Annotated in this window: 56 protein-coding genes and 1 pseudogene (1 of these 57 only partly in view); 25 read left to right on the plus strand and 32 right to left on the minus strand. The window is 68.2% G+C overall.

Annotated elements, in window-relative coordinates; genetic code table 11:
• The 5 genes from OXS27_RS01685 to OXS27_RS01705 all read left to right on the plus strand — a co-directional run.
• On the plus strand, positions 1 to 198 hold the 3' portion of the coding sequence (locus tag OXS27_RS01685; RefSeq protein WP_346733022.1) for a hypothetical protein. 102 nt of this gene lie to the left of the window's left edge; 198 of the gene's 300 nt are visible here — the last part of the coding sequence; its start codon lies beyond the left edge, outside the window; its stop codon occupies positions 196 to 198.
• 34 nt (positions 199 to 232) lie between these two features.
• Entirely contained in the window at positions 233 to 418 is a 186-nt protein-coding gene (locus tag OXS27_RS01690; protein ID WP_243927608.1) for a hypothetical protein, read from the plus strand.
• Positions 419 to 464: 46 nt separating this feature from the next.
• Positions 465 to 719, plus strand: a complete 255-nt coding sequence (locus OXS27_RS01695) for a hypothetical protein (protein WP_267353828.1) — start codon at positions 465 to 467, stop codon at positions 717 to 719.
• Positions 720 to 837: 118 nt separating this feature from the next.
• A complete protein-coding gene (locus OXS27_RS01700; RefSeq protein ID WP_267353830.1) occupies positions 838 to 1,071 on the plus strand; it encodes a hypothetical protein in 234 nt (77 codons plus the stop codon).
• An 81-nt stretch (positions 1,072 to 1,152) separates the two neighbouring features.
• Entirely contained in the window at positions 1,153 to 1,581 is a 429-nt protein-coding gene (locus OXS27_RS01705; protein ID WP_243927614.1) for a hypothetical protein, read from the plus strand.
• Between the two features lie 4 nt (positions 1,582 to 1,585).
• Here OXS27_RS01705 and OXS27_RS01710 read toward each other — a convergent pair whose 3' ends face one another.
• From OXS27_RS01710 to OXS27_RS01720, 3 genes are all read right to left on the minus strand, one after another.
• On the minus strand, positions 1,586 to 1,879 hold the full coding sequence (locus OXS27_RS01710; RefSeq protein ID WP_267353832.1) for a hypothetical protein: 294 nt from the start codon (positions 1,877 to 1,879) through the stop codon (positions 1,586 to 1,588).
• A gap of 213 nt (positions 1,880 to 2,092) precedes the next feature.
• Positions 2,093 to 4,120: a threonine--tRNA ligase gene (gene thrS, locus OXS27_RS01715; protein ID WP_267353834.1), complete on the minus strand. Its 2,028-nt coding sequence runs from the start codon at positions 4,118 to 4,120 to the stop codon at positions 2,093 to 2,095.
• A gap of 586 nt (positions 4,121 to 4,706) precedes the next feature.
• Positions 4,707 to 6,071, minus strand: coding sequence for an RsmB/NOP family class I SAM-dependent RNA methyltransferase (locus OXS27_RS01720; RefSeq protein ID WP_267354273.1), 1,365 nt, complete (start codon positions 6,069 to 6,071; stop codon positions 4,707 to 4,709).
• Positions 6,072 to 6,141: 70 nt separating this feature from the next.
• Between OXS27_RS01720 and OXS27_RS01725 the strand changes: the two genes are divergently transcribed.
• Both OXS27_RS01725 and OXS27_RS01730 read left to right on the plus strand, forming a co-directional pair.
• A complete protein-coding gene (locus OXS27_RS01725; protein ID WP_243927619.1) occupies positions 6,142 to 6,378 on the plus strand; it encodes a DUF1674 domain-containing protein in 237 nt (78 codons plus the stop codon).
• A 60-nt stretch (positions 6,379 to 6,438) separates the two neighbouring features.
• Positions 6,439 to 6,747 carry a cupin domain-containing protein gene (locus tag OXS27_RS01730; protein WP_243927621.1) on the plus strand — a complete coding sequence of 103 codons (309 nt, stop codon included), beginning with the start codon at positions 6,439 to 6,441 and terminating at the stop codon, positions 6,745 to 6,747.
• Positions 6,748 to 6,882: 135 nt separating this feature from the next.
• Here OXS27_RS01730 and OXS27_RS01735 read toward each other — a convergent pair whose 3' ends face one another.
• Positions 6,883 to 7,392, minus strand: a complete 510-nt coding sequence (locus tag OXS27_RS01735) for a L,D-transpeptidase (protein ID WP_243927623.1) — start codon at positions 7,390 to 7,392, stop codon at positions 6,883 to 6,885.
• Positions 7,393 to 7,574: 182 nt separating this feature from the next.
• Positions 7,575 to 8,213, minus strand: coding sequence for a 5,6-dimethylbenzimidazole synthase (gene bluB / locus OXS27_RS01740; RefSeq protein WP_267354274.1), 639 nt, complete (start codon positions 8,211 to 8,213; stop codon positions 7,575 to 7,577).
• A 348-nt stretch (positions 8,214 to 8,561) separates the two neighbouring features.
• On the opposite strand from bluB, the gene OXS27_RS01745 reads away from it, so the two are divergent.
• The gene (locus OXS27_RS01745; protein WP_243927625.1) at positions 8,562 to 8,936 is read left to right on the plus strand and encodes a DUF2794 domain-containing protein; all 375 of its coding nucleotides are present in this window, start codon (positions 8,562 to 8,564) and stop codon (positions 8,934 to 8,936) included.
• Positions 8,937 to 9,055: 119 nt separating this feature from the next.
• On the opposite strand, the gene OXS27_RS01750 is transcribed toward OXS27_RS01745, so the two are convergent.
• From OXS27_RS01750 to OXS27_RS01770, 5 genes are all read right to left on the minus strand, one after another.
• Positions 9,056 to 9,763, minus strand: coding sequence for a dihydrodipicolinate synthase family protein (locus tag OXS27_RS01750; protein WP_346733081.1), 708 nt, complete (start codon positions 9,761 to 9,763; stop codon positions 9,056 to 9,058).
• Between the two features lie 143 nt (positions 9,764 to 9,906).
• Positions 9,907 to 10,677: a Bax inhibitor-1/YccA family protein gene (locus tag OXS27_RS01755; protein ID WP_267353838.1), complete on the minus strand. Its 771-nt coding sequence runs from the start codon at positions 10,675 to 10,677 to the stop codon at positions 9,907 to 9,909.
• 341 nt (positions 10,678 to 11,018) lie between these two features.
• The gene (locus OXS27_RS01760; protein ID WP_267353840.1) at positions 11,019 to 11,759 is read right to left on the minus strand and encodes a carbonic anhydrase; all 741 of its coding nucleotides are present in this window, start codon (positions 11,757 to 11,759) and stop codon (positions 11,019 to 11,021) included.
• Between the two features lie 164 nt (positions 11,760 to 11,923).
• The gene (locus OXS27_RS01765) at positions 11,924 to 14,500 is read right to left on the minus strand and encodes an FtsX-like permease family protein (RefSeq protein ID WP_267353842.1); all 2,577 of its coding nucleotides are present in this window, start codon (positions 14,498 to 14,500) and stop codon (positions 11,924 to 11,926) included.
• Complete coding sequence (locus OXS27_RS01770; protein ID WP_243927632.1) at positions 14,500 to 15,201, minus strand: ABC transporter ATP-binding protein; 702 nt, start codon at positions 15,199 to 15,201, stop codon at positions 14,500 to 14,502. The genes OXS27_RS01765 and OXS27_RS01770 overlap by 1 nt, the downstream gene beginning before the upstream one ends.
• Before the next feature lie 189 nt (positions 15,202 to 15,390).
• On the opposite strand from OXS27_RS01770, the gene OXS27_RS01775 reads away from it, so the two are divergent.
• Positions 15,391 to 15,990: an arylesterase gene (locus OXS27_RS01775; RefSeq protein ID WP_346733035.1), complete on the plus strand. Its 600-nt coding sequence runs from the start codon at positions 15,391 to 15,393 to the stop codon at positions 15,988 to 15,990.
• A complete protein-coding gene (gene thpR, locus OXS27_RS01780; protein WP_267353844.1) occupies positions 15,990 to 16,529 on the plus strand; it encodes an RNA 2',3'-cyclic phosphodiesterase in 540 nt (179 codons plus the stop codon). Before OXS27_RS01775 ends, thpR begins: the two co-directional genes overlap by 1 nt.
• A 319-nt stretch (positions 16,530 to 16,848) precedes the next feature.
• On the opposite strand, the gene coaA is transcribed toward thpR, so the two are convergent.
• The 3 genes from coaA to OXS27_RS01795 form a co-directional block, all read right to left on the minus strand.
• Positions 16,849 to 17,838 carry a type I pantothenate kinase gene (gene coaA / locus OXS27_RS01785; protein WP_243927636.1) on the minus strand — a complete coding sequence of 330 codons (990 nt, stop codon included), beginning with the start codon at positions 17,836 to 17,838 and terminating at the stop codon, positions 16,849 to 16,851.
• Complete coding sequence (locus OXS27_RS01790) at positions 17,835 to 18,158, minus strand: phosphoribosyl-ATP diphosphatase (protein WP_243927638.1); 324 nt, start codon at positions 18,156 to 18,158, stop codon at positions 17,835 to 17,837. The genes coaA and OXS27_RS01790 overlap by 4 nt, the downstream gene beginning before the upstream one ends.
• A gap of 316 nt (positions 18,159 to 18,474) precedes the next feature.
• Positions 18,475 to 19,422, minus strand: coding sequence for an aspartate carbamoyltransferase catalytic subunit (locus tag OXS27_RS01795; RefSeq protein ID WP_243927640.1), 948 nt, complete (start codon positions 19,420 to 19,422; stop codon positions 18,475 to 18,477).
• A 415-nt stretch (positions 19,423 to 19,837) separates the two neighbouring features.
• Between OXS27_RS01795 and OXS27_RS01800 the strand changes: the two genes are divergently transcribed.
• Positions 19,838 to 20,698 carry a cytochrome b/b6 domain-containing protein gene (locus OXS27_RS01800; RefSeq protein WP_267353847.1) on the plus strand — a complete coding sequence of 287 codons (861 nt, stop codon included), beginning with the start codon at positions 19,838 to 19,840 and terminating at the stop codon, positions 20,696 to 20,698.
• Positions 20,695 to 21,654 carry a molybdopterin-dependent oxidoreductase gene (locus OXS27_RS01805; RefSeq protein WP_267353849.1) on the plus strand — a complete coding sequence of 320 codons (960 nt, stop codon included), beginning with the start codon at positions 20,695 to 20,697 and terminating at the stop codon, positions 21,652 to 21,654. The genes OXS27_RS01800 and OXS27_RS01805 overlap by 4 nt, the downstream gene beginning before the upstream one ends.
• A gap of 4 nt (positions 21,655 to 21,658) precedes the next feature.
• Here the strand turns inward: OXS27_RS01805 and OXS27_RS01810 are convergent, their stop codons facing one another.
• Together OXS27_RS01810 and OXS27_RS01815 are read right to left on the minus strand one after the other, a co-directional pair.
• Positions 21,659 to 21,988: a BrnA antitoxin family protein gene (locus tag OXS27_RS01810; protein ID WP_267353851.1), complete on the minus strand. Its 330-nt coding sequence runs from the start codon at positions 21,986 to 21,988 to the stop codon at positions 21,659 to 21,661.
• Positions 21,948 to 22,220 carry a BrnT family toxin gene (locus OXS27_RS01815; RefSeq protein WP_267353853.1) on the minus strand — a complete coding sequence of 91 codons (273 nt, stop codon included), beginning with the start codon at positions 22,218 to 22,220 and terminating at the stop codon, positions 21,948 to 21,950. The genes OXS27_RS01810 and OXS27_RS01815 overlap by 41 nt, the downstream gene beginning before the upstream one ends.
• 207 nt (positions 22,221 to 22,427) lie before the next feature.
• Here OXS27_RS01815 and topA point away from each other — a divergent pair, with 207 nt between their 5' ends.
• Positions 22,428 to 25,136: a type I DNA topoisomerase gene (topA, locus tag OXS27_RS01820; protein ID WP_243927649.1), complete on the plus strand. Its 2,709-nt coding sequence runs from the start codon at positions 22,428 to 22,430 to the stop codon at positions 25,134 to 25,136.
• Positions 25,137 to 25,348: 212 nt separating this feature from the next.
• On the opposite strand, the gene OXS27_RS01825 is transcribed toward topA, so the two are convergent.
• Positions 25,349 to 25,537 carry a hypothetical protein gene (locus tag OXS27_RS01825; protein WP_243927651.1) on the minus strand — a complete coding sequence of 63 codons (189 nt, stop codon included), beginning with the start codon at positions 25,535 to 25,537 and terminating at the stop codon, positions 25,349 to 25,351.
• Positions 25,538 to 25,923: 386 nt separating this feature from the next.
• Between OXS27_RS01825 and parE the strand changes: the two genes are divergently transcribed.
• Positions 25,924 to 27,984 carry a DNA topoisomerase IV subunit B gene (gene parE, locus OXS27_RS01830; protein ID WP_267353856.1) on the plus strand — a complete coding sequence of 687 codons (2,061 nt, stop codon included), beginning with the start codon at positions 25,924 to 25,926 and terminating at the stop codon, positions 27,982 to 27,984.
• 370 nt (positions 27,985 to 28,354) lie between these two features.
• Here the strand turns inward: parE and OXS27_RS01835 are convergent, their stop codons facing one another.
• Both OXS27_RS01835 and OXS27_RS01840 read right to left on the minus strand, forming a co-directional pair.
• Positions 28,355 to 28,846, minus strand: a complete 492-nt coding sequence (locus OXS27_RS01835) for a PRC-barrel domain-containing protein (RefSeq protein WP_267353858.1) — start codon at positions 28,844 to 28,846, stop codon at positions 28,355 to 28,357.
• A gap of 188 nt (positions 28,847 to 29,034) precedes the next feature.
• Positions 29,035 to 29,901, minus strand: a complete 867-nt coding sequence (locus tag OXS27_RS01840; RefSeq protein ID WP_267353860.1) for a porin family protein — start codon at positions 29,899 to 29,901, stop codon at positions 29,035 to 29,037.
• A 533-nt stretch (positions 29,902 to 30,434) separates the two neighbouring features.
• On the opposite strand from OXS27_RS01840, the gene OXS27_RS01845 reads away from it, so the two are divergent.
• The 3 genes from OXS27_RS01845 to OXS27_RS01855 all read left to right on the plus strand — a co-directional run bounded on the left by OXS27_RS01845 (position 30,435) and on the right by OXS27_RS01855 (position 33,546).
• Positions 30,435 to 30,647, plus strand: coding sequence for a hypothetical protein (locus OXS27_RS01845; RefSeq protein WP_267353862.1), 213 nt, complete (start codon positions 30,435 to 30,437; stop codon positions 30,645 to 30,647).
• Positions 30,648 to 30,834: 187 nt separating this feature from the next.
• Entirely contained in the window at positions 30,835 to 32,385 is a 1,551-nt protein-coding gene (locus OXS27_RS01850) for a DEAD/DEAH box helicase (RefSeq protein ID WP_267353864.1), read from the plus strand.
• 102 nt (positions 32,386 to 32,487) lie between these two features.
• Entirely contained in the window at positions 32,488 to 33,546 is a 1,059-nt protein-coding gene (locus OXS27_RS01855) for a GGDEF domain-containing protein (protein ID WP_267353866.1), read from the plus strand.
• 150 nt (positions 33,547 to 33,696) lie between these two features.
• Here the strand turns inward: OXS27_RS01855 and OXS27_RS01860 are convergent, their stop codons facing one another.
• Both OXS27_RS01860 and OXS27_RS01865 read right to left on the minus strand, forming a co-directional pair.
• On the minus strand, positions 33,697 to 34,074 hold the full coding sequence (locus OXS27_RS01860; protein WP_243927664.1) for an iron-sulfur cluster assembly accessory protein: 378 nt from the start codon (positions 34,072 to 34,074) through the stop codon (positions 33,697 to 33,699).
• Between the two features lie 122 nt (positions 34,075 to 34,196).
• Positions 34,197 to 35,180: a threo-3-hydroxy-L-aspartate ammonia-lyase gene (locus OXS27_RS01865; RefSeq protein ID WP_267353869.1), complete on the minus strand. Its 984-nt coding sequence runs from the start codon at positions 35,178 to 35,180 to the stop codon at positions 34,197 to 34,199.
• Positions 35,181 to 35,848: 668 nt separating this feature from the next.
• On the opposite strand from OXS27_RS01865, the gene OXS27_RS01875 reads away from it, so the two are divergent.
• From OXS27_RS01875 to OXS27_RS01885, 3 genes are read left to right on the plus strand one after another with little or no spacing between them, the layout of a single operon-like run.
• Complete coding sequence (locus OXS27_RS01875) at positions 35,849 to 36,355, plus strand: DUF4365 domain-containing protein (protein WP_267353871.1); 507 nt, start codon at positions 35,849 to 35,851, stop codon at positions 36,353 to 36,355.
• Complete coding sequence (locus tag OXS27_RS01880) at positions 36,355 to 36,642, plus strand: hypothetical protein (protein WP_267353873.1); 288 nt, start codon at positions 36,355 to 36,357, stop codon at positions 36,640 to 36,642. The genes OXS27_RS01875 and OXS27_RS01880 overlap by 1 nt, the downstream gene beginning before the upstream one ends.
• A gap of 27 nt (positions 36,643 to 36,669) precedes the next feature.
• On the plus strand, positions 36,670 to 37,488 hold the full coding sequence (locus OXS27_RS01885; protein ID WP_267353875.1) for a hypothetical protein: 819 nt from the start codon (positions 36,670 to 36,672) through the stop codon (positions 37,486 to 37,488).
• A 257-nt stretch (positions 37,489 to 37,745) separates the two neighbouring features.
• Here OXS27_RS01885 and lpdA read toward each other — a convergent pair whose 3' ends face one another.
• The 7 genes from lpdA to OXS27_RS01920 all read right to left on the minus strand — a co-directional run bounded on the left by lpdA (position 37,746) and on the right by OXS27_RS01920 (position 44,620).
• Positions 37,746 to 39,185, minus strand: coding sequence for a dihydrolipoyl dehydrogenase (gene lpdA / locus OXS27_RS01890; RefSeq protein WP_267353877.1), 1,440 nt, complete (start codon positions 39,183 to 39,185; stop codon positions 37,746 to 37,748).
• 13 nt (positions 39,186 to 39,198) lie between these two features.
• Positions 39,199 to 40,626, minus strand: a complete 1,428-nt coding sequence (locus OXS27_RS01895; protein WP_267353879.1) for a pyruvate dehydrogenase complex dihydrolipoamide acetyltransferase — start codon at positions 40,624 to 40,626, stop codon at positions 39,199 to 39,201.
• A gap of 4 nt (positions 40,627 to 40,630) precedes the next feature.
• Positions 40,631 to 41,224 (minus strand): Uma2 family endonuclease, encoded by a 594-nt coding sequence (locus OXS27_RS01900; protein WP_267353881.1) that lies wholly within the window; start codon positions 41,222 to 41,224, stop codon positions 40,631 to 40,633.
• Positions 41,225 to 41,239: 15 nt separating this feature from the next.
• Positions 41,240 to 41,527, minus strand: a complete 288-nt coding sequence (locus OXS27_RS01905) for a DUF5076 domain-containing protein (RefSeq protein ID WP_243927675.1) — start codon at positions 41,525 to 41,527, stop codon at positions 41,240 to 41,242.
• 65 nt (positions 41,528 to 41,592) lie between these two features.
• Positions 41,593 to 43,035, minus strand: a complete 1,443-nt coding sequence (locus OXS27_RS01910; RefSeq protein WP_267353885.1) for a pyruvate dehydrogenase complex E1 component subunit beta — start codon at positions 43,033 to 43,035, stop codon at positions 41,593 to 41,595.
• A gap of 58 nt (positions 43,036 to 43,093) precedes the next feature.
• Positions 43,094 to 44,170: a pyruvate dehydrogenase (acetyl-transferring) E1 component subunit alpha gene (gene pdhA / locus OXS27_RS01915; RefSeq protein WP_267353887.1), complete on the minus strand. Its 1,077-nt coding sequence runs from the start codon at positions 44,168 to 44,170 to the stop codon at positions 43,094 to 43,096.
• A gap of 138 nt (positions 44,171 to 44,308) precedes the next feature.
• Positions 44,309 to 44,620, minus strand: a complete 312-nt coding sequence (locus OXS27_RS01920) for a septum formation initiator family protein (protein ID WP_243927681.1) — start codon at positions 44,618 to 44,620, stop codon at positions 44,309 to 44,311.
• Positions 44,621 to 44,711: 91 nt separating this feature from the next.
• Here OXS27_RS01920 and OXS27_RS01925 point away from each other — a divergent pair, with 91 nt between their 5' ends.
• Positions 44,712 to 45,884, plus strand: coding sequence for an adenylate/guanylate cyclase domain-containing protein (locus tag OXS27_RS01925; protein WP_267353890.1), 1,173 nt, complete (start codon positions 44,712 to 44,714; stop codon positions 45,882 to 45,884).
• Between the two features lie 265 nt (positions 45,885 to 46,149).
• Here OXS27_RS01925 and eno read toward each other — a convergent pair whose 3' ends face one another.
• Complete coding sequence (gene eno, locus OXS27_RS01930) at positions 46,150 to 47,439, minus strand: phosphopyruvate hydratase (protein ID WP_243927685.1); 1,290 nt, start codon at positions 47,437 to 47,439, stop codon at positions 46,150 to 46,152.
• A gap of 271 nt (positions 47,440 to 47,710) precedes the next feature.
• Between eno and queF the strand changes: the two genes are divergently transcribed.
• Complete coding sequence (gene queF, locus OXS27_RS01935; protein WP_243927687.1) at positions 47,711 to 48,163, plus strand: preQ(1) synthase; 453 nt, start codon at positions 47,711 to 47,713, stop codon at positions 48,161 to 48,163.
• Between the two features lie 75 nt (positions 48,164 to 48,238).
• Here queF and OXS27_RS01940 read toward each other — a convergent pair whose 3' ends face one another.
• Positions 48,239 to 48,580, minus strand: a complete 342-nt coding sequence (locus OXS27_RS01940; protein ID WP_243927689.1) for a hypothetical protein — start codon at positions 48,578 to 48,580, stop codon at positions 48,239 to 48,241.
• A gap of 326 nt (positions 48,581 to 48,906) precedes the next feature.
• Between OXS27_RS01940 and OXS27_RS01945 the strand changes: the two are divergent.
• A pseudogene (locus tag OXS27_RS01945) lies at positions 48,907 to 49,578 on the plus strand (class I SAM-dependent methyltransferase); the annotation flags it as partial.
• 111 nt (positions 49,579 to 49,689) lie between these two features.
• Here the strand turns inward: OXS27_RS01945 and kdsA are convergent.
• Entirely contained in the window at positions 49,690 to 50,544 is an 855-nt protein-coding gene (kdsA, locus tag OXS27_RS01950; protein WP_243927693.1) for a 3-deoxy-8-phosphooctulonate synthase, read from the minus strand.
• A gap of 9 nt (positions 50,545 to 50,553) precedes the next feature.
• Positions 50,554 to 51,045 carry a hypothetical protein gene (locus OXS27_RS01955; protein WP_267353895.1) on the minus strand — a complete coding sequence of 164 codons (492 nt, stop codon included), beginning with the start codon at positions 51,043 to 51,045 and terminating at the stop codon, positions 50,554 to 50,556.
• A gap of 332 nt (positions 51,046 to 51,377) precedes the next feature.
• Between OXS27_RS01955 and OXS27_RS01960 the strand changes: the two genes are divergently transcribed.
• Both OXS27_RS01960 and OXS27_RS01965 read left to right on the plus strand, forming a co-directional pair.
• A complete protein-coding gene (locus tag OXS27_RS01960) occupies positions 51,378 to 52,163 on the plus strand; it encodes an FkbM family methyltransferase (RefSeq protein WP_267353897.1) in 786 nt (261 codons plus the stop codon).
• A gap of 132 nt (positions 52,164 to 52,295) precedes the next feature.
• A complete protein-coding gene (locus tag OXS27_RS01965) occupies positions 52,296 to 53,306 on the plus strand; it encodes an alpha/beta hydrolase (protein WP_267353899.1) in 1,011 nt (336 codons plus the stop codon).
• Positions 53,307 to 53,530: 224 nt separating this feature from the next.
• Here OXS27_RS01965 and OXS27_RS01970 read toward each other — a convergent pair whose 3' ends face one another.
• Complete coding sequence (locus OXS27_RS01970) at positions 53,531 to 54,706, minus strand: amidinotransferase (protein ID WP_243927700.1); 1,176 nt, start codon at positions 54,704 to 54,706, stop codon at positions 53,531 to 53,533.
• Positions 54,707 to 54,713 lie beyond the last annotated feature (7 nt).

Genomic DNA, 54,713 nt, shown 5'->3' on the forward strand with positions numbered 1-54,713 from the left:
CTGGCCCTCATCCTCGCCCTCCTCGTCGTCTTGGTGATGATGATCGTCCTGCGGCGCTGGACCGGCCGGCTGGCCTCGCTGGCGACGCTGCTCGCTGCGGCGATCATGGCCCTCTGGCTGGCCGAGGTCGGGTTGCTCCCGGGGTCCAAGGGGCCGCTGACCGCCGACCGACCCCTCGTGCCCGGACTCGACCGGTAACGGTCCGATAAGCCTGTCGCGGCCAGCATGGACAATGCCCACGCTCTCCGCACCGCGCCTCCTGACCTTTCTCGTGTCGGCCGTTCTGATCGGTCTCGCCGTCGCCAGCCTGTACACACGGATCCCGATGGTCGGACGGACCGTGGTGGCGCACCGGCAATGGTTCTTCATCGGCGCCTACGTCCTTCTGGCGCTCGGTGTGACGACACGCAGCCTGTGAGCGGCGGGCCTCGGTCACGGAGGCCGCCTGCACCGAGGAGACCGCCATGGCCCTGAAAACCACCTTCGTGGTTCAGCCCTTCGAACTGCATCGCAAGCGTCTGCGCCCGGCACGCCAGGAGCCCGCGCAGAGCGAATTCGGCGCCCTCAAGAAGGCAGAGGCGCTGGCCGGACGCATGCCCGGCGCCGTCGCCCTGAAGGTCGTCGCCGACGACGAGACCGGCGAACTCGAGAGTGTGGCGATCCTCGGCCAGTTCGGCGACGTGCCGGACGACTTCGCCGAGAGCCTGGTCGGCGGCTGACAGGCACCTGCTTCCGTCCATGCGACACAGGCAGCGCAGGTTTATAGGTGGACCGAAACTACGTAGAAACAACGGATAGTGATTCTTGCGAGCAGTTGTGCTCGCTGAGCCAGAACCTGTGACACGCTATTTCATCGACATCCATGATGGCACCAACCTTGTCCGCGACCAGGAGGGTTTTGATGTTCCTGATCTGACCGCAGCGCGGGCGCAGGCGGTGCGGATGATGACCCGCATCGCCCAGGGCCTGTCGGATCCGCGGGAGCGGCAGGATTACGTGATCGCGGTGCGCGACGCGCAGGGCGAGGTCCGTCTGCGCCTGCGGCTCTCCTACGACATCGACCAAGGCTGACGGCGTTTGGGGGGCGAGACAGGGATAGCGCGGTCGGTCCGCCGCGTTGGTGCGCGTCGCTGGAGCGGTCGAGGAGGTCGGATGACACGGACAACGGGTGCGATCGGATCTTGTGCGGCGGCGCTCGCGCTGCTCTGCGCCCTGCCCCTGGCGGCGCGGGCGCAGACGGCACCGCCGCCCCCGGCGGGGTCCGCGACGGCGACGCCGGACAACGCCGTCCTGCTGACGGTCTTCCTGCGTCATGACCAGTCGCGTCCCTTGGCCGAACTGAACGCGCAACTCGCCAAGCAGGGTTTCTACAAGGCCTTCCCGCCCCCCGGGATCGAGGTCGTCTCGTGGAACGTCGTCATGGGGATCGGGCAGATCATCACGCTGCGGCTGCCCGCCACCCGACTCCGGGAGGTCAATCGCGTCCTCGAGGACACGGCCTGGGGCGCCTACCGCACCGAGTTCTACCCGACCTACGATTACCGGGCGGTGGGCCTCGCGGAGCACGAGAAGGCGCGCTGACGGCTCAGCGCTGGCCGCTATCGCTGTTGCGCTGCGTGCAGCGCCATCCGGCCCAGCAGGACGGCACATCGGCGGAGGGCTCGAAGGCCGGCGCGCCGGTCTCGTCCTGTTGGCATGATCCGGAATCCAGATGGACGGTCTCGTAGGCCGTCGCGCTCCGCGCGAGGATCACGCTGCGGTCTCGGGCGACGCGGGCCCGCAGGGCGGCGCAGGTCAGGCCGCGCGTGTCGATCCGCTCCTGTGCAACGGCAGCGGTCGCAAGGACGCTCAGGACGAGGGCACAGGCGAGGCGGGGCATGGGTCCCTCCGGATGTTTGTGGCCCGATACCGGAAGCCGGTTTCGTCAGTGTTTCCGGATGTCTTCGGCGCGCTGCCGGAACGCCGCGAATAGCGACTTCAAAGATCTATTCGAGGATAAGAACGAACGGTCCAGCGTCTCTCCCTCCCCCGCAGAGGGGGAGGGAAACACCCGCGGATATGCAGGCTGTCTCTGCCCGGAAACCATCTCCCCTCAGGGCGCGGGCTGCACCTCATGATGCCCGTCGAGCACCGTGTCGCTGGTCGGCACCGTCTCCGCCATCGCGTCGGCCCGGCGGCGGTCCGGAGCCGTCGCCTCCGCCACGAAGGCCGCCACCGCCTCGGTCAGCGGCAGCGTGCGGGTCTGCTGGCTGCCGAGCCGCCGGATCGAGACCGTCCGCTCCTCCGCCTCGCGCTTACCCAGCGCCAGCAGCACCGGCACCTTGGCCAGCGAGTGCTCGCGGACCTTGTAGTTGATCTTCTCGTTGCGCAGATCCGCCTCGACCCGCAGGCCCGCGCGCTCCAGGGTGCGGATGACCTCCCGGGCGTAAGGATCGGCCTCGCTGGTGATCGTCGCCACCACCACCTGCACGGGCGCCAGCCAGAGCGGGAAATGCCCGGCGAAGTGTTCGATCAGGATGCCGGTGAAGCGCTCCATCGAGCCGCAGATCGCCCGGTGGACCATCACGGGCGGCTTCCTTGCGCCGTCGGCGTCGATGTAGAACGCACCGAACCGCTCGGGCAGGTTGAAGTCGACCTGCGTGGTGCCGCATTGCCAGTCGCGGCCGATCGCGTCGCGCAGGACGTACTCGAATTTCGGCCCGTAGAACGCGCCCTCCCCCGGGTTGATCGCGGTCTTGATCCGCCCGGCCGACTGCTCCTCGATCTGCGCCAGAACCCGGGTCATCACCTCCTCGGCGTGGTCCCACAGCGCGTCGGAGCCGACGCGCTTTTCGGGCCGGGTCGAGAGCTTCACCACGATCTCGCCGAAGCCGAAATCCGCGTAGGTCGAGAGGATCAGGTCGTTGATCTTCAGGCACTCGTCGGCGAGCTGGTCCTCGGTGCAGAAGACGTGGGCGTCGTCCTGGGTGAAGCCGCGCACGCGCATCAGCCCGTGCATCGCGCCGGACGGCTCGTAGCGGTGGACCACGCCGAACTCGGCCATGCGCAGGGGCAGGTCGCGGTAGGATTTCAGCCCGTGCTTGAAGATCTGCACGTGGCCCGGGCAGTTCATCGGCTTGAGCGCGAACCAGCGCTTGTCTTCGGCCTCCTCGCCGGCCGATTGCGCGGCGAACATGTTCTCCCGGTACCAGCCCCAGTGGCCGGAGGTCTCCCACAGGGCCTTGTCGAGGATCTGCGGGGCGTTGACCTCGGCATAATCGCCGCGCAGGCGCCGGCGCATGTAGGCGATCAGCTCCTGGAAGATCGTCCAGCCCTTGGCGTGCCAGAACACGACGCCCGGCCCCTCCTCCTGGAAGTGGAATAGGTCCATCTCCCGGCCGAGCCGGCGGTGGTCGCGGCGCTCGGCCTCCTCCAGCCGGTGGAGGTAGCCGTCGAGGTCGGCCTGCGCCGCCCAGGCGGTGCCGTAAATGCGGGTCAGCATCGGGTTGTTCGAATCACCCCGCCAATAGGCGCCCGCGACCTTCATCAGCTTGAAGGCGGTGCCGACCTTGCCCGTGGAGGTCATGTGCGGGCCGCGGCACAGGTCGAACCACTCGCCCTGCCGGTAGATCTTCAGATCCTCGCCCGGAGGGATCGCGTCGACCAGCTCGACCTTGAATGTCTCGTCCTTGCCGGCGAACAGCGCCCGCACATCCTCGCGCGTCCAGACTTCCTTGGTGAAAGGCGCGTCGCGCGCAATGATCTCGCGCATCTTCGCCTCGATCTTAGGGAAGTCCTCCGGTGTGAACGGGGTCTCGCGGTAGAAGTCGTAATAGAAGCCGTTCTCGATCACCGGGCCGATGGTCACCTGGGTGTCCGGCCAGAGTGCCTGCACCGCCTCGGCGAGCACGTGCGCGCAATCGTGCCGGATCAGCTCCAGGCTGCGCGGGTCGGTGCGGTCGAGGAACTCGATGCGGGCGTCGCGCGCGATCGGATCGTCGAGATCGGCGACCGTGCCGTCGAGCGCCATGGCGACGGTGCGCTTGGCCAGCGACTTGGCGATGCCCTCGACCACGGCGCGGCCGGTGGTGCCGGCGGCGATCTCCCGGGTGTTGCCGTCGGGGAAGGTGAGAATCGGCATGGATCAAGCGTCTCCGGGCTCAGTCCTGCATACGGGGCAGGTAAGCGGTTTCGAGGGAGCGGCCGTGTAGACCGATTTGTGGGGCGAGGGAACAACGGTGCGGCGCAACTGCCCGCATTCCTGACCCGGCTGGCCTGCCCCAGCCTGTCCTCACCGCATGCGCCATCGTCCCCACCCGCCTCTCGGCGCCGGGGGCATGGCCCAACAAGCAACACGCGGGATGCCGCGGGAGCCCAGGTGTCGGCCAAGTAGGCGCGGGAGCCGGTCCCCGCGGCATTAATCGGGCTCCCCCCGGCCGGTGCCGTCCTTCTCGTCACCGTGCCTCCAACGGTGACGATGCAAGCCGACGCGCACTCCTCCCCCTTGCGGGAAGGGGAAAGCGGCCTGCTCTCAAGGCGTTGGCGCCGGATGGAGGTGTTTGAATCCGCTAGCCCGCCCGTGGAGGCCCGTCGCTCGCTGCAACTGCGGCCCCTATTCCAGCCGGGGATCGGCGCATCGACGCCCGCGGTAGAGCGAGACCCCCCGATTTCGCTGCTGAACCGCAGAACACCTCGACGCACTCGATGGTCACGCGGAGCCGCCCGCCTCACCCCACGCGCTGCAACCGGCTCGCGAAGAACCCGTCGAGCCCGCCGCGGGCGCCCGGCACGTCGGCGAGGTGGCACGGCAGGGTGCGCAGATCACCGTTGGCATCGATCAGCTCGGCCGCCCCGCCGACCTCCTCGGGCCGGACTGGCACGCGCGTGTACCGGGTGTCGCGGGAAAGGAAGGCTGCAATCTGCGCCTCCCCCTCCTCCGGCTCCAGCGAGCAGGTGCAGTAAACAAGGAGCCCGCCCGGCCGCACCAGCCCGGCCGCGTGGTCCAAAAGCTTCCTCTGAAGCACGGCGAGCCGGATGATGTCGGCCTCCGACTTGGTCCAGGCCACGTCCGGATGGCGGCGGATCGTGCCGGTGGCCGAGCAGGGCGCGTCGAGCAGCACCGCGTCGTGGTCCTGTCCCTCCAGCGCCAGGGCGTCGGCGACGACGATCTCCACGTCGAAGTTCAGCCGGGCGACGTTCTCGCGCAGGCGCTCCAGCCGCGGCGCGGACCGGTCGATGGCCGTGACGTGCGCGCCCGTGCCGGCGAGCTGCAGGGTCTTGCCGCCGGGGGCGGCGCAGAGGTCGAGCACGCGGGCGCCGGGCTGCGGTGCGAGCAGCCGGGCCGGGATCGCGGCGGCGGCGTCCTGCACCCACCACGCCCCTTCCTGGAAGCCGGGCAGCTCCGGGATTGCCGGCCCGTTCTCCGGCAGGCGCAGGGAGCCGGTGGGAAGCCGCACGGCGCCGAGCCGCTCGGCCCACTCACCCGGGTCCCCCCGCGGTGTCAGGTCGATCGCGGCGCCGGCCAGATGCGCCCGCGCGATCGCGCCCGCGCGCTCCGGCCCGTAGGCGGCGCTCCAGCGGCGGGCGAGCCAGTCCGGCGTGTTGGTGGCGAGCGCGTCGGAGCCCTCGGCCAGGATGGTCTCGCGCTCCCGGGCGATCCGGCGCAGCACCGCGTTCACGAGGCCGCCGAGATGGGCGGTCCGGTTGTCCGCCTTGGCGAGCCGCACCGCGAGGTCGACCGCCGCATGATCGGGGACCGCGAGATCGAGGATCTGGGCCGTCGCGGTGGCGAGCAGGGCCGTGAGCTGCGGCTTGGCGTCGGGGAGCCCGCGATCCAGCCGCTGGGCGAGCGCCGCGCGGATCAGGCCGTAATGCCGGAAGGTCGCGACCGCGATGGCGCGCGCCAGGGCGGCGTCTGCCGGCGCCAGCGCCTCGGTGCGGATCGCCAGCGCGAGGGCCTCGTCGAGCGCGGGCGGCCGCTCCTGGCCGATCAGCGCCACGACCGCCTGCTGCGCCGCGCGCCGGGCGCCGAGGCCCGCCGTATCGGAACCCGTGGCTGGCGTTGAAGTCTTTGTCCGCGTGTTGCGGTCGATGTCCCGCGATGCCACTTCTGCTCCAGAGCCGAATTCTCTCGTTCCACGCCCTCACACCCGAGCGAGCGCGATGCAAGACCTGAACTGGCAAGACCCCAACGGGCAAGACCCGAACACCACCGCGGCCGCGCCCCGAGCGCTGAGCCCCGCGGCGGAGCGCGCCCTCGCGGAGGCCGCCGAGCGCCGCGCCGCGATCGACGCCCGCGCGGCCGAGATCAGCGCCAAGCCCGAGCGGCAGGGCCGCGGGGGGCTGGAGCCGGTGCGCTACGACGATTGGGAGGTGAAGGGCCTCGCGGTCGACTTCTGACGCCGGAACGCGGCGGCCCGAGGGCCGTTGCCCCTGCCTGATCGACAGGGAGCGAACGCGATGGCGACGAAGGTATCGGCACGGGGTGCGGCCGAGGGGCCGCACGGCGAGATCACCCTGGCCCGGGGCGAGCGGCTCGGGATGCGGATGTGGCGCGCCGAGGAGCCGAACGCCGACAAGCCGATGACCACCTCCCCGCACGAGACCGTGGGCTACGTGATCAGCGGCAAGGCGGAACTGGTGGTGGGCGGCGAGACCATCGCGCTCGCGGCCGGGGATTCCTACTGTGTGCCGGCCGGGGCCGAGCACACGTACCGGATCCTGGAGACCTTCACGGCCGTCGAGGCGACCGCGCCGCCGGCTGGGTAATATCGGGTTCCCAAAGGGCGAGCCCTTTGGCGGGTTCTCAGGGCGGTGCCCTGAGAGCTTGGCCCTGAGGTCTCCGTCAGGGCTCTGCCCTGGACCCGCGAAAGGGCGAGCCCTTTCGAAACCGCGACTCGATCGTCAGTGCGTCATGTAGACCGGCGTGCCGACATCGACCCGGGCGTAGAGATCGACCACGTCCTGGTTGTACATCCGGATGCAGCCATAGGATGCGTAGGTGCCCACCGAGTTCGGCCGGTTGGTACCGTGGATCGCGTACTGGCCGCCCTGCAGGGTCATCGCGGCCGCGCCCATCGGGTTGTGCGGCGAGCCGCCCGCGATCAGGTTCGGCAGGCGCGGGTTGTCGCGCTTGACCTCGGCCGGGGGTGACCAGGCCGGCGCCACGTACTTGCCGTCGATGGCGGCGGTGCCGAACCATTGCTTGCCGGGCTTGCCCACCGCCACCGGATAGCGGAGCGCCGTCCCGTCCCCGTTGACCAAGTACAGCTTGCGCTGGGTCACGCTGATCACGATCGAACCCGGCGCGACCCCGTTCTGGAACGGCACGACCTCGCGGGCCTGCGCGCCGCCGAAACATCCGGCCAGCAAAGCGCCGGTCAGACCCAATAAAGCCGCCACTCGACCCGACATAACCCGTTCCTCGACCAGCAAGAGCGTCTGCGGCCGAGTAATCCACGGCCGAGCTTGCCGTTCCAGTGAGAGCTATGGTTGATACGTGGATGGCGCCTAAAACCACTGATTACGGTAAAGCAGCAACGTAAATTTGTGCGCCGAGATCTTACGCACGACTTCGGACCCTGCTCCGCGATCGCTCAGCGCTCGATGAAGCGGCGGCCGCGCGCGTCCTCGGCCTGCCAGCCGTGGCGCTCCAGCTCCGGATCGCAATGCTCCTCCACCGGATGGCCGACGCACAGATAGGCGACGAGCCGCCACGTCTCCGGCACCGACAGGATCGCGGTCACCGCCTCGGGTTCGAGGATCGAGACCCAGCCGACGCCGAGCCCCCGCGCCCGGGCGGCGAGCCAGAAGCACTGGATGGCGCCGACCACCGAATACGCCAGGGTCTCGGGCATGCTGGCCCGGCCGAGCCCGAGGCCGGTCTCGGTCGCTCCGTCGCAGAAGACCGCGAGATGGACCGGCGCCTCGCGCAGGCCGGCGAGCTTCAGCGCCCGGTAGCGCGCCGCCCGGTCCGCGTCGTAGCGTTCCGCCGCCGCCGCGTTGCACCGGCCGAAGCTCGCGGTCACGGCGGCGCGCCGGTCGGGGTCCGAGACCCGCACGAACCGCCAGGGCCGGCTGTTGCCGACCGAGGGCGCCCGGTGGGCCGCGGCCAGGCAGGCGTCGAGCTGCTCCGCGCCGACCGGATCGGTCCGGAACCGGCGCACGTCCCGGCGCCACGCGAACAGCGCGTCGAGATCCTGCAGGAAGGTGTCGTCGAAGGCGGGCGGCCCCATAACGGTGGCATACAAGCATCCCGGCCCGGACCGGAACAGAAAAAAGGCCGCCCGGATGGGGCGGCCTGAAGTCTTGGGTCTCGAAACCTCGGAGTGCCGGGTTCTGGGATCCCGACCGGCGACCGATGGCTGGGGAGCTGGGTCGCGGCGCCGGCCGGTCAGAAACCGGCGAGGTTCACCATCTGTTGTGCCACTGCAACGCGGCTCGCAAAAGGCGCGAATCGGGCGGAACGGTGTTTTTTGTCGCTTGGGTGTGTCGCGCGCGCCACGACCGGGCCCGACCCCACCCTTGCGGGCGGCTGCGGCGGAGGCCATCATCCGGCAAAGCAACGGCGTGCGGGAGTTAGGATGACCGAGAGGATGGGCCCCGGGCCGGGGCCCGACGAGGCGGCGGGGCATGTGATTCCCTTTCCCGCCCGCGCGGAGCCGCCCCAGGTGGCCTTCAACCGGGACGAATTGCGCGTGATCTTCAACCTCTACGGACGGCAGGTCGCCGCGGGCGAGTGGCGCGACTACGCCCTCGACTTCCGCCGCGACAAGGCGGTGTTCTCGATCTACCGCCGCGCCTCCGAGATGCCGCTCTACCGGATCGAGAAGGATCCGAAGCTCGCCCGCCGCCAGGGCGCCTACGCGGTGATCGCCGCCAGCGGCCAGATCCTCAAGCGCGGCACCGAGTTGGCACGGGTCATCGCCGTGCTGGAGCCGGCGCCGAAGGCGGTCTGACCGGGCGAACTCACGCGAGGGACATCCTGTCACAGTCCCGGCGATCCCGGCCTGGACCTCCGGCGTCAGCGGCTGGATCGGGCGCGGCAGCTCGGCCTGCTAGAGGCCCAGGATGTCGACTAGCGCTCGACGACCCGCAGGCTCGAATGGGCCTTGAACAGCCTCCAGAGCGGTTCGAGCGTCGCATTCAGCGCCCGGGCACGGTCCGCGTCGCCCGCCTCGACCGCCCGGACGATGACGCGGCTTATCTGTGGGAACAGGCTTGCGGCGACGCTGAACCACGCGGCGCCCCTGGCGATCAGGGCCTCCGTGGCGTTCCAGTCACCGCTGAAGCCGATGGGAAAACCGGCCGGCGCTGCCATGCGCAGGACGGAGACCCTGGCTCCGGCGGCGGCTTGTTCCGGCGCCCGACACCTGGCGGCTACCACGCCGGGCAGGCGCGCGATCCGGCCGGTCAGCTCTGGCGAGAACTGCACATCCGTGGCGTTGGGATCGTCGAAGATCACGAGCGGCAGGCCGCCCTCTCCGGCCACCGCCTCGAGATGCCCGACCAGCTCGGCTTCGGTGAGCGGCGTGTAGGAGACGGCGGCAAGGAGCCGCTCGGCCGCTCCCGCCGCCTGCGCATCCCGGGCCAGGCGGATCGCCTTGTCGGTGCGCAGCGCGCCAATGCTGACCCGGAGGGGCGCTCGCCCGGAGACCGTCTCGGCGGCGATCTCGTCCGCCCGCCGCCGCTCGTCGCGGGACAGGTAGGCGGAGGTGCCGGTGCTGCCGAGCAGGCCGATCCAATCGACCCCCGCCGCCGTCAGAGGCTCCAGCAGTCGGCGCAGGGCGGCGGCATCGACGCGATCGGGAAGGCGGAGAGGCCAGTCATCCTGTGCATGTGGGCAGCGTAGCGCGCCGGCCGGTCAGGCAAAAAGAAACCCCGGCGGTTGCCCGCCGGGGTCTCCTCAACCCATCAGTCCGTATCGCCTTAGCGGCGGTCGCCCATCAGGCTGAGCAGGAACTGGAACATGTTGATGAAGTCGAGATAGAGGGTCAGGGCGCCGTTGACCGACATCTTGGCCGCCATCTCACCGTCGAAGCCGCCGTAGAGATACATCTCCTTGAGCTTCTGGGTGTCGTAGGCGGTCAGCCCCGCGAAGATCAGCACGCCCAGCACCGAGATGGCGAACTGTAGGGCCGACGAGGCGAAGAAGATGTTCACCAGCGAGGCGAGGATGATGCCGATCAGGCCCATCATCAGGAACGAGCCCATGCCCGACAGGCTGCGCTTCGTGGTGTAGCCCCACAGGCTCAGCGAGCCGAAGGCCGCCGCCGTGATGAAGAACACCTGGACCACGCTACCCCCGGTGAACACCAGGAGGAGCGAGGACATCGACGCACCCATCACCGCCGCGAAGGCGAAGAACATCGTCCGCGCCGACGAGGCCGACATGCGGTCCATCCGCATCGAGAAGACGAAGATGAACGCCAGCGGGGCGAGCATCAGCACCCACTTGAGCGGGCTGAGATAGAGGGTCTGACCGAACGGGGTCAGGACCGGGCGCGTACCCTGATAGGCCGCGACCGAGGCCATGTTCAGGCCGAGGGCGACGAGACCGGAGATCCCGAGGCCGACGACCATGTTGTTGTAGACGCCGAGCATGAAGGCACGCAGGCCCTGGTCGACCTCGACCTGGGTGCCAGCGTAGCCCGACGGCTGCTGGGCGCCGTACCGGAAGGGACTGTTCTCGAATGCCATGGGAGTTTCCTTGCGGAGGCTCTCTCAGCGTGGTGTTTCGGGCGAGGCCCACGCAGGACCTCTGGCGCCAGGCTGGCACCTCGAACCGGAATATGTTGCGCCCGCGCCTCCGACACAAGTGCCCGGCCACGGTTGCAGGGGCGGTTTTCGGTGTCCGGAGGATGTATTTTTGTCCATCGGATCAGGGATTAAAACGCAGTCCCTGCTAGTGCGGGCCGCGTTCGACCCGCAATCGCCCGGCCCTTGCACTTCAACGGGCCCGGGCGAAATCTTGACGGCTGCTTAACGGCACCGGCAGATACGGCCACGCAACTCCGGGCGCCGCTGGCCGTCGCGGGGTCTCAGATATCCTCCATCCACTCCACGTGGCCGTCGGAGAGGCCGTATCGTGCACCCACGACCTTCACGGTGCCGGCGTTCAGCGCGTCCTTGATCACCAGGCTCTGGGTGGTGAGGCGCTTGGCGACCCGGCGCGCGTTGCTGCGCACGGAGGCTTCGAGCAGGTCGCCGCCCAGGGTCTTGGCCTCCAGAACCGCCGGCACGATCGGTTGCACCATCTCGCCGATCACGCCCGGGAAGGTCGCGTTGTTCTGCACCACCTCCACGGCCGCCGCGACGGCGCCGCAGGATTGGTGCCCGAGCACGATCACCAGCGGGACGCCGAGGACGCCGACGGCATACTCGATGCTGCCCAAAGCCGCCGTGTCGACCGTGTTGCCGGCGTTGCGGACGATGAACAACTCGCCGAGGCCGCGCCCGAACAGGATCTCCGGAGAGACCCGGCTGTCGGAGCAGCCCACGAGCACGCAGAACGGGGCCTGTCCGCGCGCCAATTCGAGGCGGCGCTCGCGGCCGTTCGCCGCCAGCGACGGCGCCTCGTTCCGGAAGTTGGCGTTACCCTCCTTCATGAGCTTGAGAGCCTCGGCGGGGGGCAGCGTGGTCTTCGCCACCGGCCCGGCCGCCTGCACGGCACCGCTCGGCAGCGCTGTGGCCGCCAGGATACAAGCGGCCCCGAGTAAGAGGCGGCGGCGCCCGAAACGCGTCAGGCCGGTCTCGGTGCAGCAATCGCAATTGGCGTGCATGAAGGCAGATCCCCCCCTGGCTCCCGCAGCGCCATGCCGCCCGCAGGATTCTCCAGTGGCGTATCGAACGTCCCCCACCCACCCTCTAATCCGGGCGTCCGGTGCGGCGTTTCGCTGCGTCGGTCGGGCGACGCCCCGCGGGCCCTGCGGGCGGCCCGACGCGCTCAGATCTGCCTCAAATACGGCGCGGGCTTCTGCCCCAGGATCCGCCACGTGCCCAGCAGCCCGAGCAGGATTGCCAGCGCCACCGCGGCGACCGCCGCCACCAGCGCCCCCGACAGGTCGAGGCGGAAGTCGAGGTGCATCACCTTGGCCACGATCACCCAGCCGGCGAGGCTCCCGGCCATCAGGCCGAACAGGGCCGTGGCGAGGCCGAGCGCCGCGTACTCGATGGCGTAGGCCGAGAGCAGCCGCGACCGGCTCGCCCCCAGCACCTTGAGCACCACGGCGTCGTAGAGCCGCGCCCGGTGCCCGGCCGCGATGGCACCCGCCAGCACGAACAGGCTGGCCAGCACCGCGACCGCGCTCGCCCCGCGGATCGCTAGGACCAGCCGGCCGACGAGGTCGCCGATCGCGTCGAGCGCATCCTTCACCCGCACGGCGCTCACCGACGGGAAGGTCTTGGCGACATCCCGCAGGATGTGGTTCTCGGTCCCCGCATCGGTGCCGCCCGGCAGGGTCAGGGTGGCGAGGTCGGAATGCGGCGCGCCGCGGAAGGTGCCGGGCGAGAACACCATCACGAAGTTGATGCCGAGGTTGCGCCACTCCACCCGGCGCAGGTTGAAGATCGTCGCGGTGAGGTCGCGGCCGAGCACGTTCACCGTCACGGTGTCGCCGAGCTTCAGGCCGAGCTGGCGGGCGAGGTCGGCCTCGAAGGAGACCAGCGGCTTGGCGCCCTGCTCCGGGCTCCACCACGCGCCCTCGGTCAGGTTCGAGCCCTCCGGCACCGTATCGCCGTAGGTGATGCCGCGGTCGCCGTCGAGCACCCAGGCGGCATCCTCCGGCGCGCGGATCTTGCTCGCCGGCACGCCGTTCAGGGCGACGATCCGGCCGCGCATCATCGGCACGTCCTCGATCTTCCCGTTGGGCGCCGCGCGCGCCAAAAACTCCCGGAACGCGCCCGCGTCCCGCGAGGGGATATCGAGGAAAAAGAGATTCGGCGCCCGGGCCGGCAGGGTCGCGCTGATCGTGCGGCGGACATTCGCGTCGATCAGGCTGAGCGTCACGAGGAGCGTCACGCCCAGTCCCAGCGACAACACGATGGCGGGCGTCAGCGCCCCGGGCCGGTGGAGGTTGGCCAGCGCCATCCGGGGCGCCGGCCAGCGCGGATGCGGCAGGCGCCGGGCGAGTGCCATCAGGCCGAGCGCCACCAAATGCAGCAGGCCGAACGCGATGGCGGCGGCCGCGATGAAGATCAGCGCCACCCGCCGGTCGAAGGCGGTCGCCACCGACAGCCCGACCAGCGCCGCGAGGCTCGCGGCCAGCAGGATTCGGTAGCGCCAGCGCGGGCTGACCCGGGCGGGATCGACCGTATCGCGGAACAGGCCGGAGACCGGCACGTCGTGGGCGCGGCCGAGCGGCGTGATCGCGAACGCGAAGGCGGTGATCAGCCCGTAGGCGGCGGCGAGCGCCAGCTCCCCCGGGGCGAGCGTCGGGTTGAGCGGCAGCGGCAGGTCGGCGGAGAACAGCGCGTCGAGCACGAAGGGCAGGCTCGCGCCGACGACGAGGCCGATGAGGGTGCCGAGGCCGGCGATCAGCATCACCTGCGTCAGGTAAAGCGCGACCACCTGCGAGCCCGGCGCGCCGACGCTCTTGAGGGTCGCGATCGAGGGCCGCTTGCGCTCGACGAAGGCGTGAACGGCGTTGCCGACGCCGACGCCACCGACGATCAGCGCGGTCAGCCCCACCAGGGTCAGGAACTGCGTGAAGCGTTCGATGCTCTTGGCGAAGCGCGGATCGGCGTTGCTGCGCGAGCGGATCTCCCAGCCGGCCTCCGGGGTGGCGGCGCGGATTTTTTCCTGCACGGCGCCGAGGTCGGCATCCGAGGCGCCGGGCGGCAGGATGAGGCGGTAGCTCCAGCGGTTCAGACTGCCGGGCTGGACCAGGCCGGTCGCGCGCAACGTCGGCTCGGAGATCATCAGCCGCGGCCCGAAGCCGATACCGCCCGCGATCTTGTCGGGCTCGGACACGAGGGTGCCGCGGATCGCCAGCGGATGGCCGGCCAGCGCGATCCGGTCGCCGACCTTGACGTCGAGCCGGGTGAGCAGCGCCGGGTCGGCCAGCGCCCCCGGCACGCCGTCGCGCTCCGCCAGGAGGTCGGCGACGGGCGCCTGCGGATCGGTGGCGAGTTCGCCCGCCGCCGGGTAGGTGGCCGGATCGACCGCCTTCAGCTCGACCAGGGCCGCATCGCCGCTGCCGGCCACCGCCATGGCCCGCAGGGAGGCGACGGTATCGAGCTTGCCCTCCCGCGCCAGGGCCTGCTTCTCCGCGTCGGTCGCCTCGCGGTTAATGAGGTTGTAGGCGAGATCGCCCCCGAGGATCCGGCGACCCTCCCGGCCGAGCCCATCCGAGAGCGAGCGCGAGATCGACGCCACCCCCGCGATGGCCATGACGCCGAGCGCGATGCAGGCGAGGAACACCGCGAAACCCGAGAGCCCGGCGCGCAATTCGCGCAAAGCCAAGCGTAGGGTGAGCGGGATGCGCCGGGGGGCGGGATCGGGGTGGGTGATCGTGCCGTGCATCAGGCGGTCACCGCCTCCTCGATCTGCCCCGAGCGCAGCCGCACGGTGCGGTCGCACAGGCGGGCGAGGCCGTTATCGTGGGTGACCAGCACCAGGGTCGCGCCGCGGTCGCGCTTCAGCCGGAACAGGAGATCGACGATCTGCCGGCCGGTGGCCTCGTCGAGATTGCCGGTGGGCTCGTCGGCCACCAGGATCGCGGGATCGGGGGCGACCGCCCTCGCGATGGCGACGCGCTGCTGCTCGCCCCCTGAGAGCTGCGCCGGGTAATGGTGCAGCCGGTGCCCGAGGCCCACCGCCTCCAATTCGGCGCGGGCCCGCACCAGGGCGCCGGGCCGGTCGGCGAGTTCCAGCGGCAGCGCCACGTTCTCAAGCGCCGTCATGGTCGGCACGAGGTGGAAGGCCTGGAACACGATGCCGATCCGCCGCCCCCGGAACCGGGCGAGCGCGTCCTCGTCGAGGCGGACGAGATCGGTGTCCTCGATGACGACGCCGCCGGAATCCGGCCGCTCCAGCCCGGCCATGACCATCAGCAGGGTCGACTTGCCCGAGCCGGACGGGCCGACGAGGCCCACTGCCTCGCCGCGGCCGACGCTGAGCGAGATCCCGCGCAGGACATGGACCCGGGCGGCGCCGCGGCCGAGGCTGAGATCGATGTCGGACAGCGCGATCGCGGGGGCATGTCCCATCTTGTCTTGGCTCATCGTGCGGACGATCTGTGGGCGATGACGAGCATGGCGCGCGAGGTCCTGTCTTGGTTTCGATCTTGGCTGCACGGGCCGTGGTTGCACCGCGATATGGGTCGCGCATTGGGGCCGCGCCATGATGGCGGCGCTGTGTTCCGGCGCACGGCCCTGTTTGCCGCAGCGCTAACGCTCCTGATGGTCCCTTTCATGACAGCTCTGCAGGCCGCCCCGGGCGGCCCGATCAAGCTCGTTGCGCTGGGCGACAGCCTCACCGCGGGCTACAAGCTCCCGGCCGACGCCGCCTTCCCGACCGTGCTGGAGCGCCTGCTCAAGGCCAAGGGCGTGGACGCGACGGTGGCCAATGCCGGCGTCTCCGGCGACACCGCCACCGGCGGGCTCGACCGGGTCGACTGGTCGGTACCGGATGGGACCGACGGGGTGATCCTCGAACTCGGCGCCAACGACATGCTGCGCGGCACCGACCCGACTGTGACCGAGGGCGCGCTGTCGGCGATCATCGCGCGGCTGAAGGCGCGCGGCATCCCGGTCCTGCTCGCCGGCATGCAGGCGTCGCCCAATCTTGGGCCGGACTACAAGGCGCGGTTCGACGCGATCTACCCGACACTCGCCAAGCGCTACGACCTGATGCTCTATCCGTTCTTCCTCGACGGGATCATCGGCGACCGGGCACAGCACCTCGATGATGGGCTGCACCCGAACCGGCAGGGCGTCGAGACCATCGCGTCCCGCATGCTGCCGACGGTCGAGACGTTTCTGGGCGGCCTCCGGCAGGGGGCGTCGCGGTAGTGCCGCGGCTGTTCACCGGGCTCGCCGTGCCGCAGGCGGTCACCGACGCGCTGACGGTGTTTCAAGGCGGCCTGCCCGGCGCGCGCTGGATCGAGCCCGGCGACTTCCACGTGACTCTGCGCTTCATCGGCGATGTCGAGGCACCCGAGGCCAATGACGTGGTCGAAGCTTTGTCCGAGATGCGGGCGCGCCCTGCCCTGACGGTGACGCTCGATGGTCTCGGGATCTTCGGCGGCGACAAGCCGCGGGCGCTCTACGCGTCGGTGGTGCCGGAGGCGGGCCTGACGGATCTGCAGGCCGAGCAGGAGCGGCTGGTCCGCCGGGCCGGACTCGCGCCGGAGCGACGGAAATTCACCCCGCACATCACGCTGGCCCGCCTGCGCCGCGACGCGACCCCAGAGGTCGCCGCGATGTACCTGTCGCAGGCGCCGGCCTTCGCGCCGCTGACGTTCGATGTCGACCGGGTGACGCTGTTCTCGGCGAAGGAATCGACCGGGGGTGGGCCGTATGTGGCGGAGGGTGAGTTTTCGTTCGTGTAGTTCGTGGTTCGGATCAACCGCGCGGTTTTTCCTCCCCGCAGAGGCTACAGGATTCACACATCTCTGCCGGACGCCAAGATCTTGAGAAATAAGCACGCTTCCCCTCCCCTGGCGATCCCGGGCCTGCCCGGGATCGCTCGAGCTTGCGGGGAGGGGTCGGGGGTGGGGGTGGTTCAGGATCGAGCGTGACGGTGCCTCCTGCACCACCCCCACCTCCAACTCCTCCCCACAGGGGGGAGGAGCGCGCGTCTCGGCCAGCGATATGGGAATCCGCTTGCCCGCAGAGGGGACAGGGAGACGTGTGGCGCCACCAGTGTCTCTACAACCGCCGCAACGCCACGCTCTCGATCCGGTGGCTCGCCCCCTTGGTGAGGATCAGGCTCGCCCGCTGGCGCGTGGGTAAGATATTCTCGCGCAGGTTCGGCAGGTTGATCGTGGTCCAGAGCCGGTCGGCGATGTCGAGCGCCTCGGTCTCGGGGATCTCGGCGTATTTCCGGAAGTAGGAGCGCGGATCGCGGAAGGCCGTCTGCCTCAGCTTCATGAAGCGCGTGACGTACCAGCGGTGCAGGTCGTCCTCGTGGCCGTCGAGATAGATCGAGAAGTCGAAGAAGTCGGACACGAACGGGATCGCGGTGCCGTCCCGCGGCAGGCGGGCGGGCTGGAGCACGTTCAGGCCCTCGACGATCAGGATGTCGGGGCTCTCCACCACCCGCTCCTCCCCGGGCACCCGGTCGTAGACGAGGTGCGAGTAGAGCGGTGCGGTCACGCGCTTGTGGCCGGCCTTCACGTCGTGGAGGAAGCGTAGCAGCGCGGCCGTGTCGTAGCTCTCAGGGAAGCCCTTGCGCTCCATCAGCCCGTTGGCGGCGAGCTCGGCGTTGGGCAGCAGGAACCCGTCGGTGGTGACGAGGTCGACCTTCGGGGTGTTGGGCCAGCGCGCCAGCAGGGCGGTCAGGATGCGGGCCGTGGTCGATTTGCCCACCGCCACCGAGCCGGCCAGCCCGATGATGTAGGGCGCCTTGGTCTCGCGCTCGGCCAGCAGGAAGCGCTGGGTCGCCTTGAACAGGCCCTGCGTCGCCGCGACGTAGAGGGCGAGCAGCCGCGACAGCGGCAGGTAGATCGCCACCACCTCCTCGACCGAGATCGGGTCGTTGATCGATTGCAGCCGCTCGATATCCTCTTGTTTGAGGGTGAGCGGCGTGTCGGCGCGCAATTGCGCCCATTCCTCGCGGCTGAAGCGGCGATAGGGCGAGAGCCCGGCCGACGCTTCGAGGATCGCCTCGACCGAGCCCGGCAGCGCGGCCGCGTTCACGTGGGCGGCCTCGCGGCCTTCTCGGCGATGCCGCTCTGGGCGGTGCGGCGTTCCAGTTCCGCCATCACGGCGTCGAGTTCGACCCCGCCGGCGCGCAGCAGCACCACGAGGTGGTAGAGCACGTCGGCAGCCTCGTTCCGCAGGCCGGTCTTGTCGCCCTGCACGGCCGCGATCGCCGCCTCCACGGCCTCCTCGCCGAGTTTCTTCGCCGCTTTGGCGGGGCCTTCGGACAGGAGCTTGGCCGTATAGGAGGTGGCCGGGTCGGTCCCGGCACGGCTCGCCACCAGGGCGGCGAGGTCGGCGAGCGTGTAGGCGGTCATGAAGCGATCTGCATGTTACGACGGCCCCTTATAGGGATCAGGACCGGATTTCGGCAGGAAACTGCGTCACGGCCGCCTCGCGGGCAAGCCGCGTGGGTGAAGCCGGGCGGGGATTGTCCGGTGCGCCGCCCTTTTCCCGGGCGCATGCAGGGGGAGCGGAATGCGACCCGGGATCCAGCAGAAGGCGGCGCGAAGCGTCCAACTGAACCAACCTGTGCCGCTTGCGCGGCGGGCCCCATGCTGGGTCCCGGATCGCCTTCCACTGCGTTCCAGGCGTCCGGGAAAGGGGGGCGTCTCATCGGCCCCACCGCGCCGCCTACTCGTTCGGCAGGTGCCGGGCCAACGCCTCCAGCACCGCCATGCGCACGGCGACGCCCATCTCGACCTGCTCGCGGATCAGCGACTGCGCCCCGTCGGCGATCTCGGACGAGATCTCGACGCCCCGGTTCATCGGGCCCGGATGCATCACCAGGGCGTCGGGCTTGGCCAGCGCCAGCTTCTCGCCATCGAGGCCGAAATACCGAAAATACTCCTTCACGGAGGGTACGAACGAGCCGTTCATGCGCTCGCGCTGGAGGCGCAGCATCATCACGATGTCGCAGCCGTCGAGGCCTTTTCGCATATCCGTGAAGGTCTCGACGCCGAAGCGTTCGATTCCCGCGGGCAGCAGCGTCGAGGGCGCGATCAGCCGGACCCGCGCGCCCATCGCCTGCAGCAGGATGATGTTGGAGCGCGCCACCCGCGAGTGCAGGACGTCGCCGCAGATCGCCACCCGCAGGCCCTCGATCCGGCCCTTGTTGCGGCGGATGGTCAGCGCGTCGAGCAGCGCCTGGGTCGGGTGCTCGTGGGCGCCGTCGCCGGCATTGACCACCGCGCAATCGACCTTGCGGGCGAGCAGATGCACGGCGCCGGCCGATTCGTGGCGGACCACGATGATGTCGGGCCGCATGGCGTTCAGCGTCGCCGCGGTGTCGATCAGGGTCTCGCCCTTCTTCACCGAGGACGAGGCCACCGACATGTTCATCACGTCGGCGCCGAGCCGCTTGCCCGCGAGCTCGAAGGAGGATTGCGTCCGGGTCGAGGGCTCGAAGAACAGGTTGATCTGCGTGCGGCCCCGCAGGGTCGTGCGCTTCTTCTCCACCTGCCGCGAGATCTCGACGGCGGCGTCGGCCGCGTCGAGCAGCGCTTCGATATCGGGCCGGGTCAGCCCCTCGATGCCGAGGAGGTGCCGGTGCGGGAAGGCCGGGGGCGCGGGCGTCGTCATGATGAGGCCCGGGTGTAGGTGCGGCGCGGCCTGTGGGCAAGGCTGTCGTGCACCGACATCGCGGTTCGGTCGCGACCCACTCTCCTCCCCTGGCGACCCCGGGCTTGTCCGGGATCGCCAGGGGAGGAGCCGGAGGTGGGGGTGGCTCAGGATCGAGCGTAGCGGTGCCTTCTGCACCACCCCCACCCCTGCCCCCTCCCCGCAAGGGCGAGGGGAAAAAGCTCATTTTTCTGAGACGGTTCAGCCGCGGAGAGCCGTGTATGCATCCACTAGCCCGCAAGGGAAAAGCAAAAGGCGCCTGCGGCTTTTCTTTCCGGCCGATGGTAACCGAACGCCCCTGCGCCACGTATCCGCCCGAACGATCGGGACCCATACGCTCCCGCCCCCCCACGACGCTGACCCGGGATCCAGACGCTTGGCCGCCTCCCCCGCCCTCGAAGCCCCCGAGACCATCGACCGGCAGGGCCGCCGCTGGTTCTACCGCCATCCGCTGGTGATCCGGCTGGCGCACTGGATCAACGCCGCGGTGCTGCTCGTGCTGCTGATGAGCGGCCTGCAGATCTTCAACGCCCACCCGGCCCTCTACTGGGGCGCGACCTCGACCTTCGACACGCCGGCGCTCGCCATCACCAGCGATCAGGGACGCGACGGCACCAACCGCGGCGTCGTGACGATTGGCTCCCACACCCTCGACACCACCGGCGTGCTTGGCCTGTCGGAGGAAGGCGGCACCGAGGTCGAGCGCGCCTTCCCGGCCTGGGCGACCCTGCCGGCCAACCAAGACCTCGCCACCGGGCGGCGCTGGCACTTCCTGTTCGCATGGCTGCTGGTGATCAACGGCGCGGTCTACCTCCTGTACGGGCTGGTCTCCGGCCAGCTCCGCCGCCGCCTGATCCCGGACGGCGACCAGATCCGCCATCTCGGCGGCTCCGTGAAGGAGCACCTCCTCCTGCGCTTCCCCGAGGGCACGGAGGCCAAGCGCTACAATGCGATCCAGAAGCTGACCTATCTCGTTCTGGTGCTGGGCCTGCTGCCCGCCATGGTGCTCGCCGGGCTCGCGATGTCGCCCGGGATGGATGCCGCCTGGCCCTGGCTCACCGAGCTGTTCGGCGGCCGGCAATCGGCCCGCAGCATCCACTTCATCGCGGCCGGGCTGATCGTGCTGTTCGTGGTGGTCCACGTTCTGCTGGTGATCGTCTCCGGGCTCGTCAACAACATGCGCGGCATGATCACCGGCTGGTTCAGCCTCGGCCGCGACCGGGAGAGCGCCCGATGATCCTCCACCGCCGCAAGCTCCTCACCGCCGGCGCGGGCCTGATGGGCACCGCGTTGCTCGGCGGCTGCGACAAGTTCGCCGGGACCGAGAGGGGGCAGCGCACCCTTCAGGTCGGCGAGGATGCCAACCAGTACGTCCAGCGCCTGTTGATGTCGCCCACGACCCTGGCCCGGGAATTCCCGGCCTCGATGATCTCGCCCTGGTTCAAGCCGAACGGTACCATCGACCCGCCGGACCGGGCGTTTCGCAGCCTCGTGGCGAAGAAGTTTTCGGACTTCAAGCTGACGGTGGACGGGCTCGTTCAGACGCCGCTCTCGCTCAGCCTCGCGGACCTGCGCGCCCTGCCTGCGCGCACCCAGATCACCCGTCACGATTGCGTGGAGGGCTGGAGCTGCATCGGGCAATGGAGCGGCGTGCCGCTCGCCGATGTGCTGAAGAAGGCCGGGCTGAAGCCGCAGGCGCGCTACGCGGTGTTCCATTGCGCCGACACCCTGGAGGTCGAAGCGGGCCCCAAGGGCGGGGGCAAGGGGCGCGGTCAGGGAGCGTCCCTATGGCGCCCGACCCATCCCGGGGCGGTGCGCGAGGCTTATGTCCAGCTCGCCGCCGCCGACGATTGGGGCGGCCCTGCCACCGCGACCGATGCGCCAAAAGACGATTGGGGTCAGGGCGATGCGGCCCCGGAGCCGGAGCCGGTCGGCACGCCGATCCGCTACTACGAGAGCATCGACCTCTACGACGCCTTCAATCCGCAGACGATCCTGGCCTACGACCTCAACGGCAAGCCGCTGCCGGTCTCGAACGGCGCCCCTCTGCGCCTGCGGGTCGAGCGCCAGCTCGGCTACAAGCAGGCCAAGTACGTGATGCGGGTGGAGATGGTGGAGTCCCTCGCCGGCATCGGCCAGGGCAGCGGCGGCTACTGGGAGGACCGCGGCTACGAGTGGTACGCGGGAATCTGAGCGCTCAGCGAGATTTCAACGTACGCTCGCGCTCAATCGCCTCCGTCAGCACGGTGTTGATGCGGGCTTGCCAACCCGGCCCTTGGGCGCGGAAATATGTGACGATTTCCGGCAGGAGATGGATTGCGACCATCTCGTCGGACCTGCCGGTCGACCCACGCCGTACGAGGCGGTCGCCGACATAAAAATCGGCGCGCGCGAGCATCGCGTCCGTCAACTCCGGGATCTCGTCGTACTCCTCCGGCGTGATCGTGTGTGCGTCTACCTTGGCCAGGTCGCTCTTGATCGCGGCCTCAGCGGATGAGCGGTGCGTAGCGCTTCTGCTCTCTGACATTGGCCTTCCTCATCGAGAAAACGTGACGGTCCCACCCGCGCGGAGTCCAGATTATGATCGCCATTCGACCGGCCAGGAAGCCGACGGTGACGATACGGCATTCGCCGTAATCCTGGCGGGTATCTTCGAACGTGAACACCGGGCCTTCGAACACAATGGCTGCGTCCTCGAAATCGAGTCCCCGTTCCGCCAGCGTCCGATCGCGCTTCGCGGGATCGTACGTGATCGCCATCGCACACGACTCTCATAGGCCTCGTGCGCGGCCTACGCCGGCTCCCTCGGGTGAAGCTTGCGTCACCCCCGCCATTTGACATCCCGCCGCCCGTGACCCACTTGTCCCCGGCGCGCGGCCCCGGCCCGACGGCGGGCATACGTCCCACGCGAATCTCGAACAGAATTCGTCCGTCGCGCCCAGGCTCCGTCAGGGGCAGAGGTCTGAATGAAAGTCGTCGTCGTCGAGTCGCCGGCCAAAGCGAAGACAATCAATAAGTATCTCGGCCGCGACTATGAAGTCATCGCCTCCTTCGGGCATATCCGCGACCTGCCGGCCAAGGACGGTTCGGTCGATCCCGAACAGGATTTCAAGATGATCTGGGAGCTTGCCGACCGCGGCGCCAGCCGGGTCAGCGAGATCGCCAAGGCCGTCAAGGGCGCCGACAAGCTGATCCTGGCGACCGACCCGGATCGCGAGGGCGAGGCGATCTCCTGGCACGTGCTGGAGGCGCTGAACGCCCGCAAGGTGCTCAAGGGCATCCCGGTCGAGCGCGTGACCTTCAACGCCATCACCAAGTCGTCGGTCGAGCAGGCGATGCGCAAGCCGCGCGAGATCGACCAGGCGCTGGTCGATGCCTACCTGGCGCGCAGGGCGCTCGACTATCTGGTCGGCTTCAACCTCTCGCCGGTCCTGTGGCGCAAGCTTCCGGGTGCCCGCTCGGCCGGGCGCGTACAGTCCGTGGCGTTGCGCCTCGTGGTCGAGCGCGAGATGGAGATCGAGCGGTTCAAGCCGCGCGAGTACTGGACGCTCATCGCCACGCTGACGACCGCCGACGGCGCGACCTTCGAGGCCCGCCTCGTCGGCGCCGACGGCAAGCGCATCCAGCGCCTCGACGTCGGCACCGGCGACGAGGCCGCCGCGTTCAAGCGCGACCTCGAACTCGCGACCTTCCAGGTGGCGAGCGTCGAGGCGAAGCCCGCCAAGCGCCATCCGCAGCCGCCCTTCACCACCTCGACCCTCCAGCAGGAAGCCTCGCGCAAGCTCGGGATGGCGCCGGCCCAGACCATGCGGGTCGCCCAGCGCCTCTACGAGGGCGTCGATGTCGGCGGCGAGACGGTCGGCATCATCACCTACATGCGGACCGACGGCGTCGATATGGCGCCGGAGGCGATCCAGGACACCCGCCGGGTGATCGGCAAGGAGTTCGGCGACCGCTACGTGCCGGACGTGCCGCGCAAGTACACCGTCAAGGCCAAGAACGCCCAGGAAGCCCACGAGGCGGTGCGGCCGACCGATATGGGCCGCCTGCCGAAGGCCGTCGCGCGCCACCTGGAGCCCGAGCAGGCCAAGCTCTACGACCTGATCTGGACCCGCACCATGGCGAGCCAGATGGAATCGGCCGAATTGGAGCGCACCACCGTCGACGTCACCGCGAAGGTCGGGCCGCGCCAGATCGACCTGCGCGCCACCGGGCAGGTGGTGAAGTTCGACGGCTTCCTGGCGCTCTACCAAGAGGGCAAGGACGACGAGGAGGACGAGGAGAGCCGCCGCCTGCCGCCCATGAAGGCCGGCGACCCGCTCAAGCGCGAGCGGATCAGCTCGACCCAGCATTTCACCGAGCCGCCGCCGCGCTATTCCGAGGCGAGCCTCGTGAAGCGGATGGAGGAACTCGGTATCGGCCGCCCGTCCACCTATGCGGCCGTGCTCCAGACCCTGCGGGATCGCGAATACGTCAAGATCGAAAAGAAGCGGCTGCAGCCGGAGGATAAGGGCCGGCTCGTCACGGGCTTCCTGGAGAGCTTCTTCCGGCGCTACGTCGAGTACGATTTCACCGCCAGCCTGGAGGAGCAGCTCGACCGGGTCTCCAACGCCGAGATCGACTGGCGGGCGGTTCTGCGCGACTTCTGGCGCGACTTCTCCGCCGCGATCGGCGAGACCAAGGAGTTGCGCGTCACCGACGTGCTGGAGGCCCTGAACGGCCTGCTCGGCCCGCACATCTTCCCCGACAAGGGCGACGGCTCGAACCCGCGCACCTGCCCGACCTGCGGGGCCGGCCAGCTGTCGCTGAAGCTCGGCAAGTTCGGCGCCTTCATCGGCTGCTCGAACTATCCGGAATGCAAATACACCCGCCAGCTCTCGGCCACCGGGGTCGACGGCGACGGGGACGGTTCGTCGGCCGAGGGCGGCCAGCCGGGCGTGCGGGTGCTGGGCAACGATCCCGTGACCGGGATGCCGGTGACGATCCGCGACGGGCGGTTCGGCCCGTTCGTCCAGCTCGGCGAGGCCTCCACCGAGAAGGACGCCGCGAAGCCGAAGCGCTCGTCGCTGCCGAAGGGGGCCAGCCCCTCGTCGGTCGATCTGGAGAAGGCGCTGGCGCTGCTGTCGCTCCCCCGGGAGGTGGCGCGCCATCCCGAGACCGGCGAGCCGATCCTGGCCAATCTCGGCCGGTTCGGGCCCTACGTGCAGCACGGGAAGACCTACGCCAATCTCGGCAAGGACGACGACGTGCTGGAGATCGGCGGCAACCGCGCCATCGACCTGATCGTCGCCAAGGAGCAGGGCGGCGGACGCGGCCGCCCGGCCGCCGATCCGGGCCGGCCAATCGGCAAGGACGAGACCAGCGGACGCGACCTCGTGGTCAAGGCCGGCAAGTACGGCCCCTACGTCACGGACGGCGAGGTCAACGCCACGCTGCCGAAGACGATGAACGCCGAGGCGCTGACGCTGGACGAGGCGATCGCCCTGGTGAACGCCAAGCGCGCCGCGGGTGGCGGCAAGCCGGCGAAGCGCGGCGGCGCGCGGAAAACCGCGTCCAAACCCGCGGCCAAGACGTCATCCCGTGCGGCCAGCGGCGACAAGCCGGCGGCCAAGAAGGCCCCCGCGAAAAAGCCGGCCGCTAAGAAGGCGCCTGCGAAGAAGACGGGGGCCGGTTGAACGTACGTTGGGGCTAATACGAAAGCGATCCTCTCAAACCCCCTCATCCTGAGGTGACCGCGTGAGCGGGCCTCGAAGGAGGGCTCCAGGGATCGCAGTGGGATGTGGAGGGCTCCTTCGAGGCCTCCGCTCCGCTACGTCAGGATAAGGCTGAGGACTGGGCTTCGCTCCGGTTCGCGCTGTGCCGGGGCACATCGTGGATCCTGTCCGGCTCAAACCAGATAGGTGATCGTCGCCGCGACTGCGGTTGCGAAGGTCGCCAGCGCGATCGTGGTGGCGTTGACCAGAGCGCGTGCAGGCGGAATGCCGGCCGCGTCGTCGTCACATCCGAAGGCGGCACCGGCCGCATGCTCGAAGCGAATCAGCGTCAGGCGACGGGCCTCGATCGCGGCGTCACTCATGGACTGAGCCTCCCAGGACTGCGGCCCGCTGGCCACGGTCAGGTTTTATCTTCGCCAACAACGTCGCGCATTCGCAGCCGTTCCGACGGAGATCTACTGAGATCCGGCGGTTGCGTCGCGAGAAAGCTTTAACTCATTGTTGTGCAACACTGCGATGACGTGCGGCCGAAAGGTCTCGTACGGGCGCGCCGAACAGCCCCTCGCTCGCGGCGGCGCAGCATGCGATGATACGGCCGCGTCGCCAGAGCGAAACGCTCGGGGCGAATGGCTTTGATGTTTCCGTTTTGTTCCGCTATGATGCGGGGATGAAGGCGCATGCTCCACGACCCCAGATCCGTCTGCGCGATTCCGAGCCGGCCGACGCGCCGCGCCCGCGGAGGCCGCGCGTGAGCGATCCGGCACGCGACATATTCGGGCCGGGCGGGAAGGGCTCGGCCGCCCGTTCGCCCGAGCCGCGGCGGCGCCTGGAGGCCTCCGCCTCGATCACGGCGCTCGCAGCCGCCGAGCCCGAGTCCGGCTACACTGCCTCCGACATCGAGGTGCTGGAAGGCCTGGAGCCGGTCCGGCGCCGGCCCGGCATGTATATCGGCGGCACCGACGAGCGGGCGCTGCACCACCTCTTCGCCGAGGTGATCGATAATTCCATGGACGAGGCGGTGGCGGGCCATGCCAGCTTCATCGAGGTCGAGCTGGAGGAATCCGGCTCCCTGGTGGTGACCGATAACGGCCGCGGCATCCCGGTCGACCCGCACCCGAAATTCCCCGGCAAGTCGGCGCTGGAAGTCATCATGACCACGCTGCATGCCGGCGGTAAGTTCGACTCGAAGGTCTACGAGACCTCGGGCGGCCTGCACGGCGTCGGCATCTCGGTGGTGAATGCGCTCTCGGACCTGCTCGAGGTCGAGGTCGCCCGCAACCAGACCCTCTACCGCCAGACGTTCTCGCGCGGTCATGCGCAGGGGGCCTTGGAGCTGGTCGGCCGGGTTCAGAACCGGCGGGGCACGCGGGTCCGCTTCCATCCCGACGCCGAGATCTTCGGCTCGCTGAAGTTCGACCCCCGCCGCCTGTTCAAGATGGCGCGCTCGAAGGCCTACCTGTTCGGCGGCGTCGAGATCCGTTGGCGCTGCGCCCCTGCCCTGCTCGAAGGGCTGGCGGACGTGCCGGCCGAGGCGGTGCATCGCTTCCCCGACGGGTTGCGCGACTACCTCGCCTGGGACATCGACGGCAAGGATCTGGTCACCGAGGCGATGTTCTCCGGCAAGATCACTAAGCCGGGCTCGCACGGGTCGCTCGAGTGGGCGGTGACCTGGATGGTCACCGAGGACGGGTTCTCGCACTCCTACTGCAACACGATCCCGACGCCCGAGGGCGGCACCCACGAGGCCGGCCTGCGGGTCGCCCTGCTCCGGGGCCTGCGCGAGCACGCCGAGCGCGTGAACCAAGCCAAGCGCATGACGGCGGTCACCACCGACGACGTCATGGCGACCTGCGCGTCGATGCTGTCTGTCTTCATCCGCGAGCCGGAATTCCAGGGCCAGACCAAGGACAAGCTCGCCACCGTGGAGGCGCAGCGCATCGTCGAGACGGCGGTGCGCGACGCCTTCGACCATTGGCTGGCCGCCTCCCCGGCCCAGGCCAACAAGGTCCTGGATTGGGTGATCGATCGCGCCGAGGAGCGTCTGCGTCGCCGTCAGGAGAAGGAGGTCGCCCGCAAGAGCGCCACCCGCAAGCTGCGCCTGCCCGGCAAGCTCGCCGATTGCTCGGCAGCCGGCACGGCGGGCTCGGAGATCTTCATCGTCGAGGGTGATTCCGCCGGCGGTTCGGCCAAGCAGGCCCGCGACCGGGCGACCCAGGCGATTCTCCCCTTGCGCGGCAAGATCCTGAACGTCGCCTCGGCGAGCCGGGACAAGCTCGGCGCCAACCAGCTGATCTCGGATCTGACCCTGGCGCTCGGCTGCGGCACCGGGACGGCCTTCCGCGAGGCGGATCTCCGCTACGACAAGGTGATCATCATGACGGACGCCGACGTCGACGGCGCCCATATCGCCTCGCTGCTGATCACGTTCTTCTACCGCCAGATGCCGAAGCTGATCGACCGCGGGCATCTCTACCTCGCGATCCCGCCGCTCTACCGGCTGCAGCAGGGTTCGAAGGTGGCCTACGCCCGGGACGACGCCGACCGGGAGCGCATCACCAAGACGGTGTTCAAGGGCGGCAAGGTCGAGATCGGGCGGTTCAAGGGCCTGGGCGAGATGATGCCGGCCCAGCTCAAGGAGACCACCATGGATCCGAAGAAGCGCACGTTGCTGCGCGTCGCGATCCTGGACGAGGCCCGGGAATCGACCGGCGACACGGTCGAGCGCTTGATGGGCAACAAGCCCGAGGCCCGCTTCGCCTTCATCAGCGAGCGCGCAGCCTTCGCTGAGGGGGCGGATCTCGATATCTGAGGCCCCTGCACAGGCCGCCGCATCGGGCGATGCGGCGGTGTAGGGCGTTGAGAATCGTCTTCGCTAACGTTGCGCAGGGTACACGACAGCGCGCTGTATCGGGTATTCCATCCACCCCCTTCATCCTGAGGTGCCCGCGTCAGCGGGCCTCGAAGGAGGGCTCCAGGGATCGCAGGTCCTTCTGGAGAGCTCTTTCGAGGCCTCCGCTACGCTGCGACACCTCAGGATGAGGCCGTGGGTTGGATTGGGATTGCCCGGCACGGCGCGGTCGTGTCCCGTCCGCGTTGCCCTCGTGCGCGCCTCGAAACGCGCGTTGTGACGCGCGCTCCTTGGCTTAGCTGATGTCTGCCTCGTGGGAGAGCGCTCTCGCCTAATGCGCGGCGATCGCCTTCGCGGGATCGAAGGGCTGGGCGGCGGAGATCGCGTCCTTGCTCATGTTGAGGACCGCCGAGAACCGGTCGCCGCCCGGCCGTAGCACCAGGGCGCCGGGCTCCACCGCGATGTGCTTGCTTCCGATGCCGAGGAAGCCGCCGACATCGAGCACGACCGCCTTGAGGGTCCCGCCATCGGCGATCAGCAGGTTGTCGATCTTGCCGACGCTGTCGCCCGCGGCGTTGCGCACCTCCACGCCGATCATCGTCGTGGTCAGGAACGCGACAGGCTTCAATCCCTGACGCTTGGCCGCATCCTGGGCATTGGCCGCCTCCATCAAGCGGCCGGCTCCGGTGCCGCCGTTGGTCGATGTCCCCGGCCCCGTTCCCGGCAGGACCGTGCCGTTGCCGATCACGCTCGTATCCTGGGCATGAGCCGGGGCGGCGGCGAGGAAGGCCGCCAGCGACAGGAGAAGATATGGGCTCCGCATGGCTGATCGCTCCGCTGCGCCCTGGTCCAGCGGGCGACGCGGACACAATCGTTCGGCCCTGGCCCGGTTCCGGCCCGCCATGTCGCACCCGCCCGAACCCGTCGGGCACCTCAGAACGAAAAAGGGCCCGGCCTTGCAGCCGGACCCCTTCGCGATGGGGCCGGGAAACCCGGCTCCGTGCATGAAGCTCAGTAAGAGCCGAACTTGTAGTTCACGCCGGCGCGGATGACGGCGAACTCGGTCTTCGCAGCGCCGCCGTTGAGGTAGACGGTGCCGTTCGGGGGCAGGACGCCCGAGAAGTAGACGCCCGAGGCGGCGTTCTTCTGGCGATCGAGGTTCACGTACAGGCCTTCGACCTTGAACGTCACGGCCGAGGACTTGAAGAAGTTCAGGAACGAGTCGGTGGGCAGCGCGTACTCGACACCGCCGCCGACCGCGTAGCCGGTGCGGAAGCTGTCGCGGAAGCGACGGCCAGCGAAGTTCTGGTCGTCCTGGCCCGAGCCGTAGGCGTAACCGCCGGTGGCATACACCAGGGTTCGGTCGAAGGCGTAGCCGATGCGGCCACGCGCCGTGCCGAAGTAGTCGAGGCCATTGCCGCTGGTGGCGACGTAGGCGCGCGGGCTGGTGAAGGCGGAGCCCGGATTGCCGAAACCGGTGTAGTTCTGCGTGCCGTTGGCGCGGCGGGCGAAGTCGACATACTGGGCGTCAGCCTCGAAGCCGATCACCACGCCCGAGCCCGGCGTGAACTGGTAGTTGTAGCCGATCTGCGCGCCGCCGGTGAAGCCGTCGTTGCTCGGCCGCTTGTTCACGCTGATGACGCCAGCGGTGTCTTCCGACCCGACGACCGAGCCGGCCGGCAGGTTGTAGTTCGTGGTGCGACGGCTGTTGGCGTCGATGCCGTAGCCGGCGTTTCCACCGAAGTAGAACCCCGTCCAGGTGAAGACCGGCACGGGCGCGAAAGCCGGCGGCGGGGCCGCGCCGCGCGGCAGGTCGGCCGCGGAAACTGCGGCGGCGGTGCCGACAAGCACAGTCGACGCAAGGAGAAGCTTCTTCATAGTTCCAAAGGTCCTGGGTTAACGGGAGCCGGCAGTCTTCTAGGCGCTCCGGTTCGCAAGGTCTGTCGCTTTCCTGCAACGAGCATCGGCAGATTAGATGCATCGATCCAACTAATCATGAAGACTTTTCCGCATTGTCATCCTTCATGAAGGCTCTATGAACGTCAAGATTGCTACCGTTATTGTCATACCGATTTGTACTCTGCGGGCGAAGCCGAAATTCAAGCCGCAAATAGATGGTCCGTGAGGGGTAATACAATCGAAAACGGTAATTCGGGAAGCTTCGGGTGCGGAAACGGTGCCGTCTCGTTTGGGCTCTGTCTGGCGGCGCGGCGCGTAAAGTCCAGGTTAACTTTGTCATCCGATGAATCCCGGTCGAAGGCCGGGCGCGCGCTCGGCAGAGTGAGTCGCTCATGCCCGTCCGCCACGATCAGGCTCCGCGATCCTTCGGCCGGCGGCGGCCGGTCGATGCGCCAGGCCCGGAACGCACGAGGCCCGATAGATCGGCGAGCCTGTTCGGCCGGACGCTGCGCGTGTCGGCGGTCGTCGGGTTCCTGTCCGTCCTCGGCATCACGCAGTTGGCCCGATGGATCGCGGCCGACGAGGCGCCCGCCCGGATCGCCCATGTGGCCGGTCCGGCGGCGGGCGAGCCCGAGACCACCGGCGCGATCACGGCGGCCGGGGCAGCGCGCGGCACGCATCTCGACCCCTGCCGCCTGGCCGACTCGACGCAGATCAGGCCCTGATCCCCTGTGCGTGGCGGCGCAGGGTCGCGCATTGCGAGATTGACAAGTCGCGCCAACCCCCTAACTGACTGCCGGCATGCGCCCCGCGGCCCCGGGAGCGTACCAGCGCCCCGCGCGAGCCATCCCCAGCCGTTGCCGCGACGGTGTCCTTCGCGCCGGCCGGGCGCGCAACGGTTCCTGAACGCAGATGCCTTTTTCCGACCTGGGACTGAGTGAGAAAGTCCTGAACGCCGTCGAAACGGCGGGATACACCGAGCCGACGCCGATCCAGGCGGAGGCCATTCCCCACGTGCTGGCGCGCCGCGACGTCCTCGGTATCGCCCAGACCGGGACCGGCAAGACCGCCGCCTTCACGCTGCCGATGCTGACGCTGCTGGAGAACGGCCGCGCCCGGGCGCGAATGCCGCGCACGCTCATCCTCGAGCCGACCCGCGAGCTGGCCGCCCAGGTGGTCGAGAACTTCGACCGCTACGGCACCAACCACAAGCTCAACGTGGCGCTGATCATCGGCGGCGTCTCCTTCGCCGATCAGGACGCCAAGCTGATGCGCGGCACGGACGTGCTGATCGCGACGCCCGGCCGCCTGCTCGACCATTTCGAGCGGGGCAAGCTGCTGCTCACCGGTGTCGAGCTCCTCGTGATCGACGAGGCCGACCGGATGCTCGACATGGGATTCATCCCCGATATCGAGCGCATCGTGAAGATGGTGCCGTTCACCCGGCAGACGCTGTTCTTCTCCGCGACCATGCCGCCGGAGATCGAGCGGCTGGCCGACATGTTCCTGCACAACCCACAGCGGGTGGAGGTGGCGCGGCCGGCCTCCACGGCCACCACGATCACGCAGCGCCTCGTCGCCACCGGCTCCGAGGGCCATTCCAAGCGCGAGCGGCTGCGGGACCTGATCCGCGGCGAGGCCGAGCTCAAGAACGGGATCATCTTCTGCAACCGGAAACGTGATGTCGCCCTGCTGCAGAAATCGCTGGTGAGCCACGGCTTCGACGCGGCGGCGCTCCATGGCGACATGGATCAGCGCGCGCGCACCACGGCCCTCGACGGGTTCCGGAACGGCGAGACCGCCCTGCTGGTCGCCAGCGACGTGGCGGCGCGCGGGCTCGACATCCCGGCGGTCAGCCACGTCTTCAACTTCGACGTGCCGCACCACCCGGAGGACTACGTCCACCGGATCGGCCGTACCGGCCGCGCGGGCCGGAGCGGCACGGCCTACACGCTCGCGTCGCCGGAGGATGCGCGCTCGCTCGGGGCCATCGAGACGTTGATCGGCCAGCCGATCCCGTGGTTCGACGGCGATCTGACCTCGGTGTCCGATTCCTCCGGCGAGACCAGCACCCGCCATCGCGGCCGCTCCGGCGAGGGCCGCCGGGGGTCCCGCTCGGCCAAGGGCGCTGCCTCAGGCGGTGGTCGGAGCGCCGAGGCCGGGGAGCGCCCGAAGGCGCGCGGCGGGCGCGGCGGATCTTCTGCTGCTCCGCGGGCCGAGAGCCGGCCTGCATCTGCGGCTCCGCGGGCTGAGAGCCGCCCCGCATCCGCGGCTCCGCGGGCTGAGAGCCGGCCCGCATCCGCTGCCCCGCGGGCCCAGAGCCGACCGGAGCCGCGCCGCGAGGAGCGGGTGCGGGACGAGCGCGGGCGCCGGCATGAGCCGGAGGGCGACACCCCCGTCGGCCTGGGGTCGCACGTGCCCGCCTTCCTGCTTCGTCCAGTCTTGGCGAAGAAAGATAAATAACAAGACTATTCCGGCTTAACGTCCCATCTACCCACCTGCCGTAGATTGGTTTTCAGGCCCCGCGCGCCCAAGCGCCGGTGGTCTGGGAGCGGCAGGACCGGAATGAGCCAGGAGACCCATTCGGATCGTGATCGCAGCTTCGCGCTGGCGAAGCGGGCGCACGATCTGATTCGCGACTACGGCCCTTCCGCGACCCCCCGCGCCTATGCGGTCTGGTACACCTACGTCGCGGCGGAAATTCCCCTGCTCAGCGACGCGGTGAAGCGCCTCACCACCGAGAATGGCGCCCTCACCGAGGCCGATATCGACGACCTGCACGAGACGTATCTCGACGGGCGGCGTCTCGCGACCGCGGCCGGCGACATCAGCGGCGTGGTCCTGAGCGAGATCGCCGCCGTCACCGATATCCTCGACCTCTCCCTCGGCTCCACCGCCCAGTTCGGCGAATCCCTGCGCGGGCTGGCCCAGGACCTCGCCCAGGGCCTGCCGAGCGGCGCGCGGCTGGGCGAGATCGTCGCGACGCTCGCCTCCACGACCCGCGAGGTCGCGGTGAACAACCGGGTGCTCGAAGCGCGCATGCGCGAGACCCGCAGCGAGATCGAGACCCTGCGCGAGAAGCTGGAGGCGACCCGCCTCGAGAGCCTGACCGACACGCTGACCGGCCTGTCCAACCGCAAGTCGTTCGAGGAGGCCCTGAAGGCGGCCATGGACGCGGCGCGGCTGCGGGCCGGCCCGATGAGCCTGATCATCCTCGACATCGACTTCTTCAAGCGCTTCAACGACCAGTACGGCCATCTGACGGGCGATCAGGTGCTCCGGCTCGTGGCGATCGTGATGCGCGAGAAGGCCGGCAAAACCGCGCAGCTCGCCCGGTTCGGCGGCGAGGAGTTCGGCATCGTCCTGCCCGGGGCGGACCGCAGCGCCGCGCGGCAGGTGGCCGAGACGGTCCGCGCCAGCGTGATGGGGCGGGAACTCGTGAAGCGTTCGACGGGGGAATCGCTCGGCAAGGTCACGGTGTCGCTCGGCGTCGCGGTTTTGCGCCAGGGCGACACGCCGGCCTCGCTGATGGAGCGGGCCGACCTGTGCATGTTCGCGGCCAAGCGCGGCGGCCGCAACCGCGCCGTGGACGACACGGCCGAAGCGCTGACGCAGGTGGCGTAACGGGTTTCGAAAGGGCGAGCCCTTTCGCGGGTGCAGGGCAGAGCCCTGCGATACGGCTCTTCCACCCCCTCGAAGGGGGTGAAAGAGCCGTTTGTCGGGGTTTCACCCCAACACCCCACCAAAGGACGCGTCCTTTGGGAACCCGGGACGTCAGACCGGAGCGGGGATCCGGTCGGCCGAGACCGGTGTGATCGCCACGGACTCGCCGCAGCCGCAGGCGGAGGTCTGGTTCGGGTTATTGAACACGAACTGCGAGGCGAGCTTGTTGGTGGTGAAATCCATCTCGGTGCCGAGCAGGAACAGCACCGCCTTCGGATCCACGAACACCCGCACGCCGCGATCCTCGACCACGTCCTCGCCGGGCTTGGCGGCTTCCGCATACTCCATCGTGTACGACATGCCGGCGCAGCCGCCGTTGCGGACGCCGACTCGCAGGCCGGCGATCGGCCGGTCGGCATCCGCCATGATCGCCTTGATCCGATCGGCGGCCCGATCGGTCAGCGAGAGAACCTTGAACCCAGTCGACATCGTCACCCTCCCGCCGATCCGGGTTCAAGGCCCGGGGGCGCGTATTCTGACCGCTACAAGATAAGCATTGGGCGGCAGTCGGTCCACCGCGCCCGGGTCACACCCGCCCGGCATTCGGCGCGTCAGGCCGTGAGCTGCGCAAACGTCGCGAGATCGACATTGCCGCCGCTGATCACCACGCCGACCCGCTTGTCCTTGATATCCACCAGCCCGTGCAGCACCGCCGCCGCCGCGAGGCAGCCGGTCGGCTCGACCACGATCTTCATCCGGCTCGCGAAGAACCGCATGGTCTCGACGAGCTGCGCGTCCGAGACCGTGACGATGTCGGCCACGTGGCTCTGGATGATCCCGAAGGTGAGCGCGCCGAGCGCCGTCGATTGCGCCCCGTCGGCGATGGTGCGGGGCACCGGGATCGTCACGATCCGGCCATCCCGGAACGAGCGCTGCCCGTCATCGCCAGCCTCGGGCTCGACGCCGATCACCCGGCAGCCCGGGGACAGTTCCGCCGCCGCGAGCGCGCAGCCCGCGAGCTGGCCGCCGCCGCCGAGGCAGGCCACCAGCATGTCGAGCTGGCCGACGGTCTCGATCAGCTCCTGCGCCAGCGTCCCCTGCCCGGCGATGACGTCGGGATGGTTGAACGGCGGGATCAGCGTCAGGCCCCGGGGCTCCGCGATCGACCGGCCGAGCGCCTCCCGGTCCTGGCTGTAGCGGTCGTACAGGATCACCTCGGCGCCGTAGCCGCGGGTGCCCTCGATCTTCGCCGCCGGGGCGTCCGCCGGCATGATGATCGTGGCCGGGGCGCCGAGCAGGCGGCAGGCCAGGGCGACCGCCTGGGCGTGGTTGCCCGACGAGAAGGTGATCACCCCGCGGGCGCGCTCCGCCTCGGACAGGGCGCCGATGGCGTTGTAGGCCCCGCGGAACTTGAAGGCCCCGGCCCGCTGCAGGTTCTCGGCCTTGAAGAACAGCTTTGCGCCGGTCATCGCGTCGGCGGTGCGGGAGGTGAGCACCGGCGTGCGGTGCGCGGCCCCCGCGATGCGCTCGGCCGCGCGCGCCACGTCGGCATAGGTGGGCAGGCGGGTGGCCGCCGCGCCGTGTTCGCCCTGCATCGGATCCCGCCTCGTTCCCGCTCCGTGGGTCCGAGTCATACGGACGATCGGGCCCCCGCGCATCCCGGTCCCACGCACAGCTGCAAGCGGAGCCATTCGCCGGCTCAGGGCTTATCCCGACAGGATCAATCTTGGCAGCAGCGCTGGGGGGCGGCGTCGTCATGCGGATGGGATCGAACGGACGGCGCGGCACGGCCGCTGACCGGCTGGCCGGAGGGGGCGCCCGGTGAGCGGCTGGGTGCGCGCGCAAAAGCCGGGCGACGGGGCGACCGAAGTCACGTTCCGGGGCCGCGGGCTGGCCCTGCGCGCCGGCGGGCGGCTGATTCTCCTGGTGTGTCCGCTCTGCTCGCAGCGGAACGCGCAAAGGGGGGCTGAGCGGGGGATCTGTGAGTGGTGCGCGTATGTACCCTCGCTGGAGGAGGCGGAGCCGGTGGAGGTGGGGCGGGGGTGAGCGAGCTTGGTGCGGTCACCGAAGAGAAAGGCACAGCTAAGTCTTACAGGTATGCCACACTGGGATCTTGCGATGGTTTGCCCGTTTAGTAGCGGCGTCACGCTGGGCAGTAGTAGCGGATGATGCTTGTTCTTTGTAAGGTTTGCGTGTTTACCTGAGGTATGGTGGGTGATTGAACCCATGCAGGTTGTCCAAACGCGCCGGCGAGTAGATACGCGTGCTTACAAAGCAGCATCGACAGGAGTCACTTAGCCGCTCATTTGTTCAAGCTATTGCCGTAACGGCCGGGGTAGATCCTGGATTTGATCAAGGTTTTGACTATGGTGTGGACGGCCAGTTTAGAACGATAGTTGATCGAAATGGGAGATACACTCGAACCGGCACGGCGTTAGATTATCAACTTAAAGCGAGCATAAATTGGTTTAAACGCGGAAATACGATAGTATATGATCTTGATGTCAAAAAATACAATGATCTAGTCGAGCGAAGTGAAGGTGTCGGACTAATATTGATACTTTTGGGCCTGCCGCGGGCGGAAAATCACTGGATCCACCATGCTGAGGATGCGTTGCTGCTTCGACACAGGTGTTTTTGGTACCATGTGCGAGGTAAATCAGTAAACAACAGAGAGAAAAAACGGATCTATATTCCGGCTCAACATCTGTTTAATGTGGATGCAATAAAGAGTTTGATGGAAGCCGCACGTGCAAGGGAGTTCGGCTAATGGCAGATCCTTGGTCGGCTTTAGCTAAGCAAGTCCCTGTAAGCGCCTTGCGGCGCTATCTCCGTTCCCAGCGTTGGCAGGTTCAGCTCCTTGATAATGATCGTACCGACCTATTTTACCTAACTAGTGGCGATGAATCCAGTGTAGAATTATTTATTCCAAAAACGAATGAGTCGATCGGCGCCACCAAGTACAAGATCTATGCCTTAGAAACACTTAGTGACCTGTTGAGGATTACGCCGACTCAGCTACTTAATAAGCTTCGATCTATTGGATTTGACGTGTAGCTTCTTGCATTGCCCGATGAGGCAGTCATGTGGAAGTCTATCAACCTTGATGTAGCTGAGGGCGTCATTAAGCACGCTAGACGGCTACTTTCTTTCTCTGCAACTTTAGACTCGGTCCGAGATGCTGCATTTCTCCGAGCATCATATCATGGCGACGAATACGCGGATCGTTGCCGCTTTGGCCATACTTTTGAAGGAAGTTTTGGATTTGCTATAGAATCCCCCGTTGGTCCTCATACAGAAGCTTTAATGGGACCAGATGATACCCCGCCGCCAGAGCGCCGCTATATTCAGCGCTTGGTGCGTGGTTTTCACATCATAAAGCGAGCTGAAGTTGAACGGAATCCTCGGCTCATCGTGGAAAGCTTTGGCGAGGCTTTTAATGCAAATATGTGCGATGAAATTGAAAAATTGATCAGGTCATCTTCGGCGGGGGCCATAACATCGTCATTTAATTTTTCGCCTGAATGGACAACGCCGGCAGATCTTCCATTCTCGGAGCCGATTAAATTAGGCTTGGGCGTTCTGCCGATATTGCGAGAGGCGTCCGCAGCTCTAAAGCATACCGATGTTGATCCGGATCAGACTGTTATGGGACCGGTAATCCTTCTTTCCTCACGAGAAAACCCAGCAGATCTTGAGCATACAACCGGATCACGGGAGTTTGCCATTGAGCATCAAACGGAGGATGGGCTTGTAATGGTCCGTTTGAGGGTCGACCCACTTACCTATAGAGCGGCTTATGAGGCGCACGGATCTGGATTGAGGGTTTCTGCACGAGGCAAGGTCGAACAAAAGCGGAGAACGTGGTTCTTGAGGGAGCTAAAGCATTTTAAAATAATTTAATCCTTAGGTTCGGTATGCTTCGGACTGCCTATGCGTCATTGATTGTTTGCGGACATGCTAACTTGACAGCTACTTCGTGACGTCTGCAGATGTCATCAACGTCCATGCTTCGTGTCACCGACCTGCCAGTTCTATGTGATTTCGGATCGTAATATTGACTACAGCACGCATTGGTGTTGGCTCCGAGACATAGGTCCATAGTAGCCCTACGGCCAACTTAGTGCCGTAGGATTCTGTGAAAGCTGCAGTTTACCAGCCTACGAATGGATCACCTTCCCATACGCATCCAACACGCTCTCGTGCATCATCTCGCTGAGCGTCGGGTGCGGGAACACCGTGTGCATCAGCTCCTCCTCGGTGCTCTCCAGGTTCATCGCCACCACGTAGCCCTGGATCAGCTCGGTCACCTCGGCGCCGACCATGTGGGCGCCGAGCAGCTGACCGGTCTTGGCGTCGAACACGGTCTTGATCAGCCCGTCCGGCTCGCCCAGCGCGATCGCCTTGCCGTTGCCCGCGAAGGGGAACCGGCCGACCTTCACGGCAAAGCCCTGCTCCTTGGCCTTGGCCTCGGTCAGCCCGACGCTGGCGATCTGCGGCTGGCAATAGGTGCAGCCCGGGATCTTGGCCTTGTCCATCGGGTGGGTGTGCAGGCCCTTGATGGTCTCGATGCAGATGACGCCCTCGTGCTCGGCCTTGTGGGCCAGCATCGGCGGGCCGGCGACGTCGCCGATCGCGTAGAGGCCGGGCACGTTGGTGCGGCCGAGCCCGTCGGTCGCCACGATCCCGCGGTCGATCGTCACCCCGAGCTTCTCGAGGCCGATGCCCTCGATGTTGCCGACCACGCCCACCGCCGAGATCAGCTTCTCCGCGGTGATTGTTTGTGACTTTCCGTCGCCGCTTTCGATGGTCGCCGTGATCGAATCCGCGCCCTTCTCGACCTTCGTGACCTTGGCACCGGTGAGGATCTTGATGCCCTGCTTCTCGAAGCGCTTGCGGGCCAGCCCGGCGATCTCGGCATCCTCCACGGGCAGGATCTGCGGCAGCAGCTCCACCACGGTCACCTCGGCGCCCATGGTGCGGTAGAACGAGGCGAACTCGATGCCGATCGCGCCCGAGCCCATCACCAGCAGGCTCTTGGGCATCGTCTCGGGCACCATGGCCTCGTAGTAGGTCCAGATCAGCTTCTTGTCGGGCTCGATCCCGGGGATCGCCCGGGGGCGCGCGCCGGTCGCCACGATGATGTGCTTGGCCTGGTAGGTGCCGGCGCCCTTGGCGCCCTTCGGCGCTTCGGCGCGCTTGGTCTCCTTCACGGTGACCTGGCCGGGCTGGTTGCCCTTCGCGACGCTGTCGACCGCGGCCTCGCCCCAGATCACGTCGACCTTGTTCTTCTTGAGCAGCATGCCGACGCCGCCGTTGAGCCGGCCCGAGACGCCGCGGGAGCGCTTGACGATGGCGGCGGTGTCGAACCCGACTTTTTCCGCCGTCAAACCGTAATCGCCGGCGTGTTGGAAATAATGAAAAATCTCGGCCGAGCGGAGCAGCGCCTTGGTGGGGATGCAGCCCCAGTTCAGGCAGATGCCGCCCAGGTGCTCGCGATCGACCACCGCGGTCTTGAACCCGAGCTGCGCCGCACGGATCGCCGTGACGTAGCCGCCGGGCCCGGCGCCGATGATGAGGACGTCGTAGGTATCGGACATCGTGTGCTCCGCCTCAGACCAGCATGCCCATCGGGTTCTCGATCAGCCCCTTGAAGGCCGAGACCAGCTCCGCGCCGAGCGCTCCGTCGAGCACCCGGTGGTCGCACGACAGGGTGGCGGTCATCACCTGCGCCACGGCCGGGGCCCCATCGCGCACGACGATGCGCTTCTCGCCCGCGCCCACCGCCAGGATGCTCGATTGCGGCGGGTTGATCACCGCGGTGAAGTGCTTGATCCCGAACATGCCGAGGTTCGACACCGAGGTAACGCCGCCCTGGTATTCCTCGGGCTTCAGCTTCTTGGCCCGGGCGCGGGCGGCGAAGTCCTTCATCTCGTTGGAGATGGTCGAGAGCGTCTTTTCGTTGGCCCGGCGGATCACCGGGGTGAACAGCCCGCCGTCGATCGCCACCGCGACGCCGACCTCGGCGTTCTTGAAGCGCAGGATCCGGTCCTCGGCCCAGACCGCGTTGGCGGCGGGCACCCGGGTCAGCGCGAGGCCCATCGCCTTGATGACGAAATCGTTCACCGAGAGCTTGAAGGCGGGCTTGCCGTCCTTGTTCTTGCCGGCGGAGGCGTTCAGCGTTTCGCGCAGCTTCATCAGCGCGTCGAGCTCGCAATCCACCGTCAGGTAGAAGTGCGGCGCGACCTGCATCGCCTCGGTGAGGCGCTTGGCGATCGTCTTGCGCATGCCGTCGAGCGGCACTTCCTCGTAGGAATCCTTGGCGAAGAAGCCCCGGACCTGATCGGTCGTGAGCCCGGCCGGCGCGCCGCCGGCAGGCGCGGCCTTCGGGGCGGGGGCTGCCGCCTTCGGCGCCTCGGCGGCGGCCTTTGGCGCCTCGGCGGCGGCCTGAGGCGCGGCGGGTGCCTTGGTGGCGCCGGAGGCCTTCGCGGCCTGGACGTCGCGGGCGATGATCCGGCCATGCGGGCCGCTGCCCTGGACGGCACCGAGTTCCACGCCCTCCTGCTTGGCGATCCGGCGGGCCAGCGGCGAGGCGAAGACCCGGCCGCCCGCGCCAGCCTGCGGCGTCCCGCTCGGCTGCGCGCCCTCCGGTGCCGCGTTGATCCGCTCGTACGACATATGGCCGCCGCCGGGCGTGGTGTTCTGATCGGCAGCGGAAGCGTTGGCTTCCGGCTTGGCCGCGCCGTTGGAGGCCACCTTCGGCGCAGCGCCGCCGGCCTGCACGCTCGCCGGATCCTCGCCCTCGGAGGCGATGATGGCGATCAGGTCGTTGACCGGCACGTCCGCGGTGCCCTCGGGCACGAGGATCTTGGCGAGCACGCCCTCGTCGATCGCCTCCACCTCCATGGTGGCCTTGTCGGTCTCGATCTCGGCCAGCACGTCGCCGGACTTGACCGGATCGCCCTCTTTCTTCAGCCACTTGGCGAGGTTGCCCTTCTCCATGGTTGGGGAGAGCGCGGGCATCAGCACGTTGATCGGCATGGCATCAGGTCTCGGGCTGGGCCGGGGCGGCCGGATCGTCGAAGGGGAAGAGGTCGTCGAGGGGGAACGGAACGGCGTCGAAGGGCGGCAGGGCCACGGTCTCGCCGCGCTGGATCGTGGCGAGGAGCACCCAGCGCTCGTTCATGAAGGCAAAGCCTTCGAGTACGCCGGCCGCCGGATCGAGCAGCCAGAGATGGCCGACACCGGCCTCCCCGTAGATGCGGCGCTTCGGGCCCCGGTCGAGCCGGGTCGTGGACGGCGAGAGGATCCCACAGATCCAATCCGGGGGCGTCTCTATGAAGACATCCTCGGGTTCGGTCGGCATCCGCTCGCGGCGCCAGCCCGCCAGATCGGGCACGACCACCTGCAATCCAAGGTGAAGCTCCGGCTCGATGATGAAGATCCATCCGCCTGGACCACCACGCCCACGTGCGAATGGCCGATCCAGCTCTCCCGACAGGCGGGCTGCAGCCATGCCATGCCGTGGCCTCGGACGCGGATGCGTCTCCAACGTCCCATCGATGATCTCGGCGACGAGATGCGCCGGGACCGCTTCGAGATCCGCGTAGGTCGCCTGCCGGACGGCCGCCTCAGCCATGGTCGGATGCCATCGCTAGTTGAGGCCGCCGGGGTCGAGCCCCTCGGCCTCCCACCCGGCGCGGATGCGCTCGACCGCCTCCTCCTCCGACATGTCGGTCTCCAGCGCGTAGGCGCGGGCCGCCTGCCGGGCGAGGTCGGCCAGAAGCCGTCCCCAGGTCGCCGGATCGTCGAAGGAGCGGCGCAGCGCGACGCTTACCGCGCCATCGACCACGGCCGCGCGCAGCACCTCGACGCCGCCCTGTTCCCGGGCGTCGGGCGGGATCGCGAGTTCGGCGAAGTCGCTGCTGGAATCTTGGCTCATGGCGCGCCGGCTGTTCCTTGACCCCCTGCCGGGACGGGGCGGGACCAGGCCCGCCCACGCACCGGTCACTTGTAGCAGACGCTCTTGGCCGCCTCGACGACCTCGGCCACGTTCGGCAGGGCCAGCTTCTCGAGGTTGGCCGCGTAGGGCATCGGCACGTCCTTGCCGGTGATGCGCAGGACCGGGGCGTCAAGGTAGTCGAAGGCATCGACCATCAGGCGGGCGACGATCTCGGCGCCGATGCCCGATTGCGGGAATCCCTCCTCCACGGTGATGCAGCGGCCGGTCTTCTTCACCGACCGGACCACCGTCTCGGAATCCATCGGGCGGATCGTGCGCAGGTCGATCACCTCGGCCTCGATCCCCTGCTCGGCCAGGATCTGGGCGGCCTTGAGCGCGTAGGTCATGCCGATGGCGAACGACACGATGGTCACGTCCGTGCCGGGGCGGTGGACCCGCGCCTTGCCGATCGGCAGCACGAAATCGTCGAGCTGCGGCACCGGGAAGGACTGGCCGTACAGGATCTCGTTCTCGAGGAAGATCACCGGGTTCGGATCGCGGATCGCGGCCTTGAGCAGGCCCTTGGCGTCCGACGCCGTGTAGGGCGCGATCACCTTGAGGCCCGGCACGTTGGAGTACCACGCGGCGTAATCGTGGCTGTGCTGGGCGCCGACCCGGGCGGCGGCGCCGTTGGGGCCGCGGAACACGATCGGGCAGCCGAGCTGGCCACCCGACATGTACAGGGTCTTGGCCGCCGAATTGATGATGTGGTCGATCGCCTGCATGGCGAAGTTGAAGGTCATGAACTCGATGATCGGCTTCAGGCCGGCAAGCGCCGCGCCGACGCCGATGCCGGCGAAGCCGTGCTCGGTGATCGGGGTGTCGACCACGCGCTTGGCGCCAAATTCCTGCAGCAAGTTCTGGGTGATCTTGTAGGCGCCCTGGTACTCGGCGACCTCCTCGCCCATCACGAACACGTCGCCGTCGCGGCGCATCTCCTCCGCCATGGCGTCGCGCAGGGCCTCGCGCACCGTGGTGGTGACCATCGGCGTGCCGGCCGGAAATTCCTCCATCACCGGCTCGTCGGCCTTGTTGGTGATGATTGCCGGCGCCGCCGGCGCCCGCGGGGCGTCGTCGCTGGTCTTCGACGCCGGGGCGGCCGTGTCGGCCATGCCCTCGGCCTGCATGTCGGGGGTCGGGGCCGGATGGCCGCCGGCGCCGTTGGGCTTCGGCGCCCCGCCCGACTGGACGCTCGCCGGATCCTCGCCCTCGCCGGCGATGATAGCGATCGGCGTGTTGACCGCGACACCCTCGGTGCCCTCCGCGATCAGGATCTTGGCGAGCACGCCCTCGTCGATCGCCTCCACCTCCATGGTGGCCTTGTCGGTCTCGATCTCGGCCAGCACGTCGCCGGACTTGATCGGATCGCCCTCTTTCTTCAGCCACTTGGCGAGCTTGCCCTCCTCCATGGTCGGGGAGAGGGCGGGCATCAGGATGTCGGTCGCCATGCTCAGCTCTGCGGTCGTCGTCTCGATAGGGGGGCGGCCAGCGTCGTCGGCGACGCGCTCAGGCGTGCGCGTCCAGCAGGATGTCGGTCCAGAGCTCGGACGGATCGGGCTCGGGATCGTTGGTGGCGAACTCGGCCGAGGCGTTGACGGTCTCGCGGACCTTGGCGTCGGTCGCCTTCAGATCGGCCTCCGGCACCCCGTGCAATTCGAGCAGGCGCTTGCGCACCATCTCGATCGGGTCGTGCTCGTCGCGCATCTTCGAGACCTCGTCCTTGGTCCGGTACTTGGCCGGATCGGACATGGAATGGCCGCGGTAGCGGTAGGTCTGCATCTCCAGGATGTACGGGCCCTGGCCGGTGCGGGCATGCTCGATCGCCCGGCCGGCGGCCTCGCGGACCGTGCGGACATCCATGCCGTCGACCTGCTCGCCCGGGATGCCGAAGGAGAGGCCGCGCTTCGAGAAGTCGGTCTGCGCCGAGGCCCGGGCCACCGAGGTGCCCATGGCGTAGCGGTTGTTCTCGATCACGTAGACAACCGGCAGCTTCCACAGAGCCGCCATGTTGAAGCTCTCGTAGACCTGGCCCTGGTTGGCGGCGCCGTCGCCCATATAGGTCAGGCTGACCTTGCCGTTCTCCCGGTAATGGTCGGCGAAAGCGAGGCCGGTGCCGAGCGAGACCTGGGCGCCGACGATGCCGTGGCCGCCGAAGAACTGCTTCTCGCGGCTGAACATGTGCATCGAGCCGCCCTTGCCGCGGCTGTAGCCGCCGCGGCGGCCGGTCAGCTCGGCCATGACGCCCTTCGGGTCCATGCCGCAGGCCAGCATGTGGCCGTGATCGCGGTAGCCGGTGATGACCTGGTCGCCGTCGACCGAGGCCATCTGCATGCCGATCACCACGGCTTCCTGGCCGATATACAGGTGGCAGAAGCCGCCGATCAGGCCCATGCCGTAGAGCTGGCCGGCTTTCTCCTCGAAGCGCCGGATCAGCAGCATCTCGTGGTAGGCGTGGAGGTCTTCCTCGCGGGTGAATTGCGGCATGTCGGGCGCCGCCGGCTTGTGCGACTCGGCGGCCTGAGGACTTCCGGCCTGCGATGACCCGGACGAGGCGTCCTTGGCGGGCTCCTTGGCGGCATCCATCGGCGCTCTCCCCGTGATTCCACGCGACTTCGTGGGGGTGTAGGACAGCGACGAAGGGAAAGCGAGGGTCACCGCTCTGACAGGAGGCCGCTCTTGTCAGAGGATCGCGGGGACTAAGGAATACTTTGATGTGGGCAATCAGGGCGTAATGATCACCACGTCGTTGGCGTGAACCCGCCCGAGCACGATCCGCGCGCGCTCTTCCAGGAGATCGCGGTCGATCTGATCGCTCTTGAGGAGCGCCACCCGGTGCTCCCAGGTCGCCCGCTCGGCCTTCACGGCGTTGAGTTCCTGGGTGAGCTGGTAGGCGCGGATCTTGAGGACCTTCTTGGCCTCAAGGCCGCGGTTGCCGCTCTCGGCCTGCCACACGAAATAACCGACCACGAGCGCCGACAGGGTCCAGAGACCCAGCGGCAACACAACCATTCTGACTCGGCGGCGCACGACCATGGCGTGACCCTCGCGCGGAAAGGTTAACGGATCTCTTCGATCACGCACCGCGACCGGCACGAACAGAGGGCGAGCCTGAGGGATGGACCTGATGCATCTGAGGCGCTGGATCGCCGAACACGCCACGGCGACCGACGACCACGACACTCTGCTCTCCGGCTTCTGCGAGTCGCTGGTCGAGGCCAGCATCCCGGTCTGGCGGGTCAGCGTCATGGCGCCGGCCCTGGACCCGATGCTGCGCGGCGTCAGCCTCAACTGGCACGCGGGCGAGGGGATGTCGTTCGTGGCCAATGCCCACGGCGCCGACGAGGAGAGCGACTGGCTTCTCAGCCCGGTCTACGCCCTGGTGGAGACCGGCGAGACGTTCGGCCGCTGGCGCCTCGACGCCCCCGAGCTGGAGGCGGACTTTCCGGTCCTGAAGGCGCTGGGGGCGCAGGGCGGGGTCGACTACGTCCTGCACATCGTCGCGTTCGCCCCCGGCACGGCGCTCCAGGGCATCGCGGTCTCGTTCTGCACCCGCGAGGCCGCCGGCTTCACCGACGCGCACCTGTCGGCCATCGCGGACGTGCTGCCGTTCCTGACCCTGGCGATCGCCAAGATGGGCTTGGCCCACACCTTCCGCGAGGTGTCGGCCACCTATCTCGGCCGCTCAACCGCCGAGCGCGTCCTCGACGGCCAGATCCGGCGGGGCGAGGGACGCGCCGTGCCGGCCGCCATCCTGCTGACCGACCTGCGCGGCTTCACGGCCCTGGCCGACCGGGTGGATCCGGCCGACATGGTCACTTGGCTCAACGAGCATTTCGACGCCCTCGGCGACCCGGTGGAGCAGCACGGGGGCGAGATCCTGAAGTTCCTGGGGGACGGGTTCCTGGCGATCTTCCCGGTGCCGGACACCGGCGCCCTCCCCTGCCCGGTCTGCGGCGGCGCCCTCGATGCCGCGACCGAGGGACTCGCGGCCAATGCGGCGCTCAATGTCCGCCGCCGCGCGGCCGGGCTGCCCGAACTGCCGGCCGAGTGCGTCGTGCATTTCGGGACGGTGATCTACGGCAATGTCGGCACCGCGCGGCGGCTCGACTTCACGATCATCGGGCGGGCGGTCAACGAGGCCAGCCGGATCGAGAGCCAATGCGCGGCGCTCGGCCACGAACTTCTGGTGTCGGATGCCTTTGCCGAGCGGTGCGCGCGGCGGCTGGAGGCAGTCGGGACGATCGAGTTGCGGGGCCTGTCGCGGCCGATGCGGGTCTGGAGCGTGCCGGGGGCGTGAAAGCCGGCCTTCTCATAGAGCGCCGCACGGATGGCTCGAGGCGCCGCCCTTTTCCCGGGCGCATGCAGCGCCAGCGGAATGTGTCCCGGGATCCAGCACGGAAGGTCGCGAAGCGTCCGTCTGGTTTAACCAGTGCCGCGGTCGCGGCCTGTTCTTGTGCTGGTTCCCGGATCAGGTTCCGCTGACGCTTCACCTGTCCGGGAAAAGGGTCCGGTTCGTGACAGGAATGGCCCACCTCGCTCAGGCGAGGCGGGCCTGCGCGGCTTCAGCGGCGGGCGAGCTGCTTCAGCGCCGACGGGCCGGCGTAGAGCGCCTGCGGGCCGAGGCCCTCCTCGATGCGGATCAGCTGGTTGTACTTGGCCAATCTGTCCGAGCGGGCGAGCGAGCCGGTCTTGATCTGCCCGCAATTGGTGGCGACCGCGAGGTCGGCGATGGTCGAATCCTCGGTCTCGCCGGAGCGGTGCGACATCACCGCGGTGTAGCCGGCGCGCTGGGCCATATCGACCGCCGCCAGGGTCTCGGTGAGCGTGCCGATCTGGTTGACCTTGATCAGGATCGAGTTCGCCGTACCCTCCGCGATGCCGCGGGACAGGCGCTCGACATTGGTGACGAACAGGTCGTCGCCCACGAGTTGGCAGCGATCGCCGATCTTCTCGGTCAGCAGCTTCCAGCCGGCCCAGTCGTCCTCCGACATGCCGTCCTCGATCGAGACGATCGGGTAGGCGTCGACGAGCTGGGCGAGGTAGTCGACCTGCGCCTCGATGGTCCGGCTCGTGCCCTCGCCCTCGTACGCGTAGGCGCCGTTCTTGAAGAACTCGGTGGCGGCGCAGTCGAGGGCGAGCGCCATGTCCTGGCCGGGCTTGAAGCCGGCGGCGCTGATCGCGTCCATCACGAAATCGAGGGCGGCCTCAGCGGACGGAAGATTCGGGGCGAAACCGCCCTCATCGCCGACATTGGTGTTGTGGCCGGCCTTCTTCAGCTTGCTCTTGAGGGTGTGGAACACCTCGGAGCCCATGCGCACGGCCTCGGCGAGCGAATCGGCGCCCACCGGCATGATCATGAATTCCTGGAAGTCGATCGGGTTGTCGGCATGCGCGCCGCCGTTGATGATGTTCATCATCGGCACCGGCAGCACCCGGCCCTGCACGCCGCCGACGTAGCGGTAGAGCGGCAGGCCGGAGGCCTCGGCCGCGGCCTTCGCCACCGCCAGGGACACGCCCAGGATCGCGTTCGCGCCGAGCCGCGCCTTGTTGGGCGTGCCGTCGAGCTCGATCATCGCCTCGTCGATCGCGACCTGTTCCTCGGCCTCCATGCCGCCGATCGCGTCGAGGATCTCGGTCTGTGCCGCCTCGACCGCCTTCAGCACACCCTTGCCGAGGAAGCGGTTCGTGTCGCCGTCGCGCAGCTCCACCGCCTCGTGGGCGCCCGTGGAGGCGCCCGAGGGGACTGCGGCGCGGCCGAACGAGCCATCCTCCAGGATGACGTCGACCTCGACCGTGGGATTACCGCGGCTGTCGAGGATCTCGCGGGCGCTGATATTGGTGATCGCGGTCATGGAACGTCCTCTCGCGGGGCCGCTTGTCGGCGGCGGCAGCCCCGATTCGGGGTGCGGCGCATCGCGGCGGCTTATCCGTCAAGCCGCGTTCGGCGGCAAGCACCGCCGTAGGCCGTGCCTGTGCACGTGTCGTGACAGCCCGAACTGGAAAGCGATCAACTAAGGGGATCCCAAAGGGCCAGCCCTTTGGCCGGGGCTTGGGGGCAGAGCCCCCAATGGACCTGGGCTCTGCCCTTTTGAATCTGGAACTCTCCAGATCTATACCGCTCACATGACCGCACCTGAGACGCTCCAACTCGGCCAGCCGACGCCCTTCCCGACCTCCCCCGAGGAGGCGCGGCTCGACCGGGTCCCGAACCCGCACGCCGATACAGACTACGTAGCCCGCTTCACCGCGCCCGAATTCACCTCGATCTGCCCCGTCACCGGCCAGCCGGACTTCGCCATCCTGGTGATCGATTATGTGCCGGGGGACTGGCTGGTGGAGTCGAAGTCGCTGAAGCTCTATCTGGGCGCGTTCCGCAACCACGGCGCGTTCCACGAGGATTGCACGGTGGCGATCGGCAAGCGGCTGCGCGACCTTCTGGAGCCGCGCTACCTGCGCATCGGCGGGTTCTGGTATCCCCGCGGCGGCATCCCGATCGATGTGTTCTGGCAGACGGGCGATTTGCCCAAGAACGCGTGGCTGCCCGATCCCGGAGTCCCGCCCTATCGCGGCCGGTGATGGGCGACGGATCCCGCCAAACGAAAAGGGCGACCGGCTTGCGCCGGCCGCCCCTTCACTGACGGTTACTGGATCTCAGTAGCCGTAGCCATAGTAGCCGTAGCCCGGAGCCGCGTAGCCGCCGCCGTAGACGGGCGCGTAGCCGTAGCCATAGGACGGGGCGTAGCCGTAGCCGCCACCGTAGTAGCTGTCACGGGCCGCGCCGGCGGCGATCGCGCCAGCCGCAAGGCCGGCGATGCCGAGGCCGATGGCGGCACCGGTGCCGATGCCGCGACGGCCGCCGCGGTAGTAGCCGCCGTGACCGTAGCCGCCGTAGCCGCCATGGTAGCCGTAGGGACGTGCCTCGGCGCTGGACGTGGCGGCAACGCTGCCGAGGGCCAGAGCGGCGGCGGTGGCGATGATACCGATCTTGCGCATGATGTTCCTTCTCGATCCTCGATCGAACCTGCCCAATAACGTAGCCACCGCGGGACAGTTCCAAGTTCTCACAGGTCTTGGCGTGCGGCTCCGCACACAGTCAGTTTTATGAACCGCGGTTCATCATGCGCGATGCCTCGGCCGTGCGGCGCTGCTTGCCGTTCCGGGGAGCGTCCGATCCGAAACCTTGCGAAAATATTCCGATGCGCGCGCATCTCGGCCCAATCGGGTCGCCATCCCGCGACGCAGGGGCCGCCTCTGCTCGAAGCACGCCGAGATCGCCTCCGCCCCGTGCCGCCCTATGATGGCAGCCCTGGAGGACTGACCGCATGGATGCCCTGACCCTGATCCGCGAGACCTTCGCGCCGCTGTCCCGCAAGCGGATCCTCGACATCGGGTGTGGCGGCGGAACGCTCGCGAAACGCCTGAGTGAGGATGGTGCTGCGGTGACCGGCATCGACCCGGGCGATGCGGCGCTTGCGCAAGCCCGGGCCGCGGTCCCGGAGGCGCGGTTCGAGGCCGCCTCGGGCGAAGCCCTACCCTTCCTCGATGCCAGTTTCGACGGGGCCGTCCTGCTCAACGCCCTGCACCACGTGCCCGACCCCGCCGCCGCCCTCGTCGAGGCGGCGCGCGTGCTCGTCCCGGGCGGGTCGCTCGTCGTGGTGGAACCGCTCGCGGTGGGCAGCTTCTTCGACGCCCTGCAGCCCATCGAGGACGAAACTGCGGTGCGCGCGGCCGCCCAGGACGCGATCGCGGCAGCCCTGTCCGGCGGCACGTTTGCATGCCGCCGCGACGTTACGGTCGAGCGGCGGGAGAGCTTCGCGTCCCTCGATGCCTTCCTGGCGCGGGTCTGCGCCGTGGACCCCGCCCGCGCGGCAACGGTCGAGGCCCGGCGCCCCGTCGTGGAGGCGGCATTTGAGGCTGCGGCAGAACGCGAGGCGGATGGCCGCTACGGTCTCGTCCAACCCCTGCGGATCCAGGTGCTGGCGCGCCCCTGATCGGGGTTTCGAAAGGGCGAGCCCTTTCGCGGGTCCAGGGCGGAGCCTTGGAACTCAGTCAAGGCTTTGTCCTGACAACCCACCAAAGGGCCCGCCCTTGGGAAATCCCATCTACGCGACGCGGCTCTTGGCCAGCTTATCGAAGGCGATGAGTTCGGCGAGCAGCGCCGGCAGGTCCTTCAGCGCTACCATGTTGGGGCCGTCGGAGGGCGCCCGGTCGGGGTCGGGATGGGTCTCGATGAACACCCCCGCCACCCCCACCGCCACGGCGGCCCGGGCCAGCACGGCGACGAATTCGCGCTGGCCGCCGGAGCTCGCGCCCTGGCCGCCCGGCTGCTGCACGGAATGGGTCGCGTCGAACACCACCGGCGCGCCGCCCGTCACCTGCGCCATGATCGGCAGGCTGCGCATGTCGGAGACCAGGGTGTTGTAGCCGAACGAGGCGCCTCGCTCGGTGACGATGACATTGGGATTGCCGGCCTCCGTGACCTTGGCGGCCACGTGCTTCATGTCCCAGGGCGCTAGGAACTGGCCTTTCTTGATGTTGACCGCCCGGCCAGTCGCGGCCGCCGCCAGGAGCAGGTCGGTCTGGCGGCACAGGAAGGCCGGGATCTGGAGCACGTCCACCGCCTCGGCGGCCCGGGCGCAATGCTCGGCCGCGTGCACGTCGGTCAGCACCGGCAGGCCCAGGGATTCGCGGATCTCCGCGAAGACCGGCAGCGCCTCGTCCAGGCCGACGCCGCGGGCGGCGCTGCCCGAGGTGCGGTTGGCCTTGTCGAACGAGGTTTTGAAGACGAGCCCGATCCCGGCACGCGCCGTCATCTCCTTGAGGGCAGCGGCGATCTCCAGGGCGTGGTTTCGCCCCTCCAGCTGGCACGGGCCTGCGATCAGCGCGAGCGGCAAGTGGTTGGCGAAGCGCGCTTGGCCCACCTGGACGACGGGACCGGGGTGTTCGGGATTCGACATGGGTGCGGTCTAGCCCGCACGGCGGATCCGCGAAAGCCCGGTGCGGGGCGCGACCCGGCAGACCGTGAGATCCTCCCGGAGGCCATCGGTCCGAGGGCCGATCTCGCACAGCATCGACGCGCGACCGGAGCTGCCGCGGCGCGGGGCGTTGGCCAGGAGGCTGGCCTGATGCAGGTTGAGCGCCAGCACCTCGGCGGCGGCGGGATCCGCCCCGGCCAGGGCTTGGGCCGCGCGGCCGACCAGGATGAAATAAGCCTGAGACGGCTCCCGATCCCGGGAGGCCACGGTGATCCGCGCGGGCGCCCGGCAATCGAGGCTCATCCGCTCCGCATCCTCGGCGCGGAACACCGCGTAGGGGCCGGCCCGGCCGGCGAGCGAAGCGCCGGTGTCGTGGATCACCCGGGCGGCCAGGCTATCGCACGCATCCGCGGCAAGGACCGGAGCTGTGCTGAGGCCGGTCAGGATAGCAAGCGTTAAGATCGTTTTTGTGGTTCGTGTCATTGACTCGTTCCAAATCCTTTGCAAAAGCTCATCCCAGGCTCGGCCGTAAGAAGGGTAAAATAGTCCGCGTTGTTCTTTACTTGTATCGATCTTATCTTTCGATACGTGCAGAATGACGTTGGTTTATTCCCAATATGGGCTCTGTATTGTATGTGGGCGAATTCATCCGGGTTGGATTGTTCTTGCCTAGTTCCGTCAATCGGCCGGTCGTCCGGTGCGGGGGCCTGAGCGGGACAGGCAGAATGCCACGCTGATCGATGAATGTCGGCCCGGAAGGTTCCGGGGATCTGCGACGGACCGATCGCTCGGACGCGTATGTAGAGGAGTTAATCGTGGAAAATGAGCTTGGAATCGTCTTCAGGTCGGTCTTGAGTGTTCGAGACACGCTCGAAGGATCGATCGCGGAGATCAAGAAGCTCGTCGGTCCGGGCCAGGAGGCTCACGCCGAAGCGATCGACTTCCTCACCTTCGCGGCCCGGCGCGCGGCGCTCTCCAGTGCGCCGCTCCTTCAGGATCTCTGGGCCCTGTTCGAACTCGGTGAGAAGCGGAACGGTTATTTCGTCGAGTTCGGTGCCGCGGACAATCGGGGTGCCAGCACCACGCGCCTGCTTGAGAAACTCTATGGCTGGCAGGGTGCGATCGCGGAACCGGCACGCAGCCGGCACGAGAAGCTGCGCGCCGACCGGACCTGCTACGTCACGAACAAGTTCATCTACACCGACGATGGCTTGAAGATCCTGTTCAACGACCCGGACAGTGCCGAAGATGCGTCGGCCGGGACTGCTCCGGCAACGGGCACGCGGCGGGGTGGAAAGCGGTACGAGGTCGAGACCATCACGCTGCGCAGCCTTCTGCAGGCGGCGGATGCGCCGCGCACGATCGACTTCCTGAGCATCAACGCCGAGGAGGATACGCTCGACCTTCTGAAGTCCTTCGATTTCGCCGAACACGATGTGACGCTGCTCTGCGTCGCGAATACCGATCCGCAGCAGAACGAAGCGCTCGCCGAACTTATGGCGCGGAAGGGGTACGAGCGCCGGTTCGCGTCGTTCTCCATGTCCGACGCTTGGTACACCAAGCGCGATCAGGCTGCCGTGGCGCAGCCGGCCGCGGCCTGAGGTTACTCCGCGCTGCCCGGGCCCGGTCGCTGACGCACCGGGCCCGCAGCATGGACAGCGCCCTCCGGATGCCCGATCTGTGCCGGCGGCGCGGCGCCTGACGCCGCTGGCATACGAGGCTCCGACGCGACCATGCTCCGACCCATCCTCGCCGCCGCGCTCCTCGCGCTGGCCTCTGCCGGCGCGGCGACGGCGGACCGTGTCGCCACCCCGGCCTTCGGACCGGAGCTGGAAGGGTTCGACTATCCCTTCCCGGTCAAGCGCTTCACCTTCCCGTCACAGCGCCAAACGCTCCAGATGGCCTATCTTGACGTGCCGGCCGGGACGCCGAACGGCCGGACCGCTGTGCTGCTCCACGGCAAGAACTTCTGCGCCGCCACTTGGGAGAGCCAGATCCGCGCGCTCAGCGCGGCCGGCTACCGGGTGATCGCGCCCGATCAGATCGGCTTCTGCAAATCGAGCAAGCCGGCGGCCTATCAGTTCACCTTCCGGCAACTCGCCGAGAACACGCACGCGCTGCTGGAGCAACTCGGGGTCGAGCGCCCGATCCTGGTCGGCCACTCGACCGGCGGCATGCTGGCCGCCCACTACGCCCTGCTCTACCCGAAGGCGGTGGAGCAGCTCGTGCTGGTCAATCCCGTCGGCTTGGAGGACTGGAGCGCCAAGGGCCTGCCGCCGATCTCCCTGGCGCAGTGGTATCAGCGGGAGCTGAAGACTTCGGCGGAATCGATCCGCGCCTACGAAACCGGGACCTATTACGCGGGCCAATGGGAGCCCCGCTACGAGCCGTGGGTGACCATGCTGGCCGGCCTCAACAGCGGGCCCGGCAAGGAGGCGGTCGCCTGGGATTCGGCGCTCGTCTACGACATGATCGTCACCGAGCCGGTGGTCTACCGGTTCCCGCAGATCGCGGTGCCGACGCTGCTGATGATCGGCCAGAAGGACAACACGGCGATCGGCAAGGACCTCGCCCCGCCGGAGGTGCGGGCGAGTCTCGGCCACTATGCCGAATTGGGCCGGGCGGCCGCGCAGGCGATCCCGGGTGCTCGGCTCGTCGAATTTCCAAACCTAGGCCACGCGCCGCAGATGTCCGACCCGGAGGGCTTCAACAAGGCGCTGATCGAGGGGATCGCGGCGCGGTGAGCGCGGATGGCCCCTTCCCTGATCCGGTTTGGCGGATCCGAGCGCCTTGATTTGGCGCCAAGGTCTTCAAAAACAAGGCGCTTTTCCCTCCCCCTTGTGGGGAGGGGCAGGGGTGGGGGTGGTTCAGGATCGAACGCAGCGGTGCCTTCTGCCCCACCCCCACCTCCAACTCCTCCCCGCAAGGGGGAGGAGAGTTCTGCCGTGGTGTTAGGCTTTCGCGACTATCAAAAATACGACTTCAGCACACCCCGGCGGCGCACGTCGAGAGTCGCGCAGTGGAACGAGCCGCCGAACGGGCCATAGCTCAGGAACGGCGCCGGGATCGGATCGAAGCCCCAATCCTTCAGCGCCTTGATCAGCGTCGGCTGGCTCTGGTCGACGACGATCTTCTTCTCGGTGATCGCGAGCACGTTGATCGAGGTCCAGGGCGAGCACATCGAGATCTTGCTCATGAAGCCCTCGACCGGGTCGGGGCGCGGGGCGATCAGCACGTCCCACTTCTTGAGCACGGCCGGCAGCTTCTCGACGTCGACGTAGTCCGGGTTCACCAGCACCTTGCCGGGGGCCAGCGGCATGAACGACGAGTCGATGTGCATCGGCTGGGGGCAGCGGCTCTCGATCTCGTGGATACGGAAGCCCGGGCCGAGGTGGCGGCGCAGCCACTCGATGCCCATCAGGTTGGTCACGTTCGAGCGGGTGACGAACAGGTCGCGGCCGCAGCGGACGAAGTCGGCGGCGTCGAAGACCGGCTCGAACTCGTTGACCGTGAACTGCATGGGTTCGCCGGCCTTCAGGTTCGGCACCCGGTAATCGTAGTTGTAGAGGTCGTCGGTCAACTGCGGACGCGGCGCCGAGGTCCAACGGGCGCCGGCGCGGAAATACTCTTTGAACAGAGACCGGTAGGCGTCGCCTTCGAAGTAGCGCGAGCGCCAGCACATCGGGCTCTCGATGATCTCGTCGCCGATGACGAGGTACGGGTCGCGCGGGCAGGCCACGCAGAAGCCCCGGGAGGACCAGCGCGGCGCCTTGAACTTCTTGGAGAAGTCTACCGTGTCGGGGCGGCGGACCTTCACGCCCTCGCCGGCCAGGATGGTGATGAAGTTGTCGAGCTCGGCTTGCGCCAGCTTCTTCATGAACCCCGGATACTTCCAGCCGCTCGCCAGCCGGTAGAACGGCTGCGCGGCGCGCGGCAGATTGAAGATCACCGTCAGGTGGTGGGTCGGGATCGTGGCGCCGTCGAGCGAGCCGACGATCACCTCCTCCAGCGGATCCCACTCGTTCCACGCCATCACGGGGGAGTGCGGGGCCGGCACGCCCGGCGCCGCTCCACCCGCATAATGGCCGGCATGCGTGTCCTCGCTCACGGCCTCGAGGGCCGTGATCGGTGATTCGCGCTCCATGACGTGT

The organism is Methylobacterium sp. GC_Met_3, assembly GCF_026540775.1.
Lineage (GTDB): Bacteria > Pseudomonadota > Alphaproteobacteria > Rhizobiales > Beijerinckiaceae > Methylobacterium.

Excerpts from the sequence above, each read along its gene's own strand:
- pdhA (WP_267353887.1), bottom strand. The coding sequence starts at position 44,170 with ATGGATGCCGCCAAGGAGCCCGCCAAGGACGCCTCGTCCGGGTCATCG.
- OXS27_RS01940 (WP_243927689.1), bottom strand. The coding sequence starts at position 48,580 with ATGCGCAAGATCGGTATCATCGCCACCGCCGCCGCTCTGGCCCTCGGC.
- OXS27_RS01760 (WP_267353840.1), bottom strand. The coding sequence starts at position 11,759 with ATGCACGCCAATTGCGATTGCTGCACCGAGACCGGCCTGACGCGTTTC.
- OXS27_RS01815 (WP_267353853.1), bottom strand. The coding sequence starts at position 22,220 with ATGGCGATCACGTACGATCCCGCGAAGCGCGATCGGACGCTGGCGGAA.
- OXS27_RS01690 (WP_243927608.1), top strand. The coding sequence starts at position 233 with ATGCCCACGCTCTCCGCACCGCGCCTCCTGACCTTTCTCGTGTCGGCC.
- bluB (WP_267354274.1), bottom strand. The coding sequence starts at position 8,213 with ATGGGGCCGCCCGCCTTCGACGACACCTTCCTGCAGGATCTCGACGCG.
- OXS27_RS01805 (WP_267353849.1), top strand. The coding sequence starts at position 20,695 with ATGATCCTCCACCGCCGCAAGCTCCTCACCGCCGGCGCGGGCCTGATG.
- OXS27_RS01795 (WP_243927640.1), bottom strand. The coding sequence starts at position 19,422 with ATGACGACGCCCGCGCCCCCGGCCTTCCCGCACCGGCACCTCCTCGGC.
- OXS27_RS01730 (WP_243927621.1), top strand. The coding sequence starts at position 6,439 with ATGGCGACGAAGGTATCGGCACGGGGTGCGGCCGAGGGGCCGCACGGC.
- OXS27_RS01710 (WP_267353832.1), bottom strand. The coding sequence starts at position 1,879 with ATGCCCCGCCTCGCCTGTGCCCTCGTCCTGAGCGTCCTTGCGACCGCT.
- queF (WP_243927687.1), top strand. The coding sequence starts at position 47,711 with ATGACCGCACCTGAGACGCTCCAACTCGGCCAGCCGACGCCCTTCCCG.
- OXS27_RS01850 (WP_267353864.1), top strand. The coding sequence starts at position 30,835 with ATGCCTTTTTCCGACCTGGGACTGAGTGAGAAAGTCCTGAACGCCGTC.
- OXS27_RS01735 (WP_243927623.1), bottom strand. The coding sequence starts at position 7,392 with ATGTCGGGTCGAGTGGCGGCTTTATTGGGTCTGACCGGCGCTTTGCTG.
- OXS27_RS01910 (WP_267353885.1), bottom strand. The coding sequence starts at position 43,035 with ATGGCGACCGACATCCTGATGCCCGCCCTCTCCCCGACCATGGAGGAG.
- OXS27_RS01965 (WP_267353899.1), top strand. The coding sequence starts at position 52,296 with ATGCTCCGACCCATCCTCGCCGCCGCGCTCCTCGCGCTGGCCTCTGCC.
- OXS27_RS01880 (WP_267353873.1), top strand. The coding sequence starts at position 36,355 with ATGGCAGATCCTTGGTCGGCTTTAGCTAAGCAAGTCCCTGTAAGCGCC.
- OXS27_RS01865 (WP_267353869.1), bottom strand. The coding sequence starts at position 35,180 with ATGCAGGGCGAACACGGCGCGGCGGCCACCCGCCTGCCCACCTATGCC.
- OXS27_RS01855 (WP_267353866.1), top strand. The coding sequence starts at position 32,488 with ATGAGCCAGGAGACCCATTCGGATCGTGATCGCAGCTTCGCGCTGGCG.
- OXS27_RS01705 (WP_243927614.1), top strand. The coding sequence starts at position 1,153 with ATGACACGGACAACGGGTGCGATCGGATCTTGTGCGGCGGCGCTCGCG.
- OXS27_RS01885 (WP_267353875.1), top strand. The coding sequence starts at position 36,670 with ATGTGGAAGTCTATCAACCTTGATGTAGCTGAGGGCGTCATTAAGCAC.
- OXS27_RS01895 (WP_267353879.1), bottom strand. The coding sequence starts at position 40,626 with ATGCCGATCAACGTGCTGATGCCCGCGCTCTCCCCAACCATGGAGAAG.
- OXS27_RS01925 (WP_267353890.1), top strand. The coding sequence starts at position 44,712 with ATGCATCTGAGGCGCTGGATCGCCGAACACGCCACGGCGACCGACGAC.
- OXS27_RS01825 (WP_243927651.1), bottom strand. The coding sequence starts at position 25,537 with ATGAGTGACGCCGCGATCGAGGCCCGTCGCCTGACGCTGATTCGCTTC.
- OXS27_RS01810 (WP_267353851.1), bottom strand. The coding sequence starts at position 21,988 with ATGTCAGAGAGCAGAAGCGCTACGCACCGCTCATCCGCTGAGGCCGCG.
- OXS27_RS01725 (WP_243927619.1), top strand. The coding sequence starts at position 6,142 with ATGCAAGACCTGAACTGGCAAGACCCCAACGGGCAAGACCCGAACACC.
- OXS27_RS01840 (WP_267353860.1), bottom strand. The coding sequence starts at position 29,901 with ATGAAGAAGCTTCTCCTTGCGTCGACTGTGCTTGTCGGCACCGCCGCC.
- OXS27_RS01755 (WP_267353838.1), bottom strand. The coding sequence starts at position 10,677 with ATGGCATTCGAGAACAGTCCCTTCCGGTACGGCGCCCAGCAGCCGTCG.
- OXS27_RS01765 (WP_267353842.1), bottom strand. The coding sequence starts at position 14,500 with ATGCACGGCACGATCACCCACCCCGATCCCGCCCCCCGGCGCATCCCG.
- OXS27_RS01905 (WP_243927675.1), bottom strand. The coding sequence starts at position 41,527 with ATGAGCCAAGATTCCAGCAGCGACTTCGCCGAACTCGCGATCCCGCCC.
- OXS27_RS01745 (WP_243927625.1), top strand. The coding sequence starts at position 8,562 with ATGACCGAGAGGATGGGCCCCGGGCCGGGGCCCGACGAGGCGGCGGGG.
- kdsA (WP_243927693.1), bottom strand. The coding sequence starts at position 50,544 with ATGTCGAATCCCGAACACCCCGGTCCCGTCGTCCAGGTGGGCCAAGCG.
- OXS27_RS01970 (WP_243927700.1), bottom strand. The coding sequence starts at position 54,706 with ATGGAGCGCGAATCACCGATCACGGCCCTCGAGGCCGTGAGCGAGGAC.
- OXS27_RS01920 (WP_243927681.1), bottom strand. The coding sequence starts at position 44,620 with ATGGTCGTGCGCCGCCGAGTCAGAATGGTTGTGTTGCCGCTGGGTCTC.
- OXS27_RS01900 (WP_267353881.1), bottom strand. The coding sequence starts at position 41,224 with ATGGCTGAGGCGGCCGTCCGGCAGGCGACCTACGCGGATCTCGAAGCG.
- thrS (WP_267353834.1), bottom strand. The coding sequence starts at position 4,120 with ATGCCGATTCTCACCTTCCCCGACGGCAACACCCGGGAGATCGCCGCC.
- OXS27_RS01695 (WP_267353828.1), top strand. The coding sequence starts at position 465 with ATGGCCCTGAAAACCACCTTCGTGGTTCAGCCCTTCGAACTGCATCGC.
- OXS27_RS01790 (WP_243927638.1), bottom strand. The coding sequence starts at position 18,158 with ATGACCGCCTACACGCTCGCCGACCTCGCCGCCCTGGTGGCGAGCCGT.
- OXS27_RS01835 (WP_267353858.1), bottom strand. The coding sequence starts at position 28,846 with ATGCGGAGCCCATATCTTCTCCTGTCGCTGGCGGCCTTCCTCGCCGCC.
- OXS27_RS01955 (WP_267353895.1), bottom strand. The coding sequence starts at position 51,045 with ATGACACGAACCACAAAAACGATCTTAACGCTTGCTATCCTGACCGGC.
- OXS27_RS01775 (WP_346733035.1), top strand. The coding sequence starts at position 15,391 with ATGACAGCTCTGCAGGCCGCCCCGGGCGGCCCGATCAAGCTCGTTGCG.
- eno (WP_243927685.1), bottom strand. The coding sequence starts at position 47,439 with ATGACCGCGATCACCAATATCAGCGCCCGCGAGATCCTCGACAGCCGC.
- topA (WP_243927649.1), top strand. The coding sequence starts at position 22,428 with ATGAAAGTCGTCGTCGTCGAGTCGCCGGCCAAAGCGAAGACAATCAAT.
- lpdA (WP_267353877.1), bottom strand. The coding sequence starts at position 39,185 with ATGTCCGATACCTACGACGTCCTCATCATCGGCGCCGGGCCCGGCGGC.
- OXS27_RS01860 (WP_243927664.1), bottom strand. The coding sequence starts at position 34,074 with ATGTCGACTGGGTTCAAGGTTCTCTCGCTGACCGATCGGGCCGCCGAT.
- OXS27_RS01770 (WP_243927632.1), bottom strand. The coding sequence starts at position 15,201 with ATGAGCCAAGACAAGATGGGACATGCCCCCGCGATCGCGCTGTCCGAC.